We start from the raw sequence: 49,922 nt of genomic DNA on the forward strand, positions 1-49,922 counted from the left end.
AATGCGCCACGCAGACGGTCGCGGCTCGGCGGTGCCGGCGGTTTCGCCGCGGTCGCGCCAATGCGGCCGCGCAGCGAAATTTCACGGCCGCTCGTGCCGAGTCGCTTAACTATTTCGGCGAGCGTACCATCGGCTTGCCATTCGTCGAAGCGACGGCGGCAAGTCGGCGGCGACGGATAGCGGCCCGGCAGTTTGGACCAGCCTTCTCCAGTCGACAGCACCCAAAGCACGGCATTGACTACTGCGCGCGCTTCCACGCGTGGTCGACCACGACGTTCGCTCCGTGCTGGCTCCGCACAGAACAACGCCTCGACCAGCGCCCACTCGTTGTCTCTCAAATCGTCGAACAGCATCATGTTTCACCTCAGCGAAGCTAACTCCGGTGCGCTGCCCCGCGCCGCGCACTCTCCATGCACTCGATAGGCGAGTGCCAAGGGGGGTCGGGCTTGCCACGATCTGCTATTCAGTCAGTAGTCATGGCGCCGACCCTGTGTGCATGTAAATGCAGGAAGTGTGCCAAGTTGAATCCAACTACCTGAAAGGCCTGTGACAGCGGGCCAGCGCGGGCGCTAGCTAGGGGCGTATAAGAATCCAAAAAACCCATCTCGCAAATCGGGACAATCACCAATCTTGTGCAATCAAGCCCGACCAGCGTGCGTTTGCGCCTTATTGCTGCGCTGCAGCGATCGCACTAAATGCGACTGTGGTGCGACATTTCGCCATACAATGCGCATCAAACTGGGTTATTGATGAGGCTGGTAAATGAATGTGACGCTGCGTCAGCTAAGGGTTTTCATTGAGGTCGCCCGTTTGCAGAGCTTTAGCCGGGCCGGCGATGAAATCGGTCTGACGCAATCGGCGGTCAGTCGCTGCGTACGCGAACTGGAGGGGGAGATCGGTCTGAAGTTGATCGACCGCACCACGCGTGAGGTGCAGCTCACGGATGTCGGCGGCAATCTGGTGTCGAGTGTGTCACGCCTGCTGACGGATCTGGACGACGCATTGCGCGAGATCCGCGAAATCGGCGAGCAGCGCCGTGGACGGGTGGTGGTGGCCGCAAGCCCGACGATCGCCTGCCGGTTGATGCCCGGCGTGGTGGCGTCGTGCGGGCGGCAGTTTCCCTACATCACATTGGGCCTGCGCGACGACGTGCAAAGCGACGTGGTGCGCAAGGTGAAGTCGGGCGAAGTCGATTTCGGCGTGATCATCGGTCCGTTTTCCGCTGACGACCTGCTGAGCGAATCGCTGATGACAGATTCGTTTTGCGTCGTTTCGCGCGACGACCACCCCTTGGCGGCACAGAGGCAGGTGGCATGGACGGACCTCGAAGGCCAGCAGCTCGTCATGCTCGATTACGCGTCAGGCAGCCGGCCGATCATTGATGCCGTGATGCAGGAGTACGGCGTAAGCGCCACCGTGGTGCAGGAGCTGGGGCATTCCGCGACCGTTTTTGGGCTGGTCGAGGCGGGCGTTGGCGTGAGCGTGCTGCCCTGGCTGGCCTTGCCGCTGCCGGCGGGCGCCTCGCTGGTGGCGCGGCCGCTCGTGCCGCGCGCCGAGCGCACCGTCGAACTGGTGCGGCGGCGCGACCGCTCGCTGTCGCCGGCGGCGGAGGCGGTGTGGAGTCTGATTCGTCAATTGCCGGCGCGGGCTGAGGATTTGGGCTGATGACGCGGGCTTGGGCCGTTTGTTCAGCGAGATGAGATTTGTCGCGATCCGCGGAGCGGTCACCGCCTTGAGCCTAGCCCGATAGTCGGGGCGACTGGTGCGGTCGGCTTTCTGATCGTGCCTGGCGAGTCAGCGACTTCGCCGTCCCGAAAACAGGCGGCGCGCTAAACTGACGCCTCTTCCCAAGCGTCAGCCCTTACCTATCACCTGTCTGGAAGCCTCGATGAGCGAAACGGATCTGCCTGTGCCCTCCGTCCCCAACGCGCGCGATGCCGTGCGCGCACTGCGTCCTTCGCAGATCCGAGAAGTCGCTAACGCCGGTTTCGGCGTTGCGGACGTGTTGCCGTTCTGGTTCGGCGAGTCCGATCGGGTGACCCCGGCCTTCATCCGCGACGCCGCAAGCGCAGCGTTAGCCGCGGGCGCCACCTTCTATACGCATAACCTGGGCATTGCGCCGTTGCGCGCGGCGCTCGCGGACTACGTCAGCGCGTTGCACGGGACGACCTCGTCCGATCATATTGCGGTGACGAGCGCCGGCGTCAATGCGCTGATGCTGGCCGCGCAATTGGTGGTGGGGGCGGGCGACCGTGTCGTCGCGGTCACGCCGCTGTGGCCGAATCTGGTCGAGATTCCCAAGATTCTGGGCGCGCATGTAGAAACCGTCGCGCTGGGCTACGGTGAGCGCGGCTGGCAACTCGATCCCGAGCAGTTGCTGGCGGCGCTGACGCCGGACACAAAGATGCTGCTGATCAACTCGCCGAACAATCCAACCGGCTGGGTGATGAGCCGCGAAGAGCAGCGCGCCGTGCTGGCGCATTGCCGCCGCCACGGTATCTGGATCGTCGCTGACGAAGTTTACGAGCGTCTTTATTACGCGGACGCCGAAGCTGGCGCCTACAGCCCCCATTCACGCACGGCGCCGTCGTTTCTCGATCTGGCCACGCGCGACGAGCGCGTGATCTGCGTGAATTCGTTTTCCAAGGCGTGGCTGATGACCGGCTGGCGGCTCGGCTGGATCGTCGCGCCGGCCTCGCTGATGGACGATCTGGGCAAGCTGGTCGAATACAACACCTCGTGTGCACCGGCTTTCGTCCAGCAGGCGGGCATCGCGGCCGTCCAGCAGGGCGAGCGCTTCACGCAGGAACTGGTGCTCGACCTGAAGGCGTCGCGCGACCATCTGGTGCGGGCGCTGTCCACGGTGCCGGGCGTCGACGTTAAGGCGCCGCCCGGGGCAATGTATGTGTTTTTCTCGATGCCGGGGGCGTCACGCAGTCTCGAGCTATGCAAGGCCATGGTGCGCGAAGTGGGCTTGGGCGTGGCGCCCGGCAGCGCGTTTGGTCCGCAAGGCGAGGGGTTCGTGCGCTGGTGCTATGCCTGCGACACCGCGCGGCTGGACGCGGGTGTCGAGCGTCTGACGCGTTTCCTGGCGCAGCACGGCACGCATTGAGACGCGGCGGAAAGGGCGCTTGGCGTGACTGAAGGGCCCATGAGGGCCCAATTAAGGGCCGATTTCAGTCCGATTCTCGTGCATTTCCGCCTGGTTTTCCGCGAAAGCAAGCAGCTTGGGGCGCCGCTGAAAAATGCGCCGGGGATTTCGTCTTTACGCACTGGTTGTTTTTGCGTAATATGGCGCTCAGTCACGCGATTCCTTTCAGGAATATCGCTGCTCCGTCCGGCTGGGTTTGGCTCGATTGCCTGTTTCGCCTCCCCCCGGTGCGTGCTCCCATCAATATGACCGATCAGAATCGGGCGAGCGCGTCTTCAGTTCCACATCGTCTGTTTGATCCGGTTCTTTGACCACAGGGTCTGACCTAGCTGCATGAATACCCAAGAGGCGAAGATCGTCCTCGAGACTGCCTTGATCTGCGCGCAGGAGCCGTTAAAGCTCGTCGATTTGCGCAAGCTCTTTGCCGACGGCGTGTCGGCAGACACTGTTCGGAATTTGCTCGAAGACCTGAAGCAGGATTGGTCTGGGCGCGGTGTGGAGCTGGTCGGGCTGGCGTCGGGCTGGCGATTTCAAAGCAAGCCCGCGATGCGTTCGTACCTGGATCGTTTGCATCCTGAGAAGCCGCCGAAATATTCGCGCGCGGTGCTCGAGACGCTCGCGATCATTGCGTACAGGCAACCGGTCACGCGCGGCGATATCGAAGAGATTCGCGGCGTCACGGTGAATACGCAGGTCGTCAAGCAACTCGAGGATCGCGGCTGGATCGAGGTGATCGGCCATCGTGATGTGCCGGGCCGCCCAGCGCTGTACGCGACGACGCGGCAATTTCTCGACGACCTCGGTTTGAAGGCGCTCGACGAATTGCCGCCCCTCGCGGATCCGTCGGCGCAGTTGAACGCGGATCTGCTCGGTCAGCATGCGATCGAATTTTCCGAGGCCGCGACTGTACAGGCGTTGGCTTCGGATGAAGAGAGCCCGCTCGAAGGGCCGTCGGAATCTGCCGTTGGCGAGGCAGGTGCTGAAGCAGGCGAGGCAGTTGAACTTGCCGAGGCAAGGCATGATCCGGCGGATGCCGCGCCGGCGCCCGAGTCGCATCAGGACGCTGCTGCAGCTCCGAACAGGCAAGAACATGTCGAAGCAGCGAACTTTGAACCGCAGGCCGGCGTCGCCGAGCCTGCACTGAATCACGATCCGGTCTCCCAGGCCGATCCGGCAATACCCGCGCACGACTCGGGCGTACTCCGCGATACGGAGCACGCCGCCGAGCCGAACCCGACCACGGCGGCGCACGGCGATCTTGAGGATCGCCGCGATGCCGCACAGGACGCAGGCATTCTGACCGACGACGAACCCGAGTCGCGCAGCGCCTGACGTAACCGAACTTTTTTTGCCGCGCCCGCAATGGGCGCGCGCGACCTGACATTTTGAGGTTGTTTTGACACATACCCACGACACCGATTCGTCCGAATCCGAGCGCGCCGTGCCGTCGGCACGCGCCGACGAAGCGCGTACCACGCAAGCGTCGGCAGGCGAGGGCGAGCGCCCGGCGCCGGCCACGGAAGCAGACGGTGAAGACCGTCCGCGCCGCGGCCTGCGTCGCGGACCGCGTAGCCTGATCGCGCGGCGCCGCGCCGGAGCGAAGACGAAGGGCGCCGAAGGCGCGCCCGCGCAAGGAGCTCCGGTCGTCACCGAAACGCCGCCGGACGGCGAGGTGGTCGCGCAAGTGCGCATGCCGCGCAAGGATGGTGGCGCCAAGGGCCAAGGCCCGCGCCGCAATGCGGGCGGCGCGAAGCGCGAGGGTGGTCAGCGTGAAGGTGCGCCCCGCGAGGGCGGCCCTCGCGAAGGCGGGCGCGGCGAGCGTCAGCCGCGCGAAGGCGGTCAGCGTCAGAATCGCCGTGGCGCCGAAGCGCCGGTGGAAATCGCAGCCGAAGCGAACCCGGACGATCTGTTCTCGTACGTCACGTCGCCCGCATTCGATGCGGACAACAGCGCCACCGGCGGCGTACGCGCCCCGATGCTGCGCCGTGGCAAGCCGGCCGCGCCCAAGCGCGTCCTGGCTGCGGACGACGACGCGCCGAAGCTGCACAAAGTGCTGGCCGAAGCCGGCATGGGTTCGCGCCGCGACATGGAAGAACTGATCGTCGCCGGCCGCGTGTCGGTGAACGGCGAGCCGGCTCACATCGGCCAGCGCATCATGCCGACCGACCAGGTCCGCATCAACGGCAAGCCGGTCAAGCGCAAGCTGGCCAACAAGCCGCCGCGTGTGCTGCTGTATCACAAACCGACCGGCGAAATCGTCAGCCACGCCGATCCGGAAGGCCGCCCGTCGGTGTTCGACAAGCTGCCGCCGATGAAAACCGCCAAGTGGCTCGCGGTCGGCCGCCTCGACTTCAACACCGAAGGTCTGCTGATGCTGACCACCTCGGGCGATCTGGCGAACCGTTTCATGCATCCGCGTTACAGCGTCGAGCGTGAATATGCGGTGCGCGTGGTGGGCGAGCTGGCGGAAGGCATGCGTCAGAAGCTGTTGCACGGCGTCGAGCTGGAAGACGGCCCGGCGAATTTCCTGCGCATCCGCGATGGCGGCGGCGAAGGCACCAATCATTGGTATCACGTCGCGCTCGCCGAAGGGCGTAATCGGGAAGTGCGCCGCATGTTCGAAGCAGCCGGCCTGATGGTCAGCCGCCTGATCCGCACGCGTCATGGCCCGATCTCGCTGCCGAAGGGCCTGAAGCGCGGTCGCTGGGAAGAACTCGAAGACAATCAGGTGCGCGCGCTGATGGCGTCGGTCGGTCTGAAGGCGCCGTCGGAAGAAAAGGGCGGCCGCAGAGAGGCACCGGAGCGCAAGCAGCCGGATCCGATGCAAACGTCGATGGGCTTCATTAGCCGCGAACCGGTACTGATGTCGCATGGCCGTTTCGACCAACAGCAGCCGCGCGGTCAAGGCCGTCGCGGTGCGGCGGGTGGCGGCTTCGGCGGTGGTTCGGCTGGTGGTTTTGGCGGTGGTAGCGGTGGCGGTTACGGCAACCGCGGCGCTGGCCGCAGCGCCGGCGGCTTCAGCGGCCCGATGGGCGGCGGCGGTGCGCCTGGTCCGCGTGGCGGCCGTGACGTCGATGGCAATCGCGCGCCGTCGGGTAATGGCAATCGTGCGGCTGGCGGCGGTAAGCGCGCTGGCGGCCCTGGCGGTGGCAATCCGGGCGGCGGCAGCCGCGGGCCAGCCGGCAATCGCGGCGGTAACGCCAACCGCGCCGGTGGCGGTGGCAACCCCAACGCGGCGGGTGGTGCCAATCGTGGTGGTGGAGCGCCGCGCGGCCGTTCGCGTGGCCGTTAAACGGCAAGCAACTTAAGCATGACGGTTGGCCGCTGATCGTTCATCAACGATTTACGCTTCGCCACCGTCAGAATCAATCGACGAGCGCCGCGGGTTTCATCTGATGCATAAAACCGCGGCGTGCGCATAAGTAGGGGCAGAGTTTCCTCGCCCTGCTTGTCCGGCGCAGGTCCGGGGTGGCGCAAGCCACCTTGCAAAAGGCCAGGCGCGCCGCCATATCGTTGAAAGATTCCCATGAAATCAAGCGGAAATGCGCTTCGTACGGCGTTCTGCGGTTTGCGTTTGTCCCGAAAAATGGCTACAATCGCGGAGTCGCTGGGCGTGCGGCTTTTCATGTGCGGCTCAGGTGCGACCACCGGTAATAAGATGATGGGCGTTTAGCCCATTTTTTTTTGCCGCGCAGTTCTAAGTGGTTCGGCATCTCGGGTAGCACGAACGTGCGCCGGCTTGGCGCGCGGCCCGCATTGGTGTTTGCAGACAAACCCGGCAGGTCTCGCCGCGCGAACATCTTAGAGGGCACTGTGCAACTGACGGAACTGATTGAAACCACGGTCGTGGGACTCGGCTACGAGCTCGTCGATCTCGAGCGCACCGGGCGCGGCATGTTGTGTATTTATATCGACCAGCCGGCCGGCATCGCGATCGAAGACTGCGAGAAAGTCACGCGTCAGCTCCAGCACGTTCTGACGGTCGAAAATATCGATTACGAGCGGCTTGAAGTGTCGTCGCCGGGTCTCGACCGCCCGCTGAAAAAACTGGCGGATTTTGAACGCTTCGCAGGCAGCGAAGTGGTAATCACATTGAAAAAGCCATTGGACGGACGGAAATCGTACCGGGGCATTCTGCATGCTCCGCAAGGCGAGACGATCGGTCTGGAATTTGAAGGGAAGGAAGGCGCCGCGATGCTCGATTTCACCGTCGCGGATATCGATAAGGCACGCCTCGTTCCGAAAGTTGACTTTAGGAGCCGCAAACAATGAGTCGCGAAGTGTTGATGCTGGTGGATGCGCTGGCACGCGAGAAGAACGTCGATAAAGACGTGGTATTTGCCGCGCTCGAGGCGGCCCTCGCTTCGGCCTCCAAGAAACTCTTCGAAGAAGACGCGGACATCCGCGTCCAGATCGACCGTGAAAGCGGCGAGCACGAAACGTTTCGCCGCTGGAAAGTGGTGCCGGACGAAGCTGGCCTGCAGGAGCCGGATCAGGAAATCCTGCTGTTCGAAGCACGCGAACAGAAGCCGGAAATCCAGCTCGACGAATACATCGAAGAACCGGTGCCGTCGATCGAATTCGGCCGTATCGGCGCACAGGCTGCCAAGCAGGTGATCCTGCAGAAGGTGCGCGACGCGGAACGCGAGCAGATCCTGAACGACTTCCTCGAGCGCGGCGAGCACATCATGACCGGCTCGGTGAAGCGCCTGGATAAGGGCAACTTCATCGTCGAAACCGGCCGTGTCGAAGCGCTGCTGCGCCGCGACCAGTTGATTCCGAAGGAAAATCTGCGCGTGGGCGACCGCGTGCGCGCCTATATCGCCAAGGTCGATCGCACCGCTCGCGGTCCGCAGATCGAACTGTCGCGTACGGCGCCCGAATTCCTGATGAAGCTGTTCGAAATGGAAGTGCCGGAAATCGAACAGGGCCTGCTGGAAATCAAGGCGGCGGCCCGCGATCCGGGCGTGCGCGCCAAGATCGGCGTGATCGCTTACGACAAGCGCATCGACCCGATCGGCACCTGCGTCGGTATCCGCGGTTCGCGTGTCCAGGCCGTGCGTAACGAGCTTGGTGGCGAAAACGTCGACATCGTGCTATGGTCGGAAGATCCCGCACAGTTTGTGATCGGCGCGCTCGCGCCGGCAGCCGTCCAGTCGATCGTCGTCGATGAAGAAAAGCATTCGATGGACGTCGTCGTAGACGAAAACGAACTGGCGGTCGCGATCGGCCGCAGCGGCCAGAACGTGCGTCTTGCCAGCGAACTCACCGGCTGGCAGATCAACATCATGACGCCGGACGAATCTGCGCAAAAGCAGAATCAGGAGCGCGGTGTACTGCGTGACCTGTTCATGGCGCGTCTCGATGTCGACGAAGAAGTTGCCGACATCCTGATCGACGAAGGCTTTACGAGCCTCGAAGAGATCGCTTATGTGCCGCTCAACGAGATGCTCGAAATCGAAGCATTCGACGAAGACACCGTTCACGAACTGCGTAATCGCTCGCGCGATGCGTTGTTGACGTTGGCGATCGCGAATGAAGAAAAGGTCGAGAATGTTGCACTCGACCTGAAGAGCGTGGACGGCATGGATGCCGACCTGCTCGCCAAGCTTGCCGAACATCAGATCCAGACGCGCGACGAACTCGCCGAGCTGGCTGTGGATGAACTGGTCGAGATGACCGGAATGGAAGAGGATGCCGCTAAGGCGTTGATCATGAAAGCACGTGAACATTGGTTCCAGTGAGAAATGACCATGGCGCACTAAATTGAACGCGGCCGTTAGGCCGCATGACAAGATGCTAACCGCAAGGAATCGGTCCTTGCATTAAGAGGAATGAATGGCGAGTAACAACGTAGCCCAATTTGCCGCGGAACTGAAAATGCCTGCAGGCGTGCTCCTTGAGCAGCTTCAGGCAGCAGGCGTCACTAAAGCGAGCGAAGACGACAGCTTGTCCGAAACGGACAAGGCGCGTCTGCTCGACCACTTGCGCAAGTCTCACGGCTCGACTGATGCGGACAAGCGCAAGATCACGCTGACGAAACGGCATACGTCGGAGATCAAGCAATCCGACGCGACGGGCAAAGCTCGCACCATTCAGGTCGAGGTGCGTAAGAAGCGCACTTTCGTCCGCCGCGACGAATCTGCCGCTGAAGGCGGGGATGCATCGAATCATGTGGCCGAAGCTGATGTAGACGATCTCGAACTCCAGCGTCGTGAAGAGGAAGCACGTCACGAAGCCGAGCTGCTCGAAAAGCAGGCTCAGGAGTTGAAGGCACGTCAGGAACAGCTCGAACGCGAAGAAGCCGAACGTCAGGCGCGCGAGCAGGCGGCTGAAGCCGAGCGTCGTCGTGCGGAAGAAGAAGCGGCGAAGAAGCGCGCGGCGGCTGCGGCCGAAGCGGCGGCTCGCGAACAGGCTCAAGCTGCCCAGCCGGCGCAGGCTGCCAAGGCGGCGGCGAAGGCTGAACCGGTCGCGGCCAAGGCTGCGGAACCGGTGGTTGCCAAGGAAAGCGAGCAGGACGACGAGCGTGCTGCGGCAGAACGCGCGGCACAACGCGAAGCAGCGAAGAAAGCGGAAGACGCAGCGCGTCAGGCCGCCGAGAAAACGCGCGCCGAGCAGGAAGAAGTCAGCAAGCGCCGTGCGGCGGCAGAAGCCGAAGCGCGTGCGATTCGCGAAATGATGAACACGCCGCGCAAGGCGCAGGTCAAGGCGCCGGAACCGGCGCCGAAGCCCGCTGAGCCGGCCAAGCCCGTGGAAGCCAAGGGCACGCTGCACAAGCCGGCGCGTCCGGCGGGTGAAGCACCGGCACGTCCGGCAGCCAAGAAACCGGCTGCTGCGGCTCCGGCTGCAACGACCACGCCGTCGGCTGGCGACAAGAAAAAGCCGGGCGGTGGCAAGGGCGGCTGGCAGGACGACGCAGCGAAGCGCCGCGGCATCAAAACGCGTGGCGACACGAGCGGCGGTGTCGATCGCGGTTGGCGCGGTGGCCCGAAGGGTCGCGGCAAGCATCAGGATCAGAACACCACGTTCCAGGCGCCGACCGAACCGATCGTGCGTGAAGTGCACGTGCCGGAAACCATCACGGTCGCCGATCTGGCGCACAAGATGGCGGTGAAGGCCTCGGAAGTCATCAAGTCGATGATGAAGCTCGGCCAGATGGTCACGATCAACCAGATGCTGGACCAGGAAACGGCGATGATCATCGTCGAGGAACTGGGCCACCACGCGGTTGCGGCCAAGCTGGACGATCCGGAAGCCATGCTGGTCGAAGGCGAAATCACGGACGCAGAAGCACTGCCGCGTCCGCCGGTCGTCACGGTCATGGGTCACGTCGACCACGGCAAGACCTCGCTGCTCGACTACATCCGCCGCGCCAAGGTTGCAGCGGGTGAAGCGGGCGGGATTACGCAGCACATCGGTGCGTATCACGTCGAAACGCCGCGCGGTGTCATCACGTTCCTCGATACGCCGGGCCACGAAGCATTTACGGCCATGCGTGCTCGCGGTGCGAAGGCAACCGACATCGTGATTCTGGTGGTGGCAGCCGACGACGGCGTGATGCCGCAAACGAAGGAAGCCATTGCCCACGCGAAGGCAGGCGGCGTGCCGCTCGTCGTCGCGATCAACAAGATCGACAAGCCGGATGCGAATCCGGAGCGCGTCAAGCAGGAACTCGTCGCGGAAGGCGTCGTGCCGGAAGAATACGGTGGCGATTCGCCGTTCGTGTCGGTGTCGGCTAAAACCGGCGCGGGCATCGACGACCTGCTCGAAAACGTGCTGCTGCAAGCCGAAGTGCTGGAACTGAAGGCACCGGTCGAAGCGCCGGCCAAGGGTCTCGTTATTGAAGCGAAACTCGATAAGGGTAAGGGTCCGGTTGCAACGATCCTGGTCCAGTCGGGTACGCTGAACCGCGGCGACGTGGTGCTGGCAGGTAGCGCTTACGGTCGCGTGCGAGCCATGCTCGACGAAACCGGCAAGCCGACCAAGTCGGCAGGCCCGTCGATCCCGGTCGAGATTCAAGGTCTGTCGGAAGTCCCGCAAGCTGGCGAAGAAGTCATCGTCATGCCGGACGACCGCAAGGCGCGTGAAGTCGCGTTGTTCCGTCAAGGCAAGTTCCGCGACGTCAAGCTGGCCAAGCAACAGGCCGCGAAGCTCGAGAACATGCTGGAACAGATGGGCGAAGGCGAAGTGGCGTACATGCCGCTCATCGTCAAGGCCGACGTGCAAGGTTCGCAGGAAGCGCTGGTGCAGTCGCTGCTGAAGCTGTCGACCGACGAAGTTCGTGTGCAGATCGTGCACGGCGCAGTCGGTGGCATCAGCGAGTCGGACGTCAACCTGGCTACGGCTTCGAAGGCGGTCATCATCGGCTTCAACACCCGTGCGGATGCACAGGCGCGCAAGCTGGCGGAAAGCAACGGCGTCGATATTCGCTACTACAACATCATCTATGACGCCGTGGATGAAGTGAAGGCTGCGATGTCGGGCATGCTGGCACCGGAGAAGCGCGAAGTCGTGACAGGTACGGTCGAAGTGCGTCAGGTCTTCAAGGTACCGAAGATCGGTGCGGTGGCCGGCTGTATGGTCACGGACGGTTTCGTCAAGCGCTCGTCGTCGGTCCGCGTGCTGCGCAACAACGTCGTCATCTTCACGGGCGAGCTCGATTCGCTCAAGCGCTTCAAGGACGACGTCAAGGAAGTCCGTCAGGGCTTCGAATGCGGTATGTCGATCAAGAACTTCAACGATATCGTCGAAGGCGATCAGTTCGAAGTCTTCGAGGTTACCGAAGTCGCGCGTACGCTGTAATTCACGCGGCATTGGCTCAACGGGCGGAGCGGGCTTAAGCGCCCGCTCCGCCCGTTGCCTTTGGGCCTCGCGCATTTTGTCGCGCATTGCGCCCCGCGGTGGCTTGAAGTTGCTATCAAGCCGCTCATTGCCGTCCGGGCAATTACCACCTCGGTTCGCGCGAACAACTTTTTTGGATCCGTCAGAACGGATCACACAAACACCATGCCTAAAAAACGTTCTTCTCCCAATCGCAACGTGCAGATCGCCGATCAGATCCAGCGCGACCTGTCCGAGCTGCTGCGCGAGGTCAAGGATCCGCGCATCGGCCTCGTCACCATTCAAAGTGTCGAGCTGACGCCCGACTACGCGCACGCGAAGGTCTACTTCACGACGCTGACCGGCGACCCGCAGCAGACGCTCGAAGCGCTCCAGCACGCGGCCGGCCATCTGCACAATCAGTTGTTCAAGCGCCTGCACATTCATACCGTGCCGACGCTGCATTTCCATTACGACCAGACGATCGAACGGGCCGTCGAAATGTCCCGTCTGATCGACGAGGCGAACGCCAATCGCGCGAAAGAAGACTGAGCGCGTTGTTATCCGCGTTCCGGGCTGCACTGCTTCAGTAGCAGTTCATTTAGCGCTGTTTCCGTACATTTCGAAGACCCTGTCTTTCTGACATGACCGCACCTCAACGCCCCCGCGTGCCACGTCGCGCGCTCGACGGCGTGCTGCTGCTCGACAAGCCGCTCGGCCTGTCGAGCAACGACGCGCTGATTCGCGCGAAGCGTCTCTACCTGGCCAAAAAGGCGGGCCACACCGGCACGCTCGATCCACTCGCCACAGGTCTTTTGCCGCTGTGTTTCGGCGAAGCGACCAAGTTTTCGCAAGACCTGCTCGAAGCCGACAAGACCTATGAGGCGACCATGCGCCTCGGTATTCGCACGACCACCGGAGACGCCGAAGGCGAAGCAATCGACACGCGCGACGTGACGTGCGATCAGGCCGCGGTAGAGGCGGCCATGCAGAAATTTCTCGGCGACATCGTCCAGGTCCCACCGATGTATTCGGCGCTCAAGCGCGACGGCAAGCCGCTATACGAATACGCGCGCGCCGGCCAGACGGTGGAGCGGGAAGGGCGTCAGGTGACGATTCACGCGCTCGACATGCTCGCCTGTGCGTTGCCCGACGTGACGTTTCGCGTGACGTGCAGCAAAGGCACGTATGTGCGCACGCTCGCCGAGGATATCGGCGAAGCGCTTGGTTGTGGTGCGCATCTGGTCGCGCTGCGGCGTACCGGCGTCGGCGCGCTGACGCTGGAGAATTCGGTGACGCTCGACGCGCTGTCCGATGCGACGGAGAGCGAGCGTGATACGTGGCTGCAACCGGTCGATGCATTGCTGTCGACGTTCCCGCTTGTCACACTGGACGAAGACGCGACCCGTCGCTTCCTGCACGGGCAGCGGCTGAAGCTCTCCGAGTTGACCATTGCCGGCGACGCGGTGAATGCGCCGCGCGTACGCGTGTATGCAGCGGACGGGCGTTTGCTTGGTGTCGCGAAGCAAGGCGAGGGTGTGCTGGCGCCGGAACGGCTTGTGGTCACAGCAGCGAGCTAGCGCGGAAGGTCAGCGCCGCCTCGTCAGCAGCAACAAAAAAGGCGGGACCGCTCACCAGCGGTCCCGCCTTTTTTCCATACAGCCCGCGTCTTAGCCCGCGTCGCGGACTAAGACCAGAACCTCAATGCGCCGCCGCAGCTGCCGCACCCGCATCACCACCGGCGCGTTCCGGCTTTGCCATCCAGATCAGCGCGATCAGCGCGACAAAGATCCCTGCCGATACAAAGAACAGATCGTTCACGCCCAACTGCGCGGCCTGCTGCGTAGCCATCGAATTGAACAGACCATATGCCTGCGGCTGACTGAAGCCCGCGGCACCCATCTGCCGGATCGACTGATCGAACACCGGGTTGTACGCGCTCGCCTGTTCGGCCAGTTGCGCATGATGCATGATGGTGCGGTGATCCCACGCGGTTTGGAAAATCGACGTGCCAATACCGCCGCACATGATCCGCACGAAATTCGACAAGCCCGACGCAGCCGGAATCCGGTTTCCCGGCAAACCCGACAGCGTAATCGACACCAGCGGGATGAAGAACCCGGCCATGCCGATCCCCTGAATCAACGTGGGCATGAGCAGCGAATAAGTATCGACGCCCGTCGTATAACGTGAGCGCATCCAGAAACACAGCGCGAACACGAGGAACGACAAGGTCGCGATGTAGCGCGGATCGGTACGCGGCAAGATCTTGCCGGTGATCGGCGACAGCAGCACGGCGAACACGCCGACCGGCGCCATCACGAGACCCGCTTCGGTGGCGGTGTAGCCGATATCGGTCTGCAGCCACAACGGCAACAACACGAGGTTGCCGAAGTAGAGCCCGTAGCCGATCGACAACGCAATCGTGCCGCTCGTGAAATTGCGCCGGCTGAAGAGCGACAGGTCGACCACGGGATGCTCGGCCGTCAATTCCCACACAATGAAGAACGCGAGCGAAATCACCGCGACCAGCGCAAGTACGACGATGGTGGTCGACGAGAACCAGTCGAGGTCCTTGCCCTTATCGAGCATCACCTGCAGCGAGCCGACCCAGAGGATCAGCAGGCCGAGACCGACGCCGTCGATCGGCGCCTTTTTGACGACCGAATCGCGGTTACGGAAGATCGTCCACGTCGCCACCGCGGCGATCGCGCCGACCGGAATGTTGACGTAGAAAATCCACGGCCACGAGATGTTGTCCGAGATCCAGCCGCCAAGAATCGGGCCGGCCACCGGCGCGATCAATGTGGTCATCGCCCACATCGATAAAGCCATCGGCGCCTTGGCGCGTGGGTAGCTCGCGAGCAGCAGCGTTTGCGATAGCGGAATCATCGGGCCGGCCACGGCGCCTTGCAGCACGCGCGAGGCCAGCAGGAACGGCAGGGTGGGGGCGAGACCGCACATCCACGACGAGATCACGAACAGGATGATCGACGCCATGAACAGGCGCACCTGGCCGATACGGTCGGTGAGCCAGCCGGTCAGCGGCACGGAGATCGCGTTCGCCACCGCGAACGACGTGATCACCCATGTGCCCTGGTCGGACGACACACCGAGGTCGCCCGAAATGGATGGGATCGACACGTTCGCAATCGACGTGTCGAGCACGTTCATGAACACGGCGAGCGACACCGCGATGGTGCCGATCACCAGTTGCGCGCCCTCGAGCGGCGGATGAGGGACTTGCGCCTGAGCCTGAGCCATTAATAAAACCTTCTATGAATCGTCGCGCCGCTTACATCAGCTTCGCGGCGGGCTTGGCAGCGCCGCCGGCTTGCGCCGACTTCTGCGAGCCGCCGTTCGGACCTGCATTCTCCGAAATGATGCGGGCGATTTCCGCATCCGCCTCATCGCCGTACTTGTCGAACACATTGGTCTGATAGACCGTGTTCGGCGCCTGGCCGAGCTGACCACCCTGGTCGTCCTTGATGCTCACGTCGGCTTGCATCGACAGGCCGATACGCAGCGGATGCTTTTCAAGTTCCTGCGGGTCGAGCGCGATCCGTACCGGCAGACGCTGGACCACCTTGATCCAGTTGCCGGTTGCGTTCTGCGCGGGCAGTAGCGAGAACGCCGAACCCGTACCCGCCGAGAAGCCGACCACCTTGCCGTGGTACACCACCGACGAACCGTACACGTCGGCCGTCAACTCGACCGGCTGGCCGATGCGCATGTGCTTCAGTTGCACTTCCTTGAAGTTCGCATCGACCCACACGCCGCCCAACGGCACGATAGCCATCAGCGGGGTGCCCGGCGAGACGCGCTGGCCGACCTGCACCGAGCGCTTCGCGACGTAGCCCGTGACCGGCGCCGGCAGGTTGTTACGGGCGTTGGCCAGATACGCGTCGCGCACCTTCGCGGCGGCAGCCTGCACGTTCGGGTGATTGGCGATCGTGGTGTTGGCGGTCAGCGCGCGGTTCGACGCCAGTTGTTGCTGGGCGGCGTCGACTGAGGCTTGCGCGCTCTTCACGGCATCGCGGGCGTGCGAGATTTCTTCGGCCGACACGGCGCCGGTTTGTGCGACCGTCAGGCGGCGCTTCAAGTCGTCCTGTGCGCGCGACAGATCGGACTGGCGCTGGGCAACTTGCGCCTGGTACTGGTTGTCGTCGGCGAACAGGCCGCGCACCTGGCGCACCGTCTGCGCGAGATTCGCTTCGGCTTGTTCGAGCGCGACGCGAGCGTCGGCCGGATCGAGCACGACGAGCGGGTCGCCGGCCTTCACAGTTTGCGTGTCGTCCGCGTTCACGGCGACAACCGTGCCGGTGACTTGCGGCGTGATCTGCACGACGTTGCCGTTCACGTACGCGTCGTCGGTGTCTTCATGGAAGCGTGCGTCGAGGAAGTAGTACAGGCCGTAGGCGACCGCGGCGATCAGGATCACGATGACGAGCAGCGTCATCATGCGCTTGCGTTTGCCGCTGTTCGCCGGCGGTTGTACCGGTTGCGTCGGCTGCGGGGCCGGCTGAGTCGGCTGTGTAGTAGCCGCGGGCTGTTGGGTGGTGCTCATTGATGTGCTCCGGGTTCTCTCAAGCGTCGTCGTTTATTCGGATGTTTATGCGAGTGTGGGTCGCGTCGATGTGGCTTCAGTTTGCAGCGGCGGTCGCAGCGGTGGCCGATGCCGCGGCGGCCGATGCCGGGGCATCGGTCGGCACCACGAGGCCCGTTTGCGTTGCGTCGAAACCGCCACCGAGCGCCTTGATGAGGCCGATCTGCAGATCGCGGCGGCGCATCTTGAGGCCCGTTACCGTCTGTTCGGCGGCAAGGCGGTTCTGGTCGGCGGTCAGCACCTGCAACTGCGGCGACAAACCGGCCTTGTAGCGGATCACCGCGAGCTGATAGGCCTTGGTCGACGCGTCGAGCGCGCGCTGTGCATCGCCCGATTGCTGGTCGATCGAACGGATCGACGACACTTGCGTCGCGACATCCGAGAGCGCATTGATCAGCGTCTGGTTGTAGTCCGCCACATCGAGGTCGAAGTCTGCGTAGCGGCCCTTCAACTGCGAGCGCAGCGCGCCGGCGTCGAAGATGGGCAGGTGAATCGCCGGACCGAATTGCATCTGACGGCTGCCCGACTTCAGGAAACGGCCCCAGCCGAACGCATCGAAACCGAAACCGGCGGCGAGGTTGACGTCCGGGAAGAATTCGGCCTTCGCTTCCTTCACGTCGTGCATCGCGGCTTCGACCTGCCAGCGCGCGGCGACGATATCCGCGCGGCGCGCCACGAGGTCGGCGGGCAGGTTGTTCGGCAGCGCTACGGTATCGCCGGTGGTCAGGGCCGGTTTGGCGATCTGCAGGCCACGATCCGGACCCTTGCCGAGCAGCGCGCCCAACTGATAGCGCGCCACGGTGATCTGGCCGTCGAGATCGGTCAGGTTCGCCTGGCTGGTCGCGATGTTGCCGTTCGCGGTTTCCCGTTCGACGTTGGTGTCGAGCCCCGCGGTTACGCGGCCGTTGGTGATGCGGCTGATGTCCTGGCGGTTGGCGATTTCGCGCGCGGCGATGTCGCGGAATGCGTACAACTGGGCGAGCTGGTTATAGGTGCTCGCCACGGAGGAGGCAAGCGTTACGCGCGCCTGCTGCATGTCGGCTTCAGCGGCTTTTTCCTGCGACACGGCCTGACCGAGGCGCTGGCGGTTCTTGCCCCACAGGTCCAGATCCCACGACGCGCTCGCCAGCACGTTGTTCTCGCTATACCAGGTGCCGCCGTACGGCGGCGGGTAGAGCGCATTCGCCGAGAACAGCTCGCGAGTCCACGAGTAGCTGCCGTTGACCTTCGGGTACAGCGCCGAGCGCGAGCTTTCAATATAAGACGAAGCCTTGGCGAGGCGTGCCTGCGCCTGCGCGATCGAGGGGCTGCCTTCCAGCGCTTCCGCGATCAGCTTCGGCAGTTGCGGGTCGCCGAACTGGTTGGCCCAGTCGAGCGACGGCCACTGGCCGCCCTGGCCGGACAGGCTCTGGCTGGACTCGTACTGAGCCGGCGACGAGATCTGCTTGTCGCTCTTCATGCCGAAGTAGTTCGCGCACCCCGTGAGGGCGAGCGCCGTCACCGCGGCGGCGACAGCGGCCCGGCTCGAAAGTGCGGGCGCGGACAGGGAAAGGGATTTCATCGCTCGACTCTTTGAGTGGAATGTAATGATGGACACTGCAAGCAATTTATTACGATTTGCTGTCAAAATTGCTTGCTGCATCACGGGTTAGTCCCGTTTGTTCGCCGGAATTGATGAGTACGCGGCGCAGCATGCTCTTCAGAAAACCCACTTCTTCGGGGGTAAAGCCGCCCAGCAGGTCGTCCAGCACGCCGTTGAAAATGGCCGGCATTTTGGCCGCGATCGCGTGGCCTTCCGGTGTCAGCGCGAGTCGCACGACCCGCCGGTCTTCGTTGCTGCGCACTCTTGTCAGCAGGCCGCGTTTTTCCAGCCGGTCCACCAGACGCGTGACGGCGCTTGCGTCGATGCCGTATTCGCGCGCCAGTTCGGCCGCCAGCAGGCACTTGCCGCTCGCCACCATGAACAGGATGCTGCCTTGCTGGCTGGTGATGCCCAACTCGGCCATGCTGCGCTGCGTGACCAGGTTCGACATGGTCGATTTCACCCGCGAGAGCAAATAGCCGACGCTTTCGCCCAGCTGATACTCGCTGATCTCTGAGCCGGGTGTTGAGGACGGATCCGTCATGATTCTCGTGCGAATGCAATGGTTGACTAGGCAGGATTATAGACAGCGGTTGATTGACGCGGCAAGCGTTATTACAGCTTAGGCAAGGAACTTTTACGGCTCAAGGCACAATGCGCGTGGATTTGCGTAGGATTTCGCCGAAGTCGTGTGGGTCTGTTTCTTACGCAGCGCTGCGTGGAAAACGATGGGACTATCAGGGAATACCAGAAAGCTTCATTTGGGCGTGCTATAATGTTGGGTTCCCAAAAGTGCGCTTTGGGCTTTGTTGGCTTCGTACACAATGCTGCTGCTGGCGCACTCAACTGTCTCCAGGTTCCTATGACTCGCGCCCTACGCAATATCGCCATCATTGCCCACGTCGACCACGGCAAGACCACGCTCGTCGACCAGCTCCTCCGCCAAACCGCTACCTTCCGCGACAACCAGGCGGTTGTCGAGCGCGTGATGGACTCGAACGACATCGAAAAGGAACGTGGCATCACGATTCTTTCGAAGAACTGCGCGGTCGAGTACGAAGGCACGCACATCAACATCGTCGACACCCCGGGCCACGCCGACTTCGGCGGTGAAGTGGAGCGTGTGCTGTCGATGGTCGACTCGGTGCTGCTGCTGGTCGACGCGGTCGAAGGCCCGATGCCGCAAACGCGCTTCGTGACCAAGAAGGCGCTGGCGCTCGGTCTCAAGCCGATCGTCGTGATCAACAAGGTCGACCGCCCGGGCGCGCGGATCGACTGGGTGATCAACCAGACGTTCGATCTGTTCGACAAGCTGGGTGCAACTGACGAACAACTCGATTTCCCGATCGTCTACGCATCGGGTCTGAATGGCTACGCCGGCCTGACGCCGGACGTGCGCGAAGGCGACATGCGTCCGCTGTTCGAAGCCGTGCTGGAACACGTGCCGGTCCGCCCGGCTGATCCGTCGGCGCCGCTGCAACTGCAGATCACGTCGCTGGATTATTCGTCGTACGTCGGTCGCATCGGCGTTGGCCGCATTACGCGTGGCACGATCAAGCCGGGCATGTCCGTCGCCGTGCGTTCGGGCCCTGACGGCGCGATCCTGAACCGCAAGATCAATCAGGTCCTGTCGTTCAAGGGTCTCGAACGCGTGCAGGTCGACTCGGCTGAAGCCGGCGACATCGTGCTGATCAACGGTATCGAAGAAATCGGTATCGGCGTGACCATCTGCGCACCGGAGCAGCCGGACGCGCTGCCGATGATCACCGTCGACGAACCGACCCTGACGATGAACTTCCTCGTCAATTCGTCGCCGCTGGCCGGCCGCGAAGGCAAGTTCGTCACGAGTCGTCAGATTCGCGACCGCCTGATGAAGGAACTGAACCACAACGTGGCGCTGCGCGTGAAAGAAACGGGCGACGAAACCACGTTCGAAGTGGCAGGCCGCGGCGAGCTGCACCTGACCATCCTGGTTGAAAACATGCGCCGTGAAGGCTACGAGCTGGCCGTGTCGCGTCCGCGCGTGGTGATGACGGAAGTCGACGGCGTGAAGCATGAGCCGTACGAAAACCTGACGGTCGACATGGAAGACGGCCACCAGGGTGGCGTGATGGAAGAGCTGGGCCGCCGCAAGGGCGAAATGCTCGACATGGCATCGGACGGCCGTGGCCGTACGCGTCTCGAGTATCGTATCTCGGCGCGTGGGCTGATCGGTTTCCAGGGCGAATTCTTGACGCTGACGCGCGGTACGGGCCTGATGAGCCACACGTTCGACTCGTATCAGCCGGTCAGGGAGGGTGGTGTCGGCGAGCGTCGTAACGGCGTGCTGATTTCGCAGGACGACGGCGCGGCAGTGGCGTACGCACTGTGGAAGCTGCAGGATCGCGGCCGTATGTTCGTGTCGCCGGGCGAGCCGCTGTACGAAGGCATGATCATTGGCATTCACAGCCGTGACAACGACCTGGTCGTGAACCCGATCAAGGGCAAGCAACTGACCAACGTGCGTTCGTCGGGTACGGACGAAGCGGTGCGCCTCGTGCCGCCGATCCAGATGTCGCTGGAATACGCGGTTGAATTCATCGACGACGACGAACTGGTCGAGGTCACGCCGAAATCCATCCGTCTGCGCAAGCGTTACCTGAAGGAACACGAGCGCCGCAGCGCCAGCCGTAAGGGCGCAGTGGACTAAATCAGCATCGGCCCTAATCCTGGGTAAGCAGCATGCTGTCAGGCAAAAGCCACCTCCGGGTGGCTTTGCCATTTCTGGCGCCCAATTCGCGTTGCACGCAATTGCTCGCGGTTGGCTGTCTGTTTGTCGTGTTTGTCCCCGTTTTTTGCAGAAGTCTGTTGCGAGGCTTGCAAAACCGGCCGGAAGCCCGCCGTAAAAGGCTTGAGCGGCAATCCGTCTGCTATCTGCACTATCCGTTCTGTGATATGCTCCCCGGGTGCAAAGTTTTAGGTCCTTCCAAGCAAGACTTGATTCGCGCAATCCGCTAAACGGTCAGGCCGTGTCGCGGAAGGTTCTGTAACCCGCTATTTCTCGAGAAACTCGAAGAAAGGTGAGCGTAAAAATGATGAAGCAATTCCAGTCGAACTCTTATCTGTTCGGCGGCAATGCTCCGTACGTAGAAGAAATGTACGAAGCGTATCTCGATAATCCGGCGTCAGTGCCCGAGAACTGGCGCAGCTATTTCGACGCGTTGCAGAACGTCCCTGCATCGGATGGCAGCAATGCCAACGACGTGGCCCATGGCCCGATCGTCGAATCGTTTGCGCAACGGGCCAAGGCTAATGCCTTCATCCCGCGCACGGCGGCCGGCGGCGAAGATCTCGCTACCTCCCGCAAGCAAGTCTATGTGCAGTCCCTCATCGGCGCATATCGCTTCCTCGGCTCGCAATGGGCCAATCTCGATCCCCTGAAGCGCCGCGAACGTCCCGCTATCCCCGAACTTGAACCCGCGTTCTACGACTTCACCGAAGCCGACATGGACCAGGAGTTCAGCGCCACGAATCTGTATTTCGGGTTCGAGCGTGCTTCGCTGCGCGAGATCGTCAAGGCCCTGCGTGACACGTACTGCGGCACGATCGGCGCCGAGTACATGTACATTAGCGATCCGGAACAGAAGCGCTGGTGGAAAGAGAAGCTCGAGTCGATCCGTTCGACGCCGAACTTCTCCAATGAAAAGAAAAAGCACATCCTGAATCGCCTGACGGCCGCTGAAGGCCTCGAGCGCTTCCTGCACACCAAGTACGTCGGCCAGAAACGCTTCTCGCTCGAAGGCGGCGAAAGCTTCATCGCCTCGATGGACGAAGTCGTGCGTCATGGCGGCGCCAACGGCGTACAGGAAATCGTCATCGGCATGGCCCACCGTGGCCGTCTGAACGTGCTGGTCAATACGCTCGGCAAGATGCCGGCTGACCTGTTTGCCGAATTCGAAGGCAAGCACGTCGACGACCTGCCGGCCGGCGACGTGAAGTACCACAAGGGTTTCTCGTCGGACGTTTCGACCGAAGGCGGCCCGGTTCACCTGTCGCTCGCGTTCAACCCGTCGCACCTTGAAATCGTCAACCCGGTGGTCGAAGGTTCGGCGAAGGCACGTATGGATCGCCGCGGCGACGACAGCGGCCTGCAAGTGCTGCCGGTGCAGATCCACGGCGACGCGGCCTTCGCTGGCCAGGGCGTCGTGATGGAAACGCTGAACCTCGCGCAAACGCGCGGTTACGGCACGCACGGCACGCTGCACATCGTCATCAACAACCAGATCGGTTTCACGACGTCGGACCCGCGCGACTCGCGCTCCACGTTGTACTGCTCGGACGTCGTCAAGATGATCGAGGCGCCGGTGCTGCACGTGAACGGTGACGATCCTGAGGCGGTCGTGCTGGCTACGCAGTTGGCTATCGACTTCCGGATGCAGTTCCACAAGGACGTGGTTGTCGACATCGTCTGCTTCCGCAAGCTGGGTCACAACGAGCAGGACACGCCGGCGGTTACGCAGCCGTTGATGTACAAGACGATTGCGAAGCACCCGGGCACGCGCGCGCTGTACGCTGAAAAGCTGGTGCAACAGGGCGTGATCACGGCGGCAGAAGGCGACGAATTCGTCAAGGCCTACCGCAAGGCGATGGACGAAGGCCATCACACGATCGACCCGGTGCTCTCGAACTACAAGAGCAAGTACGCGGTGGATTGGGTTCCGTTCCTGAACCGCAAGTGGACCGACGCAGCCGACACGGCAGTGCCGTTGGCTGAACTGAAGCGCCTCGCTGAGCGCGTCACCACGATCCCGGAAAACTTCAAGGTTCACCCGCTGGTCGAGCGCGTCATCAACGACCGTCGCGCGATGGGCCGTGGTGAAGCGAAGCTTGACTGGGGCATGGGCGAACACCTGGCATTCGCATCGCTGGTCGCATCGGGCTACGCAGTGCGCCTGACCGGTCAGGACTCGGGCCGTGGCACGTTCACGCACCGTCACGCGGTGCTGCACGATCAGAACCGCGAACGCTGGAACGACGGCACGTATGTGCCGCTGCAGAACATCGCCGAAGGTCAGGCGAAGTTCACAGTGATCGACTCGGTGCTGTCGGAAGAAGCGGTGCTGGGCTTCGAATACGGTTACTCGACCGCTGAACCGAATACGTTCGTCGCGTGGGAAGCGCAGTTCGGCGACTTCGTGAACGGCGCGCAAGTCGTGATCGACCAGTTCATCTCGTCGGGCGAAGTGAAGTGGGGCCGCGTGTCGGGTCTCACGATGCTGCTGCCGCACGGCTACGAAGGTCAAGGTCCGGAGCACTCGTCGGCACGTATCGAACGTTTCCTGCAACTGTGTGCAGACCACAACATGCAGGTCGTTCAACCGACCACGCCGGCGCAGATTTTCCACCTGTTGCGCCGTCAGATGATCCGCCTGTTCCGCAAGCCGCTGATCGTCGCTACGCCGAAGTCGCTGCTGCGCCACAAGGAAGCCGTGTCGGATCTGTCCGAACTGGCGAAGGGCGCGTTCCAGCCGATCCTCGGTGAAATCGACGAAGCGATCGAGCCGAAGAAGGTCAAGCGCGTGGTGGCATGCTCGGGCCGCGTGTACTACGACCTGCTGGCACATCGCCGTGAATCGAAGTCGAACGACGTCGCGATCATCCGTATCGAACAGCTCTATCCGTTCGCGCATAAGCAGTTCGAAGCGGAAATGAAGAAGTACGACAACGCGACCGAAGTGGTCTGGGTGCAGGACGAGCCGCAGAATCAAGGCCCGTGGTTCTACATCGAGCACCACCTGAAGGAAGGCATGAAGGACGGGCAGAAGCTGGCATACAGCGGACGTCCGGCTTCGGCCTCGCCGGCAGTCGGCTACTACGCGAAGCACTACGAGCAGCAGAAGGCGCTGATCGAAGGCGCTTTCGGCCGCCTCAAGAGCGCGTCGATCGCTAAATAAGGAAAACAGACGAACCGGGAAAGCGCGTTGCGCTTTCCCGTGCCGCGTTCAGTCACCCCATGGTGGTTCGTTCCCGGCAGGTATGGTTCGCAGGCGGTCGTCGAGTACATAGATCGCGCGCCGTCACCCGATACGTATTCAGGATATTCATAATGGCTATTGTTGAAGTCAAGGTTCCCCAGCTCTCCGAGTCGGTTTCGGAAGCCACGATGCTGCAGTGGAAGAAGAAGCCCGGCGAGGCTGTTGCTCAAGACGAAATTCTCATCGAAATCGAGACCGACAAGGTCGTGCTCGAAGTGCCGGCGCCCTCCGCCGGCGTGCTCGCACAAGTGATCTCGAACGACGGCGACATCGTCGTTGCGGATCAGGTGATCGCCAAGATCGACACCGAAGGCACGGCAGGCGCCGCTGCTGTCGAAGCCGAAGTGAAGCCGGCTCCGGTTGCCGCACCGGCACCGGCTGCTGCACCGGCCGCTCAGGCTGCATCCGCAACGGGTGCGAACACCGCTGCTTCGCCGGCTGCCGGCAAGCTGATGGCCGAGAAGGGTCTGGGCGCGGGCGACATCGCCGGCACGGGCCGCGACGGCCGCATCACCAAGGGTGACGTGCTGACCGCGGGTCAAGCCGCACCGGCTGCCAAGGCCGCAGCACCGGCACCGGCTGCCGCACCGAAGGCTGCGAAGCCGTCGCTGCCGGACGTTAAGGCACCGGCATCGGCCGACCAATGGCTGAAAGACCGCCCGGAACAACGCGTTCCGATGTCGCGTCTGCGTGCACGTATCGCCGAGCGTCTGCTCGAGTCGCAGCAAACCAACGCCATCCTCACCACGTTCAACGAAGTGAACATGGCGCCGGTGATGGACCTGCGCAACAAGTACAAAGACAAGTTCGAAAAGGAACATGGCGTGAAGCTGGGCTTCATGTCGTTCTTCGTGAAGGCGGCTGTTCACGCGCTGAAGAAATTCCCGCTCGTGAACGCGTCGATCGACGGTAACGACATCGTCTATCACGGCTATTTCGACATCGGTATCGCGGTCGGTTCGCCGCGTGGCCTGGTGGTGCCGATCCTGCGCAACGCAGATCAGCTGAGCCTCGCCGAAATCGAAAAGAAGATTGCTGAATTCGGCCAGAAGGCCAAGGACGGCAAGCTGTCGATCGAAGAAATGACGGGCGGTACGTTCTCGATCTCGAACGGTGGTGTGTTCGGTTCGATGCTGTCGACCCCGATTATCAACCCGCCGCAATCCGCCATTCTGGGCGTGCACGCCACCAAGGAACGCGCTGTGGTCGAAAACGGCCAGATCGTGATCCGTCCGATGAACTATCTGGCGCTGTCGTATGACCACCGGATCATCGACGGTCGCGAAGCGGTGCTGTCGCTGGTCGCCATGAAGGATGCGCTGGAAGACCCGGCGCGCCTGCTGCTCGACCTGTAAGCACTGGCTCGGCTGGCGTCGGCTTGTCATCGCACAAGTCGGCGCCATATAAGCAGCACGTCTTTAGCATTCCGCAGTACTCGAACGACGCGCGCCACGAAGCGTGGCCGCGCGTCGCTCCGTCATCAAAAGGATTGTCATGTCCAAAGAATTTGACGTCGTTGTGATCGGCGCCGGCCCCGGCGGTTATATCGCCGCTATCCGTGCAGCGCAGCTCGGCAAGACGGTCGCATGTATCGAAAAATGGAAGAACCCGGCCGGCGCGCTGAAGCTCGGCGGCACCTGCCTGAACGTGGGTTGCATTCCGTCGAAGGCGCTGCTCGCGTCGTCGGAAGAATTTGAAAACGCGCAGCACCACCTCGCCGATCACGGTATCAACGTGTCGGACGTGAAGCTCGACATCACGAAGATGCTCGCCCGCAAGGAAGGCATCGTCGAGAAGATGACCAAGGGTATCGAGTTCCTGTTCCGCAAGAACAAGATCACGTGGCTCAAGGGCCATGGCAAGTTCACCGGCAAGACGGACGCCGGCGTGCAGATCGAAGTGAGCGGCGAAGGTGAAACCGAAGTCGTGACGGCGAAGAACGTCATCATTGCAACGGGTTCGAAGGCTCGTCATCTGCCGAACGTTCCGGTCGACAACAAGATCGTCGCCGACAACGAAGGCGCACTGACGTTCGACTCCGTGCCGAAGAAGCTCGCCGTGATCGGCGCAGGCGTGATCGGTCTGGAGCTCGGCTCGGTGTGGCGCCGTCTGGGCGCTGACGTGACCGTGCTCGAAGCGCTGCCGGAATTCCTCGGCGCGGCTGACCAGGCGCTCGCCAAGGAAGCCGCCAAGCAATTCAAGAAGCAAGGTCTGGACATCCACGTCGGCGTGAAGGTCGGCGAAATCAAGACCACTGACAACAGCGTCACGATCAATTACACGGACAAGGACGGCAACGCGCAAACGCTCGAAGCCGACCGCCTGATCGTGTCGATCGGCCGCGTACCGAACACCGACAACCTCGGTCTCGAAGCTATCGGCCTGAAGGCGAACGAGCGCGGCTTCATCGACGTCGACGACCACTGCGCAACGGCTGTGCCGAACGTGTACGCGATCGGCGACGTGGTGCGTGGCCCGATGCTCGCGCACAAGGCTGAAGACGAAGGCGTGATGGTCGCTGAAATCATCGACGGTCAGAAGCCGCATATCGACTACAACTGCATTCCGTGGGTGATCTACACCGAACCGGAAATCGCGTGGGTCGGCAAGACCGAACAGCAACTGAAGGCCGAAGGCCGCGAAGTCAAGACGGGCCAGTTCCCGTTCATGGCAAACGGCCGCGCGCTGGGCATCAACAAGGCGGATGGTTTCGTCAAGATGATCGCCGACGCGAAGACCGACGAGCTGCTGGGCGTGCACATCATCTCGGCAAACGCATCGGACCTGATCGCGGAAGCCGTGGTGGCGATGGAATTCAAGGCGGCGTCGGAAGACATCGGCCGCATTTGCCATCCGCACCCGTCGCTGTCGGAAGTCATGCGCGAAGCGGCTCTGGCCGTGGACAAGCGCGCGCTGAACATGTAATCACGCGCACGCCTGACTGAACGCAACTCCGGCATCACCACGAAGGCGGGCGGGTTCACTCCCTCCCGCCTTTCTTTTTGCAGCAACACAATGAACGTCACCGAATACTACGAAAAAGAACTGCAGACGCGGGGTTATCAATCGGACCCGGCGCAACGCGCGGCGGTTGACCGTTTGCAGCGGTGTTATGACGAGTGGGTCGAGTACAAATCGCGCCGCTCGAACGCGTTCAAAAAACTGATCATCCACCCGGATCTGCCACGTGGCGTGTACCTGTGGGGCGGCGTAGGGCGGGGCAAGAGCTTCCTGATGGACAGCTTCTACATGATCGTGCCGGTGCAGCGCAAAACGCGGCTGCATTTCCACGAGTTCATGCGCGAGGTGCATCGCGAACTGGAAGAGCTGAAAGGTACAGCCGATCCGCTCGACGAACTCGCGCGCCGTATCGCCAAGCGCTACCGGCTGATCTGTTTCGACGAATTCCACGTCTCGGATATCGCCGACGCGATGATCCTCTACCGTCTGCTCGACAAGCTGTTCGAGAACGGCGTGCAATTCGTGATGACGTCCAACTACGATCCGGACACGCTCTATCCGGACGGTCTGCATCGCGACCGCATGCTGCCGGCAATCGAACTGATCAAGTCGAAGCTCGATGTGATCAACGTCGACGCGGGGATCGACTACCGTAAGCGCACGCTGGCTCAGGTCGAGGTGTATCACACGCCGCTTGGCGCTGCTTCGGATAAAGCATTGCGCGACGCGTTTTCGCGCCTTGCAGCAGTTCCTGATGAGAGCCCTATCTTGCGCATTGAAAAGCGCGAGCTGAAGGCGCTGCGACGCGCTGACGGCGTCGTGTGGTTCGATTTCGCGACGCTCTGCGGCGGCCCACGCTCGCAGAACGATTACCTCGAGCTGGCGAGCCGCTTTCACGCTGTGATCCTGTCCGGCGTGCCGCAGATGTCGGTGCGCATGGCCTCGGAGGCGCGCCGCTTCACCTGGCTGATCGACGTGTTCTACGATCACAAGGTCAAGCTGCTGATGTCGGCAGCGGTGCCGCCCGATCAGTTGTATGTCGACGGTCCGATGGCCAACGAATTCACGCGCACAGTCTCGCGCATCGTCGAAATGCAATCGAAAGAATATCTCGACACTCCGCGCCGGATCGTCGATACGTCGCTGACTTAAGCCGCCGCGTGACGCGGGCGCGGATGCTTTTGCGATAGATCACGGTCCGCTTGTCGAAGCGGCGGAGTCCGAAGTCGTATTTTCAAGATTCGGATTGGTCTTATGTTCCGTCCGCGGAGGACTGGATATCTTATTTGTCATGGTTCTGACAAAGGAGAAGCCATGAATCCGTACCGTGATATCAATGATGAAGAATGGCAACGTGTTGCACCGTTGCTCCCTGAACTGCGTCCGCGTTCCGAACTGCGTGGCCGGCCGCTCGCCAACACGCGCTCCGTGCTCAACGGCGTGCTGTGGGTGATGTATAGCGGCGCGACCTGGTCCGCCATGCCGCGCAAATATCCGTCGTATCAGACCTGCCATCGCCGCTTCAAGGCATGGTACGAGTCCGGCGTACTCAAGCGCATCATGGACCAGTTGTTTGGCGCATCGAGCGAAGAACTCTGCAAGCTGATGGAAGCGCGCATGCGCACGCATGTGGGCGCGGAACAGAAGAGCGTTGACGCAGAAAAGGTGCCCGCAGCAGTGCCCCCGGCGTACAGCCCGGCATCGGTCAAGCCGTTACCGTCTTCGCCGTTCGCGTATACGTCGCCCTTCAAGCACGCTGCATGACAACTTCAACCAGCCAGACGCAAACAAAAAAACGGCCGGACGATAGCGATCGTCGGCCGTTTTTTCTGGTTCCATTCTGGCAGCAGATGCGGCCTTAATGGAACATCAGCTTCGCGCGTCAGGCATTGGCGCCTGAACGACGCGCTCGTTATTGCTGGCGTTACTGTTGGCGAATCCAGGTTTGCGAGCGGCCCAGCAGCGAAACGCCAATGTAGCCACGCACCACCAGCTTGTTCCCACCGTCTTCAAGGTGCATCTTGCACTTGTAGACCTTGCCGTTTTCCGGGTCGAGAATCTGCCCTTGATCCCAGCCGTCGCCGTCCTTTTTCATATCGTTGATGATCGTCATGCCGAGAATCAACTGGTCCTTGCGCGCGTCCGTACATTCAGTGCAGCGGCGATCCGGTTTATCGTTCGCACCGAGTCCCTTGATCACCTTGCCACTCAGCGAGCCGCTGCTGTCCTGTGCAATTTGCACGAGTGCCTTGGGCTGGCCGGTGCTGTCGTCAATGGTTTGCCACGTGCCGACCGGAGAATCGGCCTGCGCCATTGCCGTGACGGCGCTGACGAGCAGCACGCCGGCGAGGGCGGCATGTTTGGCTGTGCGAAGCGCGATTGCGCGCGCGTGTTGAGTGAATTGCATCATTGTCTTCCTCCTTGATTAAAGACGGCGCGATCATGGTCGCGCGGCGTTATTGGCATCTCGGGCGGTCTTCAGTTGCCGACTGCCGTGATGCCTGGTATTGCCTCTCAGATTCCACTTCGACCACATCGGCGTGCGCCCCCCGCGACCTGGGAGCCGCGGGTCGCACACCGTCAGCGCAGAATACGTGAAAGTGCGCGTGTCGTTTGATAGTGGAACCTCTAATCAGGACGCGGCACTTTCGAACTTCAGTTGAGCTGATACGAGAACGTCGCGTTGATGCGTGGGCTGCGCGACGCGCTTTCCACCGGTGCATCGCCGATCGGTTTGGCCACCGACAAATCCAGGCTGTAGTACTTCGCGTCCGAGATCCGGAAGCCGAACGCAATCGACGACAGCTTCGACGGCGAGGGCGTGCCCGCATGCAGATACACGCGGGCCATGTCGAACGAGACATACGGTGTGAAGGTGCGCAGATAGGTGAAACCCGGCGTGAATGGCCGATTGACTTCGAACATCGCGCCCCAGCCCGAATCGCCCGACGCTTCGCCCGGTTCATAACCCTGGGCAAAACGTTGCGCGCCGAACGAGATCTGTTCCGACGTCGGCAGCGAGACGCCGCTGTACTGACCGGTCAGCGAAACCGCGGTGCCGATCTTCAGCGGCCACTCGTTGGTTTGCGAAAAGCTTGCACCGGTCCGCACGAAGTTGATCGACGCCGGATTCGTGACCGTCGTGCCGGGAACGTTCGAGTCGCCGGATTTCGACGCACCAAGGATATCGAAAGCCTTCGCCACGTTAATACTCGCGCGACGCACCTGGCCGGTTTCCACGTTGGTGTAGTCGGCCTGCAGTTGCAGCACCCGTACCTGCGAGCGAAAGCCGATCTGCGCGCCGGTGTTATGGTTGTTGTAGCGATCTTCGTCGTGCGACGCATAGACCGAGGCCGTGCCGATCACGCTCTGCTTGTTGCTCAACAGGATCGGATACGCCAGCGAGCCGCCGACCTTATCGTTGATGACCGTACGCTCGATAAAGGAGGGCAGGCCGGGATTGTCGGTGGGATTGCCGCGATAGTGCGACGCATCGATCTTCCCGATCAGTCCATTGCTGCCGATCGGCACCGTGGCGTGCGCGGCGAGATAGGTGACGTTGTCGCGGCCCTTCGGCAGCAACGCAGACACGCTCAGTTGTTCGCCAAGCGCGGTCAGGCCGTTTTCGGTGGCCGTCAACAGGCCTTGCACGCCGGGATGATTGAAGTCGATACCCGTGCTGAGATCGAACGGTTTGCGGTCCACGTTCAATTCGAGTGTGGTGGCGCCGTCGGTATTTTGCGGTGGCGCCACGTTGGCCGCGACTTTCACGCCGGGCAACAGACCCAGCACGTTGATGTAACGCTCGAAGGTGGCACGCCGCAACGGCCGGTCGGCGACGATATGGTCGGCGATCGCGCGGATCTTGTCTTCGACCGCGCCCGGCTTGCCTGTCACCTTGACCGCGGACACATAGCCTTCGACCACCGTCACGCGCACCACGCCGTCGTCGAACGTCTGCGCGGGAATGAACGCAAACGAGAGCGCATAGCCGCGATCCTGATACAGCTTCGTAACGCCGTTGGCGACCTGAATCAGATCGCCGATGGTGGTGTCTTTGCCGACGAGCGGCGTGAAGCGCTGCGCGACTTCGTCGAACGGAATGGACTTTACGCCCTCGACCTGAATCTTTGAAGGCGTCAGATGGCGGGCGAGCAGTTCCTGAAGTTGGGGGGCTTGCGGCGTGACCTGCATGGTCACGTTCGGGCCTTTGTCGGGCGCCTTGATCTGCGGCAGCGAATCGAGAGGATTGCCGCCGACGGTCGGGCCGGCTGGGCGTGACTGCGCGTGTGCTGCTACTTGCATCCCGCTTGCCGCGATCGCCGCGAGCAGGAGGGTCCATTTACTACCGTACCCGAGTTTCATCGGATTTTCCTCGTATGCCGTTCTTGTCTTGCGGACGCGCCGCCAGGCCGGGCTGGTCGCGATCGCTTATGTGTGGCTCGACGCATACTGCCATGCTTGCATGTATTACGTCACGTGCTCCGTGGGGCTTGAGCATTGGCTGCAAAAAGCGCGGAGCACGTGATGAGGCGGACTGCTTATGCACGCTACATAGCGGGACGTCCAACGGGACGCCTTCTATGCGCGGCATCAACGAGCGACTTATGCGGACTACTTATGGCTCACCGGCACCAGGCCGCCGAGCAATGTCGTCAAGCCGCCCGTCGCACTACCCGAGCCGCTTGTCGAACCTGCCGCCGAGCTGAGCGTGCCGGTCAACTGGCCGACGAGGGCGGTCACTGGGGCGAGCGGGTTGCTGCCGCTGCTGCCCGAGGCGCTGCTGGTGACGCCGGAGAGCGCGCCGGTCAGCGTCGACAACGGATTCGATGCGCTACCCGAGCCGCCCAGCGCCGAGGTGAGCGAACTCAAGGGCGTGCCACCCAGCACCGAAGTCAGCGAACTCAGCGGCGAGCCACCCGAAGTCAGCGAACTCAAGGGCGAGCCACCCGAAGTCAGCGAACTCAAGGGCGTGCCGCTCAACGCCGAGGTCAGGCCGGACAGCGGTGTGCCGCCGAGCAGCGTCGACACGGAACCGAGCGGGTTGCTGCCGAGCCCGAGACTCGCGAGCGAGTTTTGCAGCGGGCCGAACGGGCTGCCGTTAGCAGGCGGCCCATTGACGACGGCCACGTTCGTGCTGCCGACGAGGCTCGTAATCAAGCCGGGAATCGGATTCGCGCCATTCGGGCCGTTCGGATTGACGAGGCCGCCGGCATTCGTCACCGTGTTGCCGAGCGAGCCGACCAGGTTGCCGAGATCGGCGCCGATCGGGTTCTTCGTTGCCGCGCCGACTTGCGAGCTGGTCGAACTCAACGTGCCGCCGATTTGCGCGAGCAGGCCGCCCACCGGCGCGCCGAGGCCGGTCTGCGTGCCGACCGTCTGCGTCACGAGTCCGACGGTCTGCACGATCGGCGTGATCGCGGTGCTGATCGGCTGGGTGATCTGCTGCACCGGCGCGGAGGCCAGCGAATTGCCGAGCGTCACGCCACCGGCGTTCAGGGCACCGGCGGTAGTGGAGAGGACCGTTGCCAGCGGCGTGGTGAGCGGCGACAGCGGCGCGAGATTGCCGGTGCCGAGCCCGCCGACCGCGGTGCTCAGACCTTGCACGACGCCGCTTGTCGAACTGACTACCGAGCCGAGTCCGGCGACCGTGGTGCCGACCGGAGTGGAGGTCGTGCCGATTTGCCCGACGCCGCCGCTCACTGCGTTGGCGAGTGAATTCAGTGTGCCGCTTGTGCTCGACACCGCGTTGCCGAGACCTTGCGTGACCTGCGGGCTGAGGCCCGGGATGGTCTGCGAGGCGATCGTGTCGCCGAGGTCGCTGGTGGTCTGCGCGGCGGCGGTGGCGACGCCGGTCGTGCCCGACGACGTGCTGGGGGTCGGGCCGCCGCTCGTCGAACCCCCGCCGCTAGAGCTACCGCCAGCGGCTACGCTCGGTGGCGCAGTGACGCCATTGCCGCCACACGCGGCGAGCAAACCTGCGACTGCAACGGCGATCAACGGTGCGCGCAACGACGACACTGTCGCGCACGCCGCATGGAGAGTAAAAAAACGTTGGCTGGACATAGGTGCTCCTCAGTATCTTCTAGGTGTCGTGTGCGTGGTTTGCGTGCGCCTGTGCAACGGGTGTCCGAGCGGCGCGGCTCAATTTCATTCAGGTTCCGGCGGAGCCGGGGGACGGCTGGCGGGCCGCACTCCGGGTGCCGGTCACTGCGCTTCTTTCGACGGCGCTGCTTACTTCTTCGTCAGGCCACCAAGCAGGCCGCCGACGAGCGACGTCACCGGAGCGAGCGGGTTGCTGCCCGATCCTTTGCCGCTGGTGCTCGACAGCGACAGGCCGGGGCTCGAGGTGGTGGTGGTCGTCGTCGCGGACGGCGTGGCGGCCGCCGTTGTCGTGACGCCGCCGAGCGCGCCGGTGACGCTCGCCAGCAAGCCGGTAACCGGGGCGAGCGGGCTGCTGCTGCCGCCGGTCGCGCTGCTCAGGCCGTTGGTCACGCTCGAGAGCAGACCCGTGACAGGCGCCAACGGGCTGCTGCCACTCGATGCACCGCCCAGCCCCCCTGTTACGCTGCTGAGCACGCCGGTGAGCGGAGCAAGCGGGCCGCTGCCGGTGCCACCGGTCAAGCCGCCGAGCACGCTGGTGAGCGGAGCGAGCGGGCCGCTGCTGGTACCGCCGGTCAAGCCACCGAGTACGCTGGTGAGCGGACCAAGTGGGCCGCTGCTGGTGCCGCCGGTCAGGCCGCCGAGCGCGCTGGTGAGCGGAGCAAGCGGATTGCCGCCCGTGCTGCCGGTGAGCAGGCCGCCCACCGACGCGACCGTGGTGCCCGTGTCCGTCACCGTATGGCCAAGAGCCGCCGTGATCGGATTGCCGCCGGTTGCGCTGATCAGCGTGCCGGCTTGGCCGAGGCCGCCGCCGAGGGTCGCGAGCAGGCCGTTCAGCGGTGCGCCGAGGCCGGTCGTGTTGCCGACCGTCTGCGTGGTCGCCGCGACCATCGACGTAATCGGCGTGATCGCGGTGCTGAGTGTTTGCGTGATTTGCTGGACCGGGCCCGTCGAGAGCGCGGTGGTGAGCGTGCTGCCGCCATTGGTGACCGCATTGCCAAGCGTATTGACGACGCCGCCGAGCGGCGTGGTGATGGCTGCCAGCGGCGCGAGCGGGCCGCTGCCGAGGCTCGTCACGAGGCTGCCTGCATCCGTCACAGCGCCGCCGACATGACCGACCACGCCACCGAGGCTCGAGACCGTCGTGCCGACCGCGTCACCGCCGGTGCCGAGCTGGCCGAGCCCTTGCGATACACCGGTGCCGAGCGTCGAGACCGCCGAGCCGACTTGCTGCACGATCCCGCCGGCGGCCTGGGTGGTTTGCGAACTCACGCCGGGCAAGGTTTGCCAACCGATCACGGTACCGATGCTCGAGACCGTCGAGCCGGTATCGTTGACCACGCCGCCGGTGTTGCCGACGACCGTGCCGAGCGCATTCGCGACCGGGGTTGTGCCGGTACCCGTTCCTGTTCCGGTGCCTGTGCCGGAGCCGCTTCCCGAGCCGTTGCCGCTGGTGTTCGTGCCGGAACCGCCTGAGCCCATCGAACCGCTTCCGCTGCCGGTGGTGGTGGAAAGTGCGTTGCCGGAGGAGCTGCTACCGCCGCCGGTGCCGGCACTCAGGGTTCCGGAGCCTCCGCAAGCGCCAAGAGAAAGCATCGCTGCCACGCTGGCCGCAATCAGGTTTGTTCGAAGTGTGGTGTTGGCCGTTTGAATGTTCATGTCGCCCTCGCATCGCATGTGTTATTGGGTGTTGCTGCGTGCCTCCCTCTGCATGAGCCGTGCCATTTCGACTGATTAATGCAGAAGATTTTTTTTCAAAAGGGCTTGAAGCCATACGTGATATGGCTTTGCGAAGAATTGGTGGAGTGTCTGCTAACTCAGATATACCGCGAGAATATGAATTCGCTAAACGTTTGCGAGGGCTTTGTAACGTAACGAGCCGCGCGCGCCGTTACGAAACACGGCGTAACGCAAGCGCAGCGGGAGGGTCCCGGGCGCTTGAAACGTTCTGTTCAAACAAATAATTAGTGCAGCAAATCTAACTCATGGTTAGTCCTATGTGCTGCAACGCACGAACTGCCGTTAACCTGAGTACGGCGTTAAAACGCATACGGTGTCGCGCTAGGGGCAGCGGACAATTGCTTAAATATGATTGTTCGGATATAAAACCCGAAAGCATCAAGGATTGACGGGGGAGGTGCGTAATCGAACAGACAGCTCATAGACATCTGTTTTATTGAAGCCGGCTGCAAGGCGGTGCTTCCGCAGCGCAACACGCAGGACCAGGAATGAGAGACCAATGGTCCGCAGCGCTGAAGAATCCGTCATCTGAAGCAGCACGTAAACAAACGAAATAAATGAAGTCCGAGGGTAAAAATGAAAAAGTTCACACAACGCTTTCTGAGAGATAACAAGGGCGTGACGGCCATCGAGTATGGTCTTATCGCGGGGTTAGTTGTACTCGTCATCGCAACGGCGGTCACGAACGTTGGCACGAGCCTTTCGACCCTGTTGGGCGACGTCGCGACCAAGATCACCGCTGCAACGCCTGCGGCGTAAAGGGCAATCTGCAACGTCCCGCGAGGCAGCCGACGTTATTGCGGTAGGCCGCTTCGCAGGCGTTTCTTAAAGCTTCGTCATATTGGCTAATGCGAATTGCATTGCAATTCGCGTGGCGTTGCTTCGCCTGTCGAGTTCGAAATGAATGTCTCCGTCGGTATTTTGTTATTTATCGCTTGGGCTGCGGTGGTCGCTATCAGTGACTGCCGCAGTCGGCGTATTTCCAATCCGGTTGTCGTTGCCGGTCTGACGGCGGCATTCGCCTGCGCGTTTCTTCAATGCGGGCCTTTCGGCGTTTCGTTGACCCAAGCGGCTATTGGAGCGCTGGTCGGCCTCGCCGCGTTGTTGCCATTTTTCGCGCTCGGCGTCATGGGTGCTGCGGACGTCAAGGTATTTGCGGTACTCGGCGCGTGGTGCGGCATGCATGCGCTGCTCGGTCTCTGGATGGCCGCTAGTCTTGCCGCAGGCGTGCATGCGCTCTGGCTGCTGATTACGACGCGAACGCGGCTCGCTGGTTTGGTCCGTCATCATGGTGTCACTTTTGAACTGGCTGGAAAAACTTCCACGCCGTACGCGGCATGCCTCACTGTGGCCGCCAGTGCATGGCTCATGCTGCAAGGACTGGCCGGGGGCGTGCGATGAAACGGGTAACAACCCAGCCCGCGCACTCGCCGCTCAAGCATATTCATACACGCTGCGCGCGCGCGCAGCGCGGCTCCACGGCTATCGAGTTTGCTCTGGTGTTTCCACTGTTCTTCACGATCCTGTACTCGATCATCACCTTCAGTCTGATCTTCGTGGCACAGCAGAACTTGACGCTCGCGGCGGAAGAAGGCGCGCGCGCCGCGCTGAACTGGCAGAGCAATACCTCGCTGCAAAACGCGCTCGTCAATCGGGGCAACGCCGCCTGCGCTGCGGCGAATCTGATGGTCGCGACGCTGGTGCAATCCATGCAATGCACGTCGACTTCCGCGCCCTGCGGCCCGGGCAACACGATGCAGTGCGTGAACGTTTTGCTGACTTACAACTACCAGGCCAATCCGTTGGTGCCGACCTTGCCGCTGCTGAGTTACACGTTGCCCAATACATTGTCGAGCAGCGCTACGGTACAACTCAATCCGGAGAATATTCAGTGACGCATGCGCCGGCTCCCAGCCTTTATGTCCGTCGACGCGACTCCGAACGCTCGCGCGGCACGGCATCGTTTAACAGAAGCAGTGAGTCGTCATGCCGAATCTGACCAAAATTCTTGCCGGCGTACTGATCGCTGTCGCATTGCTACTGGGTCTGTTTGCATGGACGCTGTCGCGTCGTCCGGCGCCGGTGGCCGTGACGCCTGCGACGCAGGCAAGCTTCCCGGTGGTGGTGGCCACCCACACGTTGCCAGCAGGTAAGCCAATCGCTGTCGACCAACTGCGCGTGCAGTCGCTGCCGATCAATCCGAACGGCGCCTTCACCGATCCGGCGCAACTGGCCGGCCGCGTGCCGAACGCGGAAATCAGCGCGGACTCGCCGGTGCTCGAAGCCCAGTTATCGTCGGGACTTGCCGAGCGTATCGAGCCGGGCGAGCGCGCGTTGGCCGTGCGGGTCGACGAGGGCAATGCGGTCGGCAACCGGTTACGGCCGGGTAATTTCGTCGACGTGTTTTTCACGCTCAAGCGCGACGGCGCCATCGGCAACGGCGGCGAAATCGATCGTACTCAGGCGCGTCTCCTGATGTCGAAAGTGCGCGTGCTCGCGTTCGGCAACGCAACCACTAGCGGCGACAGCGCCGGCGACCCGAACGGCATGGTGCGCACCGCGGTGCTGGCGGTGCCGGTCGCCGATGTGGACCGCCTGACGCTCGCCGAAAGCTCTGGTCGTCTGATCTTCGCGCTGCGTAATCCAAAGGATGCCGAAGTAGTCGATCAAAATGCGTTGCCAGCCTATCCCGGCGTGTTGACGACGGTTGCCACCGCCGGCGCGGCCGGGCCGCTGCAGGATTCGACCCGCGCCGCGGCCGGCGTGTCGCTCGATGCCTTGTCGGGAAGCACCAATTCGGCAGGCGCCGGTGCGCGGCCGCCGTTGCCGCATATGCCGCAGCTGCCTACGCGCGTCGCGGGTAACACAAACAGTACAAAGAGCGGTATCGAAGTGATACGGGGTGGGCGCGCCGAGACGGTCGCCTGGTAAGCAGTTTCAGGGAGCGGGCGGCCGGACGCGTCCAAAACTACATGACAGAACGGATTTTTGTTTTCGGGAAAGTGGCGTGGGTCGGGTTGGCCTTGCTCGCCGTATCGGCTGCGACTGACGCGGCGGGTCCGGCGCAGCAAGGGCATTCCGCACAAGCGCCCCAGGCGGCTCAAGCTGCGCCCTCGCAAACCATCGACCTGAAGGTTGGCGCGCAGCAACCGCTCGCGACCGGCCACACCCTGAAGCGTGTCGCGATAGGCGACCCCGCAGTGGCCGATGTGCTGATCATCAAGGGTGACAAGCGCGGCGGCGTACTGCTGGTCGGCAAGGCGGCGGGCACGACCAACCTGATGCTGTGGGCGAGCGATCGCGAGGCGCCACTGATCTATACGGTCAACGTCATCACGCCGGCAGCGGCTTCGCTGCTCGGGCCCGATACGCCGAGCGTCAAGGTGCTCGGCGGCACGGCGGTGGTCTCCGGCTCGTCGGCGACGATGGAGGCGCATCAGCGCGCCGTGGTCGCGGCGGAAGGCTCGCTCGGCAAGGATGGCGCGGTGTTCGACACGTCGACGGTGGCGAGCCGCGCGATAGTGCAGGTTGATGTGCGGGTGGTTGAGTTCAGCCGCTCGGTGCTCAAGGAAGTGGGCTTCAACTTCTTCAAGCAGAACAACGGCTTTTCGTTTGGCTCGTTTGCGCCATCGGCGCTAACTTCGGTTTCCGCGACCGCGGGGCAGCAGCCGCAAACGACGGCTACGACGCCGATTTCGTCAGCGTTCAACCTGATTTTCAACTCCGCCACGCACGGGCTGTTCGCGAACCTGAGCCTGCTGGAGAGCAACAACCTCGCGCGCGTGCTGGCGGAGCCGACACTCGTGGCCTTGTCCGGACAGAGTGCCAGTTTCCTCGCCGGCGGTGAAGTGCCGATTCCCGTGCCGCAGGCGCTCGGTTCGACCTCGATCGAATTCAAGCCGTACGGCGTCGGACTCACGCTGACGCCGACCGTGTTGAGCCCGCAACGCATCGCGTTGAAGGTGGCGCCCGAGGCGAGCCAACTGGATTTCGCCAACGCCGTGACGATCAGCGGCGTGTCGGTGCCCGCGTTCACCACGCGCCGTGCCGACACCACAGTCGAACTCGGCGACGGCGAGAGCTTCGTGATCGGCGGCCTGATCGACCGCGAGACCGCATCGAATGTCTCGAAGGTGCCTTTGCTCGGCGATCTGCCGATCATCGGCACCTTCTTCAAGCAGTTAAATTACCAGCAGAACGAGAAGGAGCTGGTGATCATCGTGACGCCGCATCTGGTGTCACCGCTCGCGAAGGGCGCGGCCTTGCCGTCGACGCCGGGCGAGCAGTCCGAGCAGCGTAACGGGCCGGTGTGGCGCTCGCTGATTGGTGGTGTGGCGGCGCGCGACGCAGCGCCGGGATTTTCGAAGTGAAGCCGGCGGTCGCCCAGGCGGCGCGCCGGATCGGTGGAGCAGTGAGCCAGCATGCACGCGAACCGCGCGAGCCCGCTGGCAAGCAGTACGACGCGGGGGCTTCGCAGCCCATGCCGCATAAGGATGTCCAACATGAACGCGAGAACGCATTCATTGACTGAACGGGCGGTCACCGATTATTTCGTGTTTGCGTCGCTGGCCGACGAACACGTGCATTGGCTCGCCGATACGCTGGTGGGCGCAGGTGTGGTCGAAGTGGCCACACTCGATCCCTCGATGCTGATGCAACGCATTGCGGCGCTGAATCCGTCGCTGGTGTTCGTCGACTTTTCCGGCGGCCGTGCCGCGGCGGCGAGTGCCGCGGCGAGCGCGGTGCGCGCGGCCTATCCCGGCATGCAGATTGTCGCGCTCGGTTCGCTCGCCGAGCCCGAAAGCGCCTTGGCCGCGCTGCGTGCCGGCGTGCGCGATTTCATCGACCTGTCCGCGCCCGCCGAAGACGCGTTGCGCATCACGCGCCAGGTTCTGGACAATCTCGTCGAACCGGTTAGCCGCCATGGCAACGTCACTGCGCTGCTGGGTGCGCGCATCGGCATGGGCGTGAGCACGCTGGCCGCGAATCTATCGGTGATGTTGCAACGGCGCGACGTCGCGCAAGGACGGCAAACCGCCTTGCTCGATCTCGGCCTGCCGGCCGGCGACGGCTCGCTGCTCCTGAATACGCGCAGCGAATTCAATTTCGTCGAAGCCGTGCGCAACCTGCGCCGCTTCGATCAGACCTTCGTGCACACCGCACTGTCGCATCATTCGAGCGGTCTCGCGCTCACCACGCTGCCGCCGAATCTCGCTGACATGCGTGAGGTCTCGTACTCATCATCGATCGGTTTGCTGAATCGGCTGCGCGCGTTCTTCGATCAGCAGATCGTCGATCTCGGCGGCTTCACCAATAGCGAGTTCATTGCTCATGTCGTGCAGGCTGCCGACGAAACGTGGCTGTTGTGCGATCAGGGCGTCGCCTCGATCGTTTCGGCGGTCAGCGTGCTCGACGCGTTGCGCGAAGAGGGCGTGGACACGGCGAATGTGCGGCTGATCGTCAACAAGTTCGATGCCGACCTCGGTCTCGCCGCCGCGCAGATCGCCCAGCGTCTGGATATTCCGTTGCTCGCCACCTTGCCGGAGCGGCGCATCTCGCTCGGCCAGGCGGTCAACCAGGGGCATCTGCTGGCCGATGTCGCGGCGCGCGATCCCTACGTGCGCGCACTCGAACCCTTGATCGAACGGCTCGGCGGCGCGGCGCGCGCGGCCGCGCAAGCACGCAGCAAATCGGCGCTCGGCGCGCTCAAGCGCTTCATTCCAACCACTTACAAGCGGTCATAGACGATGGCAAAAGAAATCGAATTTGCCGACGACGCGCCTTCGTTTGCGCATAGCCAGCAGTTCCAGGACATCAAGAACGCTGCGCACGAACACCTGCTGACGCGTATCGAGGAACTCGGCTCCGAGTTCGGCCGCTGGTCGCGTAACGCGATCAACCAGTTCGTCGATCTGGAAATGGACAGCTTCGTACGGCTGCGCCGGATTCCGATCAACGAGAGCGAAGTGCGGTTGATCGCCGAGGCGCTGACCAAGGAACTGGCGGGCTTCGGCCCGATCGAGGATCTGCTCGCCGATCCGGCCGTCGAAGATATTCTGATCAACGGCTACAACGACGTCTACGTGTCGCGTCACGGCATCCTGACCAAGATTCAGGTGCGCTTTGCCGACAACGCGCATCTGCTGCGGATCGTGCGGCGCATTCTTGCGCCGATCGGGCGGCGTCTGGACGAATCGAATCCGATGGTCGACGCGCGCCTGCCGAACGGTGGGCGTGTGAATGTGGTGATCGAACCGCTGTCGATCGACGGGCCGATCGTCTCGATCCGTAAATTTCGCAAAGATCCGATGCGTCCCGAGGATCTGCTCGCCAACGGCACCTACAACCCGGAAATCGGCGCGTTGCTCGAAGCGGCGGTCGCCGCGCGCTGCAACGTGCTGGTGTCGGGCGGCACGAGTTCGGGCAAGACCTCGCTGCTCAATGCGCTGGCGTTCCACATCCCCGAGCCGGAGCGGGTCGTGACGATCGAAGACACGGCCGAGCTGTCGCTGAACCACCCGCACGTGGTGCGGCTCGAAAGCCGTCCGGGCGGCTTCGACGGCGCGGGCGTCGTGACGATTCGCGACCTGCTGCGCAACACCTTGCGGATGCGGCCGGACCGCATCATCGTCGGCGAAGTGCGCGGCGGTGAGGTGCTCGAAATGCTGCAGGCGATGAACACCGGCCACGACGGTTCGATGGGCACCGTGCACGCCAGTTCGCCGCGCGAATGTCTGTACCGCCTCGAAATGCTGGCCGGGTTCGCGGGCTTCCAGGGCACGGAGTCGAGCTTGCGCCGGCAGATCGCCAATGCGATCGACTTCATCGTGCAGATCGGCCGCCTTTCGAATGGGCGCCGGCGAATTCTGTCGATCACCGAGGTCACGGGTCTGTCGGACAACATCATCGCGACGCAGGAGCTCTATCGCTACGAGCCGGTCGCGACCGCCGAGGGCGACGAACTCGATAACTGGGTGTCGCTCGGCATTCACCCGCACTCGCCGAAACTGGCGCGTTTCCGCCAGGCGTTGGGCGGTGGCGAGGCGCAGAACGGGTTTGGTAACGCGGGCTTCGGCGGTGGTGGCTTCGGAGGCGGCGGTGGCGGCTTCGGCGGAGGCTTCAATGTCTAGCGTGGTACTGGTCTTCGCGGCGCTCGCGCTGCTATGCGTGGCGCTCGCGTTGCTGCTATGGCAACGTGGCGCGCAACGCAAAGACCAGGCGAGCACCGAGCGTTATATCGATAGCCGCATGGCGGCGGCTATGCCGGGCGGCGCGGGGGCGGGCGGGTTGGCGAGTGGTGCGGGAGGCGGTCCGCGCGTCGCGCCCGCGCGTGCCGCCGCGGCGTCTGCGATTATCGCACCGCAAGCGCCGCCGGCCGATGCGGGCTGGCTCGCGCGAGGGCGCTACCTGCGCGCGCGCGTGCGCTTCATGGTCCAACACGCGACGGCTCGCGCGGGCATTGCCAGCGCCAAGGGTCCTGCCGCGATTGCCGGCGCAATCGTGCTGCTGCTGTGCGCCTGGGCCGCGTTGGTAGGCGGCGTCCTCGCCGCCGGCGCGACGCTGATTGCGTGCGCGATGTTCATCTATTTTCTGCTGGCGATGCGCGCGAACAAGCGTCGTCAACAGATCGTGCGTCAATTGCCGCTGTTCCTTGACGGTATCGTGCGTCTGATTACGCTCGGCAACAGCGTGCCCGCGGCGTTTCAGGCAGCGTTGCAAACCACCGAGGTGCCGCTGCGCGAATGTCTGGACTATGTCTCGCGGATGCTGCGCACCGGTGTCGAAATCGATCGCGCGCTGTCTCAGGTCGCGCTGATCTATGGTGTGCGCGAGCTCGAACTGGTTGGCGCCGTGCTGCGTCTGTCGGTCAAGTACGGCGGCCGTGCCGACGTGATGCTCGACCGCATGTCCTCGTTCATGCGCGATCTCGAACAGGCCGAGCGCGAACTCGTGGCGATGTCGGCGGAGACGCGACTTTCTTCATGGGTTCTGGCGATGCTGCCGATCGGCATTGGCGGTTTTCTGATCCTCTCCAATCCTAAATATTTCGCTTCAATGTGGTTCGATCCGACCGGGCGGCAACTCGTCTACCTGGCGTTCGGCCTGCAGGTCGCCGGCGTCTATCTGCTGTATCGCCTCACGAGTCTGAGGACATGACGATGCAAGTCCATCAACTCGTCGCTCTCGCACTGGCACTGGCCGCGCTCGCGCTGCTGTTGATTGCCGGGCTGGTGTTGGCGCGCGTGGCCGCCGTGTGGCGCAGCGAACGCACGCTCAGACACGCGCTCGACGAACGCGCATTGCAGACCGCGGCGCTCGCGGCCGCTGCGGCCGCACGTGGCGCGGACGGCGCTCAGGGCGCCTCGAACGCGGCTTTGCGAAACGTGCGGCCCAAGGGTTTCAAAGGACTGCTCGAGCGCTTTGCGCATACCGGGATTCGTTGGCTCGACACGCCGTTCGGTCGCCAGGTCGTGGCGGAAGAAGACCGCCGCCTGCTTGAGCAGTGCGGCTTCGTGGATACGCGCACGCGCGGCCTGTTTCTGGTGGCGCGGCTGGCGGGCGCGCTGGTGCTGCCGGTGCTGGTCGGTACCTTGGCCCGCGGCTCTCTGGACGGTCCGCGCTACGTCGTGCTGGTGGTTATCTCGATCGTGGTGGGCTTCATGGTGCCGAAGATCGTCCTGAGGCGGCGAGCTAGCAAGCGCCGGCTCGGGGTGGTTGACGAATTGCCGCTGCTGGTCGATCTGTTGCGCCTGCTGCAGGGCGTGGGCTTGTCGCTCGATCAGAGCTTGCAAGTGATGGTCAACGATTTCCGCACGATGCTGCCCGTGCTCTCGAGCGAGCTGGAAATCGCGCAGCGCCAGTTTGCGACGGGCCGCACCCGCGAGCAGTCGCTGAACCGGTTGGCTTCGAGTTACGACAACGAAGATTTGCGCGCAGTCGTGCGCCTGCTGGTACAGGTCGACCGGCACGGCGGCGCTGTTCAGGAACCGCTCAAGCAGTTCGGCGACCGCCTGCGCGAATCGCGCCGGGCGATGTTGCGCGAACGCATTGGCCGTCTCGCCGTGAAGATGACCGGCGTGATGATCATCACATTATTGCCCGCGCTGATGATCGTCACAGCCGGCCCGGGCGTGCTGGCTGTCCAGCATTCGTTGCGCACGATGCATCGGTAAGGATTTAGCAATGGCTCACTGTCTATCGTTCGAATTTTTGACGCGCCCGGCTGATAGCGTGCGCCGTGCCACACGCTGCAGCGTGGCGCTGGCCGCGTTGTGCCTGCTCGGCGCGTGCGCGTCCAAAGACGTCGCGGGTTACGGCGTCGGGCCGCAGGCCGAACGAGCGGCGATGGCTCAGCAAGCCAATCGCGATCCCGCGCCGGACACGCCAGGCATGTATCTCGGACTGATCGATCAGATGCAGTCGCAGGGGCTTTACTTCGCCTCGCTCGCGCATATCGACGCGTACGAGAAGCAGTACGGTGCGAGCCCCGACACGATTTTGCTGCGCGCCGACGCGTTGCGGATGACCGATCAGCCCGACGCCGCCGCGACCGCGTACGGCCAACTGCTGAAGACGCCGCTCGCTACGCGCGGCTATCGAGGGCTTGGTCTGATCGCCGGCGCGGCTGGCGACTTTGCGCGTGCGGCTCAGGAACTGCAGCAGGCCGCGCAACTCGCGCCGACCAATGCGGTGACCCTGTCGGATCTCGGCTACGCGAAGCTGCGCGATGGCGATGTGAACGGCGCGCGCGTACCGCTTATGAAGGCGGCCGAGCTCGATCAGAACAATCCGAAGATCGTCAGCAACATGGTGCTTTATCTGCTCGCCAACGGTGACCAGGCACAGGCGCTGGCGGTGATGAACCAGCAGAAGTTCACGCCGGACGTGCGTGCGGCGATTCGCAGCGATGCGGCGAAGGTGGCCGCGGCGGGGCGCGCGCAAACACGCGGGTCGCAGGCGCAACCACAACAACAGTTCGGGCAGGCGGGCGCAGGCACCGGCACGGTTGCGAGCGCGCAGGGTATCGAACCGGCGCCGCGTTTATTGCAGCGTTTCGCGCAATGAGCGCGCAGTGACCGATCAGGCAATCAGGGGAATCGAGATGAATGACAGAACAACGAAGCGGGGCTGCAAGGCATCGGTGCTGTGGGGGCTGTGCTTCGGTGTGGCGATGGGGGTAGCGGCTTCAGCGGTTGCGCAGACAAACGACGCTGCTCAGCCGGTAAAGGCCACCGAGCCTATGGTTCGAGCAAGCGAAGTGGGTCACTCGACCCGCGCATGGCTCGACCTGCAAAGCAGCAACACGGAAGCCGCGCCCGCGCTGCCGATGCTCGGCGCCGAAGCCGGGCTTGCCTACCGTCGTTACATGGAATCGTTCAAGAGCAAAATTCCCGACCTGTACGGGTCGGCGCTGAATTCCGGCAGCGGGGGTGGAGGCAGCGGCGGTGGCGCGATGGGCGCAACCGGCGGGACTGGCCCTGGGGGCGGTTCGTACTGACATGCGCAGCCCCTCGACCTTTACCGTGGCCGCTCGCTATCCGCGCTCGCTGCGCGCGCGGCTCGGCCGCGCGCCGATGTCTGGCGCGCGCCGCCAGCATGGCGCGATCGCGGTTCTGGCGGTGATCTGGCTGGTCATCGCGATCGCGGCGCTCGGCGCGATCGATATCGGCAATCTGTTTTTCGTGCGCAGGCAGTTGCAGCGCACGGCGGATCTGGCGGCGATGGCTGCGGTCCAGGTCATCAGCACGTCGGGCGCCTGCACGACGGCGACCACGGCCGCGCAGCAGAATGCGTCGTCCAATGGTTTCACCGCCGACGGCACCAAGACCATCCTCAACACGACCTGCGGGCGCTGGGACACGAGTTCCAATACCTACTTCGGCACCACCGGCAACCCGCTCAATGCGGTGCAGGTGCAGACGAGCCAGGTGGTACCTTATTTCTTCCTCGGACCGACGCGCACCGTGACGGCGACGTCCACCGCGTTCGCGTCGAACATCGATGCGTTCTCGCTCAGTACCGGCATCGCGACGATCAACACGCAGCAATCGGCGCTGTTGAACGCGATCCTTGGTGGGTTACTGAATACCAGCGTGTCGCTCAGCGTGGGCGACACGCAGAGTCTGGCGACCGCGCATATCAAGCTGGAAGATCTGATGGTGGCGCTGGGCGCATCGACGATGCAGGGCCTGCTCACCACCACGGTGAGTTACCAGACCCTGATGGTCGCAATGGTCAAGGCGTTACAGGCGGGTGGCGATACCGTTAACGCCGCGATTTTGCAGACGCTGGCCGTCGCGATTCCTGGCGGTCAGAACATCACTGTGGGTGACGGCGGTACATCTGCGCCTGGGCTTCTCTCACTTGGACTGGCCAACCCGAATGCCGCGACGACCGCGACGATCAATGCCTTCGACGCGTTAATGGTTGCCGCGCAGATCGCGCAGCGTCCGGACCCAACGACCGGCGTTGCGCCGGTGATCAATGTGACGACAGGCTTGGCCGGTGTGGCGGGTATTTCGTTGCAGGTCATCAATCCGCCAGTGCTGGCCGTGGGTGAGGGCGGTACGGTAGGCACCGGCGCGAATGCTGTGTTCCGCACGCAGGCGCGCACGGCGGTGGTCAATGCGACCATCAGTCTGGTACCGGCGCTGTTGCCGACATTAACGGTGGGTTTGCCACCACTGGTATCAGCTTCGATCTCAGCGCTGAGTACGCCGCTCGTGGTGACGTTGGCCGTCGCGCCTGGCAAGGCGACGTTGAGTCCGGTCGACTGCGAAAGCACCAAGGCGGCCACTACCGCGACGATTCAGGTTACTCCAGGCATTCTTACAGCCTGTATTGCTGGAGATGCATCGTGTAGTGCACCGGTCAATGTGGCAACGGTCACGGCGACGCTCCTCGGTTTCACCGCGCACGTCGCAAATGTCGTATTGAACAATGTGCCCTTGAAGCTTGCTCCCGGTACGACTACGCCGCTGGTATTCAATGGGTCGTCCGGTAACTTTGACTACAGCCAGAGCGCGAACTCCAACGCGCTCGGCAGCGATGCTTCGGTATTGACCACGCAATTGCTCGGGAATCTGGGCAACATACTGAAGGTGTCGCTTTTAAACAATCTGATCGATATCTCTTCGCTCCTCACGGGGATTACTACAGCCGTGACGAACGCCCTGACACCTCTGCTGCAACCGGTCTTCGGCCTGCTCGACACCGTCATTGTCCCAACGCTTTCGCTGCTGGGCATTCAGGTCGGCACCGCCACGGTCCACAATATGTCGCTGACATGCGGCGTCTCGCAACTGGTCAACTAGCGTAACCAAGACAAGATGAGAACCAACCCCAAAATCGAGGAACTCGATATCTACGTCTGGGAAGGCAAGGCCGACATCGTCGACCGGGTCGCGCGCTGCATGGCGAGCTTCGACGTCGAAGTGATCCGCGCGGACGATATCGCGATCTCGCCTGAACGGACAGCGCTGCGGCCGTCGCTCGCGATCATCAGCGTGTCGGTGATCGACAGCGGCGCGCTGCTCATGCGCGACTGGCAGGCCGCGCACGGCATTCCCGTCGTGTGGGTCGGCGCCGCGCCGCGCGACCATGATCCGGCAACTTACCCGTCCGACTATTCGCACATCCTGCCGCTCGACTTCACCTGCGCCGAATTGCGCGGCATGGTCATGAAGCTGGTGCTGCAATTGCGCGCGCACAGCGCCAAGACGCACGAGTCGGATGCGATGATCGCCAACTCGGAGTGCATGCAGGCGCTGCTGCACGAAGTCGACACGTTTGCCGACTGCGACACGAGCGTGCTGGTGCACGGCGAAACCGGCGTCGGCAAGGAGCGCATCGCGCAACTGCTGCACGAAAAACATACCCGCTACGGCCAGGGGCCGTTCGTCGCGGTGAACTGCGGCGCGATTCCGGATGGTCTGTTCGAATCGCTGTTCTTCGGCCACTCGAAAGGCTCGTTCACGGGCGCGGTGGTCGCGCACAAGGGCTACTTCGAGCAGTCCGACGGCGGCACGCTGTTCCTCGACGAAATCGGCGATCTGCCGCTCTACCAGCAGGTCAAGCTGCTGCGCGTGCTCGAAGACAGCGCGGTTACGCGAATCGGTTCGGCCACGCCGGTGAAGCTCGATTTCCGGCTGGTGGCGGCGACCAACAAGCATCTGCCGCAACTGGTCAAGGACGGCACCTTCCGCGCCGATCTTTACTATCGGCTTGCAGTGATCGAGTTGAAGATTCCGTCCCTCGAAGAGCGGGGCGCGGTCGACAAGATTGCGATCTTCAAGGCGTTCATTGCGCAGATCGTCGGCAGCGAGCGTCTCTCCGCCTTGCCGGACCTGCCATACTGGCTCGCCGACGCGGTGGCCGACACCTACTTCCCTGGCAATGTGCGTGAACTGCGCAACCTGGCCGAGCGGATTGGCGTGACGGTACGTCAGATCGGCGCGTGGGACGCGGCGCGCCTGCAACGGCTGCTCGCGCTGGCGCGCACCAGCCAGCCGGTGCCGGCCGAGAGCGCCGCCGAGGTGCTGGTGGACCGCAGCAAATGGGACATGGCCGAGCGCAACCGCGTGCTGGCCGCGCTCGACGCAAACGGTTGGCGCCGGCAGGACACGGCCCTATATCTGGGGATCAGCCGCAAGGTTTTGTGGGAAAAGATGCGCAAATACCAAATTTTTGACGAAGAGCCCGAAACACGCGAAAGTGAGTAATAATGAGACGGTTGTACTAAAACAAAAACTGTTCAAGCAGGATTTACATGGACCGAAAGTCGAAACTACGGCAGATTGCCCTGGCTGCAATCATCGCGATGGGGGCCGTGCAGAGCGTGAATGCGCAGGCTCTGCCGGATAGCGGATCGAGCGCTGGCGTCGTTTCCCAGCCGGGCACGACGATGGCGTTGCCGTCCACTCAGGCGCAGACGAGCGCCTTGACGCCGGACGAAGCCAAGCAGTCTGCAGCGGGCAATGTAGCGGAATTGCAGCAGATGATCCGGGGTTCGGATCTGAGCGAATTGCGCACGACATACAACGGCAGCTATGGAGCGAGCTTGCTGTTTTATGGCAAGGAGATGACGTACTACGTGGCGTTGTTCCAGCAGAAGAACTTCTGGCGCGTCATCAAGACGCAGGACGCCACGCGTGCCGACATGATCTACAAGGATTTTGTGCGTCAGACGCTGCAACTGTCGGACGTCGAGATTCGCCGCACGCAGCTTGAAGCGCAGAAGGCGTTCACGGAGCGGATGATCGCGTTGTCGCAGGACCGCGCCAACCGCTTGCAGGCCGACCTCGACGTTGCGCATCAGCAGCAGACGATTGTTGCGAACCAGCAGCAGCAGACCCGCGCCGAAGCAACGGCGCTGGCACAGCAGAAGGCTGCCGCGCAAGACCAACTGCGCGCCGCACAACGCCAGGTCCGCGAACTGCAGCGCCAACTGGAAACCGGCCTGCCGTCGCATTGAACGCGATGGCCGGAATACCGGAAGATGGGCGGGCAAGGCGGCTTTGAAAGTGCCGCCCACCCCCATCAGACGTACGAGCCGGACACACAAGCCCAGCATACAAGCCGTTTAGTAACGCAAGTCACCCATCCCCGCAGTAGAAAGCTCTTTTCTGAAGCATCCCTGCCGCACGAACAGGCACTCGCACGCCCCCTGGTTTCCCATGCAGACCCGTCCGCGACGCACGTAGTGCGGAGTGGGAGCTGATGACACCTTTGTCACAAGCGCTGGAAGGTGCACGATCCCGGATTCCACGGAGCCACTACCACTTGCAGGCCACGGTTCCCGCTTAGCATTAGCGGTTTGAGCCGCTTTCTTTGCTTACTTTCTTTGCGGCGGCGTAACTATTCAGCAGCCGGAAGCGGCGAAACGACGAACCCGGCGAAGCCCAAAGCCAGCGCGTCGATCAGCGAACGGTTCTGTTTGCGCAGACT

General features: G+C 63.0%; 38 protein-coding genes and 1 pseudogene (1 of these 39 only partly in view). 29 read left to right on the plus strand and 10 right to left on the minus strand.

Features of this window, described 5'->3' with window-relative positions; all coding sequences use genetic code 11:
- A pseudogene (locus P3T25_RS22250) lies at positions 1-353 on the minus strand (transposase) (its annotated part extends 43 nt beyond the left edge of the window); the annotation flags it as partial.
- Positions 354-762: 409 nt separating this feature from the next.
- On the opposite strand from P3T25_RS22250, the gene P3T25_RS22255 reads away from it, so the two are divergent.
- From P3T25_RS22255 to rluB, 4 genes are all read left to right on the plus strand, one after another.
- Positions 763-1,665 carry a LysR family transcriptional regulator gene (locus P3T25_RS22255; RefSeq protein WP_154565243.1) on the plus strand — a complete coding sequence of 301 codons (903 nt, stop codon included), beginning with the start codon at positions 763-765 and terminating at the stop codon, positions 1,663-1,665.
- 223 nt (positions 1,666-1,888) lie between these two features.
- Positions 1,889-3,112, plus strand: a complete 1,224-nt coding sequence (locus P3T25_RS22260) for a pyridoxal phosphate-dependent aminotransferase (RefSeq protein ID WP_429358961.1) — start codon at positions 1,889-1,891, stop codon at positions 3,110-3,112.
- 372 nt (positions 3,113-3,484) lie between these two features.
- Positions 3,485-4,483: an SMC-Scp complex subunit ScpB gene (gene scpB, locus P3T25_RS22265; protein ID WP_429358962.1), complete on the plus strand. Its 999-nt coding sequence runs from the start codon at positions 3,485-3,487 to the stop codon at positions 4,481-4,483.
- 64 nt (positions 4,484-4,547) lie between these two features.
- Positions 4,548-6,443 (plus strand): 23S rRNA pseudouridine(2605) synthase RluB, encoded by a 1,896-nt coding sequence (gene rluB, locus P3T25_RS22270; protein WP_429358963.1) that lies wholly within the window; start codon positions 4,548-4,550, stop codon positions 6,441-6,443.
- On the opposite strand, the gene P3T25_RS22275 is transcribed toward rluB, so the two are convergent.
- Positions 6,440-6,778: a hypothetical protein gene (locus P3T25_RS22275; RefSeq protein WP_429358964.1), complete on the minus strand. Its 339-nt coding sequence runs from the start codon at positions 6,776-6,778 to the stop codon at positions 6,440-6,442. The two genes, rluB and P3T25_RS22275, sit on opposite strands and share 4 nt — an antisense overlap.
- 186 nt (positions 6,779-6,964) lie before the next feature.
- Between P3T25_RS22275 and rimP the strand changes: the two genes are divergently transcribed.
- From rimP to truB, 5 genes are all read left to right on the plus strand, one after another.
- Entirely contained in the window at positions 6,965-7,423 is a 459-nt protein-coding gene (rimP, locus tag P3T25_RS22280) for a ribosome maturation factor RimP (RefSeq protein WP_028199738.1), read from the plus strand.
- Positions 7,420-8,895 (plus strand): transcription termination factor NusA, encoded by a 1,476-nt coding sequence (gene nusA / locus P3T25_RS22285; RefSeq protein ID WP_429358965.1) that lies wholly within the window; start codon positions 7,420-7,422, stop codon positions 8,893-8,895. The genes rimP and nusA overlap by 4 nt, the downstream gene beginning before the upstream one ends.
- Before the next feature lie 94 nt (positions 8,896-8,989).
- The gene (infB, locus tag P3T25_RS22290; RefSeq protein WP_266258079.1) at positions 8,990-11,953 is read left to right on the plus strand and encodes a translation initiation factor IF-2; all 2,964 of its coding nucleotides are present in this window, start codon (positions 8,990-8,992) and stop codon (positions 11,951-11,953) included.
- Positions 11,954-12,157: 204 nt separating this feature from the next.
- Positions 12,158-12,523 (plus strand): 30S ribosome-binding factor RbfA, encoded by a 366-nt coding sequence (gene rbfA / locus P3T25_RS22295; RefSeq protein ID WP_028199735.1) that lies wholly within the window; start codon positions 12,158-12,160, stop codon positions 12,521-12,523.
- Positions 12,524-12,615: 92 nt separating this feature from the next.
- On the plus strand, positions 12,616-13,551 hold the full coding sequence (gene truB / locus P3T25_RS22300; RefSeq protein WP_154565237.1) for a tRNA pseudouridine(55) synthase TruB: 936 nt from the start codon (positions 12,616-12,618) through the stop codon (positions 13,549-13,551).
- A gap of 121 nt (positions 13,552-13,672) precedes the next feature.
- Here truB and P3T25_RS22305 read toward each other — a convergent pair whose 3' ends face one another.
- From P3T25_RS22305 to P3T25_RS22320, 4 genes are all read right to left on the minus strand, one after another.
- Complete coding sequence (locus P3T25_RS22305) at positions 13,673-15,235, minus strand: DHA2 family efflux MFS transporter permease subunit (protein ID WP_154565236.1); 1,563 nt, start codon at positions 15,233-15,235, stop codon at positions 13,673-13,675.
- 31 nt (positions 15,236-15,266) lie between these two features.
- Positions 15,267-16,538, minus strand: coding sequence for an EmrA/EmrK family multidrug efflux transporter periplasmic adaptor subunit (locus tag P3T25_RS22310; RefSeq protein ID WP_171926860.1), 1,272 nt, complete (start codon positions 16,536-16,538; stop codon positions 15,267-15,269).
- A 76-nt stretch (positions 16,539-16,614) separates the two neighbouring features.
- The gene (locus tag P3T25_RS22315; RefSeq protein WP_154565235.1) at positions 16,615-18,138 is read right to left on the minus strand and encodes an efflux transporter outer membrane subunit; all 1,524 of its coding nucleotides are present in this window, start codon (positions 18,136-18,138) and stop codon (positions 16,615-16,617) included.
- A 49-nt stretch (positions 18,139-18,187) separates the two neighbouring features.
- A complete protein-coding gene (locus P3T25_RS22320) occupies positions 18,188-18,703 on the minus strand; it encodes a MarR family winged helix-turn-helix transcriptional regulator (RefSeq protein WP_154565234.1) in 516 nt (171 codons plus the stop codon).
- Positions 18,704-19,021: 318 nt separating this feature from the next.
- Between P3T25_RS22320 and typA the strand changes: the two genes are divergently transcribed.
- From typA to P3T25_RS22350, 6 genes are all read left to right on the plus strand, one after another.
- Positions 19,022-20,848, plus strand: a complete 1,827-nt coding sequence (gene typA / locus P3T25_RS22325) for a translational GTPase TypA (protein WP_154565233.1) — start codon at positions 19,022-19,024, stop codon at positions 20,846-20,848.
- Positions 20,849-21,230: 382 nt separating this feature from the next.
- Complete coding sequence (locus tag P3T25_RS22330; protein WP_266258074.1) at positions 21,231-24,092, plus strand: 2-oxoglutarate dehydrogenase E1 component; 2,862 nt, start codon at positions 21,231-21,233, stop codon at positions 24,090-24,092.
- A 152-nt stretch (positions 24,093-24,244) separates the two neighbouring features.
- A complete protein-coding gene (gene odhB / locus P3T25_RS22335) occupies positions 24,245-25,528 on the plus strand; it encodes a 2-oxoglutarate dehydrogenase complex dihydrolipoyllysine-residue succinyltransferase (protein WP_429358966.1) in 1,284 nt (427 codons plus the stop codon).
- A gap of 139 nt (positions 25,529-25,667) precedes the next feature.
- The gene (gene lpdA, locus P3T25_RS22340; RefSeq protein WP_154565230.1) at positions 25,668-27,098 is read left to right on the plus strand and encodes a dihydrolipoyl dehydrogenase; all 1,431 of its coding nucleotides are present in this window, start codon (positions 25,668-25,670) and stop codon (positions 27,096-27,098) included.
- A 90-nt stretch (positions 27,099-27,188) separates the two neighbouring features.
- On the plus strand, positions 27,189-28,286 hold the full coding sequence (gene zapE, locus P3T25_RS22345) for a cell division protein ZapE (RefSeq protein ID WP_154565229.1): 1,098 nt from the start codon (positions 27,189-27,191) through the stop codon (positions 28,284-28,286).
- 162 nt (positions 28,287-28,448) lie between these two features.
- A complete protein-coding gene (locus tag P3T25_RS22350) occupies positions 28,449-28,898 on the plus strand; it encodes a transposase (protein WP_171926858.1) in 450 nt (149 codons plus the stop codon).
- Between the two features lie 160 nt (positions 28,899-29,058).
- Here P3T25_RS22350 and P3T25_RS22355 read toward each other — a convergent pair whose 3' ends face one another.
- From P3T25_RS22355 to P3T25_RS22370, 4 genes are all read right to left on the minus strand, one after another.
- On the minus strand, positions 29,059-29,544 hold the full coding sequence (locus P3T25_RS22355; RefSeq protein WP_154565227.1) for a DUF2147 domain-containing protein: 486 nt from the start codon (positions 29,542-29,544) through the stop codon (positions 29,059-29,061).
- 245 nt (positions 29,545-29,789) lie between these two features.
- Positions 29,790-31,499 (minus strand): ShlB/FhaC/HecB family hemolysin secretion/activation protein, encoded by a 1,710-nt coding sequence (locus P3T25_RS22360; protein ID WP_154565226.1) that lies wholly within the window; start codon positions 31,497-31,499, stop codon positions 29,790-29,792.
- A 249-nt stretch (positions 31,500-31,748) separates the two neighbouring features.
- Entirely contained in the window at positions 31,749-33,200 is a 1,452-nt protein-coding gene (locus P3T25_RS22365) for a collagen-like triple helix repeat-containing protein (protein ID WP_429358967.1), read from the minus strand.
- 168 nt (positions 33,201-33,368) lie between these two features.
- On the minus strand, positions 33,369-34,895 hold the full coding sequence (locus P3T25_RS22370; RefSeq protein WP_429358968.1) for a collagen-like triple helix repeat-containing protein: 1,527 nt from the start codon (positions 34,893-34,895) through the stop codon (positions 33,369-33,371).
- A gap of 657 nt (positions 34,896-35,552) precedes the next feature.
- Here P3T25_RS22370 and P3T25_RS22375 point away from each other — a divergent pair.
- From P3T25_RS22375 to P3T25_RS22440, 14 genes are all read left to right on the plus strand, one after another.
- Positions 35,553-35,735, plus strand: a complete 183-nt coding sequence (locus P3T25_RS22375; RefSeq protein ID WP_154567920.1) for a Flp family type IVb pilin — start codon at positions 35,553-35,555, stop codon at positions 35,733-35,735.
- Between the two features lie 141 nt (positions 35,736-35,876).
- Entirely contained in the window at positions 35,877-36,377 is a 501-nt protein-coding gene (locus P3T25_RS22380) for an A24 family peptidase (RefSeq protein WP_154567918.1), read from the plus strand.
- Positions 36,374-36,871 carry a TadE/TadG family type IV pilus assembly protein gene (locus P3T25_RS22385; protein WP_154567916.1) on the plus strand — a complete coding sequence of 166 codons (498 nt, stop codon included), beginning with the start codon at positions 36,374-36,376 and terminating at the stop codon, positions 36,869-36,871. Before P3T25_RS22380 ends, P3T25_RS22385 begins: the two co-directional genes overlap by 4 nt.
- Before the next feature lie 91 nt (positions 36,872-36,962).
- Complete coding sequence (cpaB, locus tag P3T25_RS22390) at positions 36,963-37,907, plus strand: Flp pilus assembly protein CpaB (protein WP_429358969.1); 945 nt, start codon at positions 36,963-36,965, stop codon at positions 37,905-37,907.
- A gap of 41 nt (positions 37,908-37,948) precedes the next feature.
- Positions 37,949-39,346, plus strand: coding sequence for a type II and III secretion system protein family protein (locus P3T25_RS22395; RefSeq protein ID WP_171926853.1), 1,398 nt, complete (start codon positions 37,949-37,951; stop codon positions 39,344-39,346).
- Positions 39,347-39,478: 132 nt separating this feature from the next.
- The gene (locus tag P3T25_RS22400) at positions 39,479-40,720 is read left to right on the plus strand and encodes a fimbrial protein (RefSeq protein ID WP_154567852.1); all 1,242 of its coding nucleotides are present in this window, start codon (positions 39,479-39,481) and stop codon (positions 40,718-40,720) included.
- Positions 40,721-40,723: 3 nt separating this feature from the next.
- Positions 40,724-42,106: a CpaF family protein gene (locus P3T25_RS22405; protein WP_154567854.1), complete on the plus strand. Its 1,383-nt coding sequence runs from the start codon at positions 40,724-40,726 to the stop codon at positions 42,104-42,106.
- The gene (locus P3T25_RS22410; RefSeq protein ID WP_408516284.1) at positions 42,099-43,133 is read left to right on the plus strand and encodes a type II secretion system F family protein; all 1,035 of its coding nucleotides are present in this window, start codon (positions 42,099-42,101) and stop codon (positions 43,131-43,133) included. Before P3T25_RS22405 ends, P3T25_RS22410 begins: the two co-directional genes overlap by 8 nt.
- Before the next feature lie 2 nt (positions 43,134-43,135).
- Entirely contained in the window at positions 43,136-44,149 is a 1,014-nt protein-coding gene (locus P3T25_RS22415) for a type II secretion system F family protein (RefSeq protein WP_154564907.1), read from the plus strand.
- Positions 44,150-44,159: 10 nt separating this feature from the next.
- Positions 44,160-45,041, plus strand: a complete 882-nt coding sequence (locus P3T25_RS22420) for a tetratricopeptide repeat protein (protein WP_429358970.1) — start codon at positions 44,160-44,162, stop codon at positions 45,039-45,041.
- Positions 45,042-45,078: 37 nt separating this feature from the next.
- On the plus strand, positions 45,079-45,474 hold the full coding sequence (locus P3T25_RS22425; RefSeq protein ID WP_154564905.1) for a DUF3613 domain-containing protein: 396 nt from the start codon (positions 45,079-45,081) through the stop codon (positions 45,472-45,474).
- 1 nt (position 45,475) lies between these two features.
- The gene (locus P3T25_RS22430) at positions 45,476-47,290 is read left to right on the plus strand and encodes a TadG family pilus assembly protein (protein ID WP_154564903.1); all 1,815 of its coding nucleotides are present in this window, start codon (positions 45,476-45,478) and stop codon (positions 47,288-47,290) included.
- A gap of 15 nt (positions 47,291-47,305) precedes the next feature.
- Complete coding sequence (locus tag P3T25_RS22435; protein ID WP_093632485.1) at positions 47,306-48,697, plus strand: sigma 54-interacting transcriptional regulator; 1,392 nt, start codon at positions 47,306-47,308, stop codon at positions 48,695-48,697.
- A gap of 47 nt (positions 48,698-48,744) precedes the next feature.
- Positions 48,745-49,449 carry a DUF2968 domain-containing protein gene (locus tag P3T25_RS22440; RefSeq protein ID WP_154564901.1) on the plus strand — a complete coding sequence of 235 codons (705 nt, stop codon included), beginning with the start codon at positions 48,745-48,747 and terminating at the stop codon, positions 49,447-49,449.
- The last annotated feature ends 473 nt before the right edge of the window (positions 49,450-49,922 follow it).

The organism is Paraburkholderia sp. GAS32 (genome assembly GCF_050434225.1).
GTDB lineage: Bacteria > Pseudomonadota > Gammaproteobacteria > Burkholderiales > Burkholderiaceae > Paraburkholderia > Paraburkholderia madseniana.

What these genes read in the sequence shown, in the direction of transcription:
- P3T25_RS22370 (WP_429358968.1), bottom strand. Translation starts at nt 34,895, where the DNA reads ATGAACATTCAAACGGCCAACACCACACTTCGAACAAACCTGATTGCG.
- P3T25_RS22375 (WP_154567920.1), top strand. Translation starts at nt 35,553, where the DNA reads ATGAAAAAGTTCACACAACGCTTTCTGAGAGATAACAAGGGCGTGACG.
- P3T25_RS22255 (WP_154565243.1), top strand. Translation starts at nt 763, where the DNA reads ATGAATGTGACGCTGCGTCAGCTAAGGGTTTTCATTGAGGTCGCCCGT.
- P3T25_RS22260 (WP_429358961.1), top strand. Translation starts at nt 1,889, where the DNA reads ATGAGCGAAACGGATCTGCCTGTGCCCTCCGTCCCCAACGCGCGCGAT.
- P3T25_RS22410 (WP_408516284.1), top strand. Translation starts at nt 42,099, where the DNA reads ATGTCTAGCGTGGTACTGGTCTTCGCGGCGCTCGCGCTGCTATGCGTG.
- P3T25_RS22430 (WP_154564903.1), top strand. Translation starts at nt 45,476, where the DNA reads ATGCGCAGCCCCTCGACCTTTACCGTGGCCGCTCGCTATCCGCGCTCG.
- P3T25_RS22320 (WP_154565234.1), bottom strand. Translation starts at nt 18,703, where the DNA reads ATGACGGATCCGTCCTCAACACCCGGCTCAGAGATCAGCGAGTATCAG.
- P3T25_RS22385 (WP_154567916.1), top strand. Translation starts at nt 36,374, where the DNA reads ATGAAACGGGTAACAACCCAGCCCGCGCACTCGCCGCTCAAGCATATT.
- infB (WP_266258079.1), top strand. Translation starts at nt 8,990, where the DNA reads ATGGCGAGTAACAACGTAGCCCAATTTGCCGCGGAACTGAAAATGCCT.
- lpdA (WP_154565230.1), top strand. Translation starts at nt 25,668, where the DNA reads ATGTCCAAAGAATTTGACGTCGTTGTGATCGGCGCCGGCCCCGGCGGT.
- truB (WP_154565237.1), top strand. Translation starts at nt 12,616, where the DNA reads ATGACCGCACCTCAACGCCCCCGCGTGCCACGTCGCGCGCTCGACGGC.
- P3T25_RS22305 (WP_154565236.1), bottom strand. Translation starts at nt 15,235, where the DNA reads ATGGCTCAGGCTCAGGCGCAAGTCCCTCATCCGCCGCTCGAGGGCGCG.
- P3T25_RS22415 (WP_154564907.1), top strand. Translation starts at nt 43,136, where the DNA reads ATGCAAGTCCATCAACTCGTCGCTCTCGCACTGGCACTGGCCGCGCTC.
- scpB (WP_429358962.1), top strand. Translation starts at nt 3,485, where the DNA reads ATGAATACCCAAGAGGCGAAGATCGTCCTCGAGACTGCCTTGATCTGC.
- P3T25_RS22315 (WP_154565235.1), bottom strand. Translation starts at nt 18,138, where the DNA reads ATGAAATCCCTTTCCCTGTCCGCGCCCGCACTTTCGAGCCGGGCCGCT.
- P3T25_RS22355 (WP_154565227.1), bottom strand. Translation starts at nt 29,544, where the DNA reads ATGATGCAATTCACTCAACACGCGCGCGCAATCGCGCTTCGCACAGCC.
- P3T25_RS22365 (WP_429358967.1), bottom strand. Translation starts at nt 33,200, where the DNA reads ATGTCCAGCCAACGTTTTTTTACTCTCCATGCGGCGTGCGCGACAGTG.
- P3T25_RS22380 (WP_154567918.1), top strand. Translation starts at nt 35,877, where the DNA reads ATGAATGTCTCCGTCGGTATTTTGTTATTTATCGCTTGGGCTGCGGTG.
- cpaB (WP_429358969.1), top strand. Translation starts at nt 36,963, where the DNA reads ATGCCGAATCTGACCAAAATTCTTGCCGGCGTACTGATCGCTGTCGCA.
- typA (WP_154565233.1), top strand. Translation starts at nt 19,022, where the DNA reads ATGACTCGCGCCCTACGCAATATCGCCATCATTGCCCACGTCGACCAC.
- P3T25_RS22310 (WP_171926860.1), bottom strand. Translation starts at nt 16,538, where the DNA reads ATGAGCACCACCCAACAGCCCGCGGCTACTACACAGCCGACTCAGCCG.
- P3T25_RS22330 (WP_266258074.1), top strand. Translation starts at nt 21,231, where the DNA reads ATGATGAAGCAATTCCAGTCGAACTCTTATCTGTTCGGCGGCAATGCT.
- rbfA (WP_028199735.1), top strand. Translation starts at nt 12,158, where the DNA reads ATGCCTAAAAAACGTTCTTCTCCCAATCGCAACGTGCAGATCGCCGAT.
- P3T25_RS22440 (WP_154564901.1), top strand. Translation starts at nt 48,745, where the DNA reads ATGGACCGAAAGTCGAAACTACGGCAGATTGCCCTGGCTGCAATCATC.
- P3T25_RS22420 (WP_429358970.1), top strand. Translation starts at nt 44,160, where the DNA reads ATGGCTCACTGTCTATCGTTCGAATTTTTGACGCGCCCGGCTGATAGC.
- P3T25_RS22400 (WP_154567852.1), top strand. Translation starts at nt 39,479, where the DNA reads ATGAACGCGAGAACGCATTCATTGACTGAACGGGCGGTCACCGATTAT.
- nusA (WP_429358965.1), top strand. Translation starts at nt 7,420, where the DNA reads ATGAGTCGCGAAGTGTTGATGCTGGTGGATGCGCTGGCACGCGAGAAG.
- P3T25_RS22435 (WP_093632485.1), top strand. Translation starts at nt 47,306, where the DNA reads ATGAGAACCAACCCCAAAATCGAGGAACTCGATATCTACGTCTGGGAA.
- zapE (WP_154565229.1), top strand. Translation starts at nt 27,189, where the DNA reads ATGAACGTCACCGAATACTACGAAAAAGAACTGCAGACGCGGGGTTAT.
- P3T25_RS22350 (WP_171926858.1), top strand. Translation starts at nt 28,449, where the DNA reads ATGAATCCGTACCGTGATATCAATGATGAAGAATGGCAACGTGTTGCA.
- P3T25_RS22360 (WP_154565226.1), bottom strand. Translation starts at nt 31,499, where the DNA reads ATGAAACTCGGGTACGGTAGTAAATGGACCCTCCTGCTCGCGGCGATC.
- P3T25_RS22395 (WP_171926853.1), top strand. Translation starts at nt 37,949, where the DNA reads ATGACAGAACGGATTTTTGTTTTCGGGAAAGTGGCGTGGGTCGGGTTG.
- P3T25_RS22275 (WP_429358964.1), bottom strand. Translation starts at nt 6,778, where the DNA reads ATGAAAAGCCGCACGCCCAGCGACTCCGCGATTGTAGCCATTTTTCGG.
- odhB (WP_429358966.1), top strand. Translation starts at nt 24,245, where the DNA reads ATGGCTATTGTTGAAGTCAAGGTTCCCCAGCTCTCCGAGTCGGTTTCG.
- P3T25_RS22425 (WP_154564905.1), top strand. Translation starts at nt 45,079, where the DNA reads ATGAATGACAGAACAACGAAGCGGGGCTGCAAGGCATCGGTGCTGTGG.
- P3T25_RS22405 (WP_154567854.1), top strand. Translation starts at nt 40,724, where the DNA reads ATGGCAAAAGAAATCGAATTTGCCGACGACGCGCCTTCGTTTGCGCAT.